Genomic DNA, 56,709 nt, shown 5'->3' on the forward strand with positions numbered 1-56,709 from the left:
TGGGCTTCTTCCACCTGAACCTGATGTGGATCCTGGGCGGCGTGGTCGGCGTGTTCCTGGCGCTGGACCTGTTCATGTTCTTCTTCGTCTGGGAAATGAGGCTGGTGCCGATGTACTTCCTCATCGCGCTCTGGGGTCACAGTTCTTCGGACGGCAAGAAAACCCGGATCTACGCGGCGACCAAGTTCTTCATCTTCACCCAGGCTTCCGGCCTGATCATGTTGGTGGCGATCCTGGGCCTGGTACTGGTCAACTTCAACAGCACGGGCGTGATCACGTTCAACTACGCCGACCTGTTGAAAACCAAGATGTCCCTGACCACCGAGTACATCCTGATGCTGGGCTTCTTCATCGCGTTCGCGGTGAAGCTGCCGGTGGTGCCGTTCCACTCCTGGTTGCCTGACGCTCACGCCCAGGCGCCGACTGCAGGTTCCGTCGACCTGGCCGGTATCCTGTTGAAGACGGCGGCCTACGGCCTGCTGCGTTTCGCCCTGCCGCTGTTCCCGAATGCCTCGGCCGAGTTCGCGCCGATCGCCATGACCCTCGGTCTGATCGGGATCTTCTACGGTGCGTTCCTGGCCTTCGCCCAAACCGACATCAAGCGTCTGATTGCCTTCTCGTCCGTTTCCCACATGGGCTTCGTACTGATCGGCATCTACTCCGGCAGCCAACTGGCGCTGCAAGGCGCAGTGATCCAGATGCTGGCTCACGGTGTGTCGGCAGCGGCACTGTTTATCCTCAGCGGCCAACTGTACGAGCGCCTGCACACTCGTGACATGCGCGAGATGGGTGGCGTGTGGTCACGTATCGCCTACCTGCCGGCCATCAGCCTGTTCTTCGCCGCCGCATCCCTGGGCTTGCCGGGTACCGGTAACTTCATCGGCGAGTTCCTGATCCTGATGGGTGCCTTCGTGCATACGCCGTGGGTCAGTGCAATCGCTACGTCTGGCCTGGTGTTCGGTTCGGTCTACTCGCTGATCATGATCCACCGCGCATACTTCGGTCCGGCCAAGTCCGACACCGTGTTGCACGGCATGGACGGTCGCGAACTGATCATGGTGCTCGGCCTTGCGGTACTGCTGGTGTTTATCGGCGTGTACCCGCAACCGTTCCTGGATACTTCTGCCGCAACGATGCATGGCGTGCAGCAGTGGTTCGGCACCGCCTTCTCTCAACTCGCTTCGGCCCGGTAAGAGCGCTATGGAATTCACGATCCAACACTTTATCGCGCTTGCGCCGCTGCTGATCACCAGCCTCACCATCGTGGTGGTGATGCTGGCGATCGCCTGGCGCCGCAATCACTCGCAAACGTTCCTGCTGTCCTGTGCGGGCTTGAACCTGGCCCTGCTGTCGATTATCCCGGCACTCAAGGTCGCGCCACTGGCCGTGACCCCGCTGATGATGGTCGATGACTTCGCGCTGCTGTATATCGCGCTGATCCTGGTTGCCACCCTGGCCTGCGTCACGCTTGCCCACGCCTACCTCGGCGAAGGCGGCACCGGCTACCCGGGCAACCGCGAAGAGCTGTACCTGCTGATCCTGCTGGCTGCGGCCGGTGGTATCGTGCTGGTCAGCGCGCAGCACCTGGCCGGCTTGTTCATCGGCCTGGAACTGCTGTCGATCCCGGTCTACGGCCTGGTGGCGTATGCCTTCTTCAACAAGCGCTCCCTGGAAGCCGGCATCAAGTACATGGTGCTGTCGGCTGCCGGTTCGGCATTCCTGTTGTTCGGTATGGCCCTGCTCTACGCAGAAGCCGGCAGCCTGAGCTTCAGCGGTATCGGTCACGCCCTGGCAGCCTCCGGCAGCCCTGCGCCAATTGCCCAACTGGGCCTGGCCATGATGCTGATCGGCCTGGCGTTCAAGCTGTCGCTGGTGCCGTTCCACCTGTGGACCCCGGACGTGTACGAAGGCGCCCCGGCGCCGGTGGCTGCTTTCCTGGCTACCGCGTCGAAAGTCGCCGTGTTTGCCGTGATGGTGCGTCTGTTCCAGATCTCCCCTGCGGCCAACACCGGTGTACTCAGCAACGTGCTGACCATCATCGCCATCGCTTCGATCCTGTTCGGCAACCTGCTGGCGCTGACCCAGAACAACCTCAAGCGTCTGCTGGGTTATTCGTCCATCGCGCACTTCGGTTACCTGCTGATCGCCCTGGTGGCGAGCAAGGGCCTGGCGATGGAAGCCATCGGCGTGTACCTGGTCACCTACGTGATCACAAGCCTGGGTGCATTCGGTGTGATCACGCTGATGTCCTCGCCTTACAAAGGCCGCGACGCCGACGCCCTGTACGAATACCGCGGGCTGTTCTGGCGCCGTCCGTACCTGACCGCCGTACTGACCGTGATGATGCTGTCCCTGGCGGGTATCCCGCTGACTGCGGGCTTCATCGGCAAGTTCTACATCGTGGCCACCGGTGTTGAAGCGCACGAATGGTGGTTGGTTGCTTCCCTGGTACTGGGCAGCGCCATCGGCGTTTTCTACTACCTGCGCGTGATGGTGACCTTGTACCTGATCGAGCCAAACCTGCGCCGTGTGGACGCCGAGTTGCACTGGGAACAGAAAGCAGGCGGCGTGATGCTGCTGGCAATCGCCCTGCTGGCGTTCTTCCTGGGTGTGTACCCACAACCGTTGCTCACCCTGGTGCAGCATGCGGTGATGGCGGGTTGATCGCTTAGTTAAACGCAGCAAGCAAAACGGCGCCTTCGGGCGCCGTTTTGCGTTTCTGGCGTATTAATTTGTTGTCTGACACACAAAGGGAATTTTCCTCGTCGAGATGCCTCCCCTTCCGGCATCACCCTGCCTGGGTCGCTCGTATCGTGGTTGCGTTTTAGGAAACATCCCACAGCAGGGTCACTTGACCCACCGCAGATGGGCCACCAAACTATACGCAGGCTACGTACAGAACATGGATGCTCTATTTATCGAATTGCCGGCCTTTGAGCGGCACCGCGGGGATTATCTGAGTGATGAGTTATTTCACGGCTTTCAACAAGAGTTGATGAGAAACCCGCAAGCGGGCAACGTGATAGAGGGAACCGGCGGGTTACGCAAGGTGCGCTTTGTCGACGAGCGACGCAACAAGGGCAAACGGGGTGGCCTGCGAGTCATCTATTACTGGTGGTCGGGCGGTACGCAGTTCTGGCTGTTCACCCTTTATGGCAAACACGAACAGGACGACCTGAGCGCTCAACACAAAACGGCGCTCAAACACCTGCTGGACAGGGAAATCAAAGCGAGAAAATCTTATGAAACGTGACATCTTTTCCGAACTGGTCGAAGGCTTCGACGCGCTGGCAGATGAACGAGAAGGCAAGGTAACGCTGCGCAGCCACAAGGTGCAGTTGAGCAAGCTGGCACCGCTCACTGCCGACGAAGTAGTCGCTGTGCGTCAACAACTCAATCTGTCGCGCTCGGTGTTTGCGATGTACCTGCGCACCAACACCCGGACCCTGGAAAATTGGGAGCAAGGCCGGGCCACACCCAATGCTCAGGCGGCAACCTTGATTCGGCTGGTGTCGAAGTTTCCGGAGACGGTGGAACGTTTGGCGCTGTTGACCTGATCGATCAATCCAGCCAAGCCCGTCGGCAACGGGACGTTGCCGATGGCTCAAGCCTGCAATCAAATCCTGAACTGCCCCACCAACTGACCCAACCGCTGCCCCAGGTCCGCCAGGCTGCGAGAGGTCTCGGCACCCTGTTGGGTTTCATCGGCCACGCTGTCAACCGCCACCGCGATCTGATGCACGCTGCGGTTGATCTCTTCGGCCACGGCGGTTTGTTCTTCCGCCGCGCTGGCGATCTGCGCGTTCATCGAGTTGATGGTGCCGATCAGTTGCGCCATGGTGTCCAGGGACGCTCCGGCTTCGTTGGCCTGGGCGGACGTGCCGTCGCCGGCATCGCTGGAGCGGCGCATGGATTCCACGGCGGCCTCGGTGCCTTTTTGCAGGCGGTCGATCATGCCCTGGATTTCCTGGGTGCTTTGCTGGGTGCGGCTGGCCAGCGCCCGTACTTCGTCGGCGACCACGGCAAACCCACGGCCTGCCTCCCCTGCCCGCGCGGCTTCAATGGCGGCGTTGAGGGCGAGCAAGTTGGTCTGCTCGGCAATCGAGCGGATCACACCAAGCACGCTGACAATCGACGACACATCCTGCTGCAAGCTGTCCAGGGACACGCCGCTGCTGCGGATGTCGTTCACCAGCGCGTGAATCTGCGCGATGCTGCCATCCACGACTTTTTTCGCGGCCTGGCCTTCGGCGTCGGTTTGCTGCGCAGCGACGGCTGCGCCTTGGGCACTGCGCGCCACTTCATGGGCCGCGGAGGACATTTCGTTGATCGCGGTAGCCACCTGGTCGGTCTCGTGACGCTGGCGCTCCATGGCCTTTTCCGAGCGGTTGGCTTGCTCGGCGACCTGGCTCACCAGGCCGGTAAGCTGGGAGGTCATCTCGGTGATCTGGCGTACCAGGCTGTGGATCTTGTCGACAAAGCGGTTGAAAGAGCCTGCCAGTTCGCCAAGCTCGTCCTGGCTGGTGATGGCCAGGCGGCGGGTCAGGTCACCCTCACCGGCGGCGATGTCGTCGAGGTTGATCTTCATCAGGTGCAACGGCCGCAGGATGGTATTGGCCACCAGCATGCCCACGGCGGCAATCACCAACAGCACCACCACGGCAATGCCGATGATGCTCAGCACCACGCCTTCCATGCGTTTCTCCACCTTGGCCTGAACCTCGGCAACCTGGGCGTCGATGCCATCCAGGTTCACCGAGGTACCGATCACCATGTCCCACTTGGGCAAGTATTCGGTGTAGCCAAGCTTGGGCACCAGCTCGGTCTGGCCGGGCTGCGTCGAGCTGTATTGCAGGTAGTGGGTGCCGTCCTTGCCGACTTTCACCAGGTCGCGGTTGACGTAGACGCCGTTCGTGTCGCGGTTGTCCTTGAAGCTTTTGCCGACGCCGTCCGGGCTGTTGCCCTTGAACAGGCGAATGGTCTCGGAGTCGTAGCCGAAGAAATAACCGTCCTTGCCATAGCTGATGTTGGACAGCAGCTTGACCACTTGCGCCCGTGCGGCCGTATCGCCTTGGGCGGCAGCGTCGTACAGCGGCTTGATGGTGGTCATGGCCACCTCGACGTAACCGCGCAAGGTGGTCTTGGCGTCGTTGAGCAGGTTCTGACGGGTTTCTTCAACCTCGTTACGGGCCTGCTCCCGGAGGATCCAGACCGTGGTCAGGCTGATGATCACGGCAAACAACAACACGGGCAGGACAGCAAGGGACAGTACTTTGGCCTTTAGACTCAGACGCATGGCTCTTCTCTCTTGAGGGACAACTCAAGAGGTTAACGGCTAGTTACAATAAATCTGTAGGACAATCCCGTCAGAGCGTCATCGCGGCAAACCAGCCAAACGCCAGCAGCGGAATGTTGTAGTGCAGGAAGGTCGGCACCACGGTGTCCCAGATATGGTGGTGCTGGCCATCGATGTTCAAACCGGAAGTCGGGCCCAGGGTGGAGTCCGACGCAGGCGAGCCGGCATCACCCAATGCCCCGGCCGTGCCGACGATGCACACGATCGCCAGCGGGCTGAAGCCCAGCTGCACGCACAGCGGCACAAAGATCGCCGCCAGGATCGGCACCGTGGAAAACGACGAGCCGATGCCCATGGTCACCAGCAAGCCCACCAGCAGCATCAGCAGCGCGCCCACACCGCGGCTATGGCCGATAAACGCCGCGGAGGCTTGCACGAGTGTCTGCACTTCACCGGTGGCCTTGAGCACTTCGGCAAAGCCTGACGAGGCGATCATGATGAAGCCGATCATCGCCATCATCTTCATGCCTTCGGTGAACAGGTCATCGGTGTCGCGCCAGCGCACGATGCCCGACACCGAAAAGATCAGGAACCCGGCCAGGGCGCCAATGATCATCGAGTCCAGCCACAGCTGGATAATGAACGCCGCCGCAATGGCCAGGCCGGCCACCAGCAGGGTCAGCGGGTTGTAGTGCACCGCCACCTGCTCGACTCGCTCGATCTTCTCCAGGTCGTACACACGCTTCTTGCGGTAGCTGACAAACACCGCCACCAGCAAACCGACCACCATGCCCAGCGCCGGTAGGCCCATGGCATGGGTGACATTGACCTGGCTGATGTCGACACCGCTCTTGGCCACGTTGGCCAGCAGGATCTGATTCAGGAAGATGTTGCCGAAGCCCACCGGCAGAAACATGTAGGGCGTGATCAGGCCGAAGGTCATGACGCAGGCGATGAGACGGCGGTCCAGCTGCAGTTTGGTCAGCACATATAAAAGCGGCGGTACCAGCAGCGGGATAAACGCGATGTGGATCGGCAGGATGTTCTGCGAGGCGATGGCCACCACCCAGAGCAGACCGATCAGCAGCCATTTGACGTGACTGCCGCCCGTGGCTTCCTGCCGATCCACCAGCAGCAGGGCTTTATCGGCCAGCGCATGAGCCAGGCCGGATTTGGCAATCGCCACGGCGAACGCGCCGAGCAGCGCGTAGGACAACGCCACCGTCGCACCGCCACCCAGGCCGCTGTTGAACGCCTTGAGCGTCGCGTCGATACCCAGGCCGCCGGTCAGGCCACCCACCAGGGCGCCGACAATGATCGCGATCACCACATGCACGCGGGACAAGCTGAGCACCAGCATGGTGCCGACCGCGGCGATTACTGCATTAATCATCGTTACCTCAAGACAGAAAACATGAAAAAAGCACGCACCTGCCCGGGCTGCTGTCGGGAACGGCTGCCGCAAACCAGGTTTTAAGGGAGTTTTATTAGAGGGCGCGCACTTTGCAGCACCCGGCCTGCCTTGTCAAAAAAGTGGGGAGAAGGTTTGTCAGTGGTTAGGGGATTTGTCTGTGGCGAGGGGCTTGTCCTGTGGCGAGGGGGCTTGCCCCCCGTTGGAGTGCGCAGCGCTCCCGCTTTTTTTGGGGCCGCTAAGCAGCCCAACGGGGGACAAGCCCCCTCGCCACACAAACAGCTTTAAATTGATCGTTTGAATAAAGAAAATTTCCGAGCGGCCGATACAGGCAGATCGTCTCTGTCGTATCGAAAGGTTAAGGAAGGCTCCATGTCGCTCAGACAGCTGTCCATTCAATGGAAAATTACCCTGCTGGCCGGTCTTTGCCTGCTGGGCATCGTGACCTTGCTGGTAGGTCTCTCGCTGTACCGCATGGCGCAGAGCTCCGACCTGGTCAAGGCTTCCAGTATGGAAATGCTCGACGAAGCCGCCCAGGCGCGCATCGAAGCCCAGGGTGAGGTCCAGGCCTTGGGCATTCGCCAGCAGTTCATGGACGCCTATCAATACGGCCACGGTTTTTCCCGGCAGGTGTTGTTCCTGCGCGAACAGGCCGAGAAACGCTTCCTGGATGCCTTCGACCTGCGCGAAGACCTGACCCGGCAGGTCAAGGCCGCGCTGCAGGCCAACCCTGACCTGCTGGGCCTGTCTCTGGTATTCGAGGCCAACGCACTGGATGGCAAGGACGAACTGTTCGCCAACCAGCAAGAGCTGGGCAGCAACGACAAGGGCCGCTTTGCGCTGTACTGGTCCCAGCCGACTGCGGGCAAGCTGACTTCAATGTCGCTGCCTGAAAGCGACATGTCCGACACCAGCGTCGGACCCAGCGGCGAAAAAGCCAACGCCTGGTTCACCTGCCCGCGCACCACACTCAAGCCCTGCGTGATCGAGCCGTACTTCTATGTGATCGATGGGCAAAAGGTGCTGATGACCAGCATCGTCTTCCCGCTGATGGTCAACGGCAAAGTCATCGCCTCGCTGTCGGTGGACATCAACCTCAACAGCCTGCAAGCCGTCAGCCAGGGCGCCAGCCAGAAACTCTACGACGGCCAGACCAGCGTCAGCATCATCAGCCCGGTGGGCCTGCTGGCCGGCTACAGTCCGGACGCCGGCAAACTCAGCCAGCGCCTGGATGCCGTCGACACCGCCAACGGCGCGCAATTGATCAGTTCGCTTTCCACCAGCACCCAGACCCGCAGCGTGCGCACCGACCACCAACTCAAGGTGCTCGCGCCGTTCCAGCCGATCCCCGATGGCAAGCCGTGGGGCGTGTTGCTGGATGTTCCGGAAAAAGTCCTGGTGGCTCCGGCTGAAGCCCTGAAGTCCAAACTGGACGCCGATAACGCCAAGGGCACTCTGCTGGAACTGAGCCTGGGCCTGCTGGCAGCAATCGTCGGCCTGTTGCTGGTGTGGCTGATGGCCCGCAGCGTGACCCGGCCGATCCTCGGTGTGGCGCGCATGCTGGAAGACATTGCCAGTGGCGAAGGTGACCTGACCCGCCGCCTGGCCTACGACAAACACGACGAACTCGGCGAATTGGCCGGCTGGTTCAACCGCTTCCTCGACAAGCTGCAGCCGATCATTGCCCAGGTCAAACGCTCAGTGCAGGACGCCCGTGGCACCGCCGACCAGTCGGCCGCCATCGCCACTGAAACCAGTGCCGGCATGGAGCAGCAATACCGTCAGGTCGACCAGGTGGCCACCGCCTCCCACGAGATGAGCGCCACCGCCCAGGACGTCGCCCGCAGTGCCGCGCAAGCCGCCCAGGCTGCCCGCGATGCCGATCAGGCGACGCGTGAAGGTTTGACCGTGATCGACCGCACCACCACCAGCATCGGCCACCTGGCGGCGGATATGAGCACCGCGATGACCCAGGTTGAAGGACTGGCGGCCAACAGCGAGAAGATCGGCTCGGTACTGGAAGTGATTCGTGCAATCGCCGAGCAGACCAACCTGCTGGCACTGAACGCCGCTATCGAGGCCGCCCGTGCGGGTGAAGCCGGTCGCGGTTTTGCGGTGGTCGCCGATGAAGTGCGCAACCTGGCGCGGCGTACCCAGGAGTCGGTGGAAGAAACCCGCCTGGTGATCGAGCAACTGCAAAGCGGTACCCAGGAAGTGGTCGGTTCCATGAGCAACAGCCATCGCCAGGCCCAGGGCAGCGTCGAACAAGTGGGCCAGGCCGTGACCGCCTTGCGCCAGATCGGCGATGCGGTAACGGTAATCAGCGACATGAACCTGCAGATCGCCAGCGCCGCCGAAGAGCAAAGTGCGGTGGCCGAGGAGATCAACAACAACGTGGCGACGATTCGGGATGTGACGGAGTCGTTGTCCGAACAGGCGAATGAATCGGCGCGGGTCAGCCAGGCGTTGAACAGCCTGGCGAATCAGCAGCAGGGCCTGATGGATCAGTTCAGGGTTTGATGAGTTGCGGGATACTCCGGCAATCAGCCCGAGTATCCCGTAGCAGCTGTCGAGCCTTGGCGAGGCTGCGTTGGCGGTGTGTCAGGCATACCGCAACGCAGCCTCGCCGAGGCTCGACAGCTGCTACGGTTTGTTTTCAATGGCGGCGTGGCAGGTCGATGATGACCTTTAACCCGCCCAGCTCGCTCTCCTGCAACAGAAGCACCCCGCCCCACACCTCGACAATATCCCGCACGATCCCCAGCCCCAGACCATGCCCGTCAGTCTGCTCATCCAACCGCGTGCCTCGGCTGAACACCTGATCACGCTGGCTCTCGGGAATCCCCGGCCCGTCATCTTCGACAGCCAACCGAAAGCCTTCCGGGGTTTCGCCGATGCTCAACACAATCTCCGCATCCGCCCATTTGCACGCGTTGTCCAGCAGGTTGCCCAACAGTTCCAGCAGGTCTTCGCGGTCCCACGGCAATTGCAAACCGGGCGGCACGCGGTAACTCAAATCCAGGTGTTCGCCGTGGATCATGTTCAGGGTCGCGAGCAACCCCGGTAATTCGCCGTCGCAATCGAACAAGGCACCCGGCAGTGTCTCTCCGGCCAGGCGGGCACGATTGAGTTCACGATTAAGCCGTTGCTGCACCTGCTCCAACTGTTCCCGCAGCAGCTTGCTCAGTTGCGGATGGTCCTTGAGCTGTTCGCTGGATGCCACGCTCAGCAACACCGCCAACGGGGTTTTCAAGGCATGGCCGAGATTGCCCAGGGCATTGCGCGAGCGCTTGAGGCTGTCTTCGGTGTGGGCCAGCAGATGGTTGATCTGCGCCACCAGCGGCTCCAGCTCCACCGGCACCTGGGTGTCCAGTTGCGAGCGCTGGCCCTGCTGCAGTTGGGCGATCTGGTTGCGTGCGGTCTCCAGCGGGCGCAAGGCGCGGCGCACGGTGACCCGTTGCAGAATCAGGATCAGCAACAGCGCCGCCAGCCCCAGCACCAGGCCGATCTGGCGCATCAGCCGAAAGCTTTCTCTGACGGGTGTGTAGTCCTGGGCCACGCTGATGGAAATCGACTGGCCAAACCGTTTGTAGTCCGAACGCAGTACCAGCAACTGCTGGCCTTCCGGCCCCAACTGCAGGTTGCCCTTCAGCCCGGCGTGGGGCAACTGCGGCAGTTCCTGGTCCCACAGCGAGCGGGAACGCCAATGGGTGTCGGCAAAATCGATACGGAAATAGTGCCCGGAAAACGGACGCTGGTACGCAGGAGACAACCGCTGCTCATCCAGTTGCACACCCGCCGGCCCGCGCACCAGCGCCACCAGCAGGTTCTCGCTGTCGTTGCGCAAGCCGGACTCCAGGTAACGTTGCAGGCCCATTTCGAACAGCCACAGGCTGGTCTGCGCCAGCACCAGGCCGACGATCACCATCACACTGATCAGCCCCAGGCTCAGGCGCCGCTGGATCGACTTCATGCCGGGCTGGCGCCAAACCGATAACCCTGGCCGCGCCGGGTCTCGATCACGCTGCGGCCCAACTTGCGGCGCAGGTGGTTGACGTGGACCTCCAACACATTTGAGTCACGCTCGGTCTCGCCATCGTACAAATGTTCGGCCAGGTGACTTTTTGAAAGGATTTGCTCGGGGTGCAGCATGAAGTAACGCAGCAGCCGAAACTCGGCCGCGGTCAGCTGGATCTCCTCGCCATCACGCATCACACACTGGCGACCCTCATCCAGGTGCAAGCCGGCAGCCTGCAAGGTGGGCTGATTGGCGTGGCCATGGGAACGACGCAGCAAGGCCTGGATACGCAGGTGCAGCTCTTCGGGATGGAACGGTTTGCTGAGGTAGTCGTCGGCCCCGGCCTTGAGCCCTTCGATGCGCTCGGCCCAGGAGTCGCGGGCAGTGAGGATCAGCACCGGCGTGGCCAGGCCGGCGGCACGCCATTGCGTCAACACCTCAAGCCCGGGCAAACCCGGCAGGCCGAGGTCAAGGATGATCAGGTCGTAGGGTTCGCTGCGCCCCTGGTACACCGCATCGCGCCCGTCCGCCAGCCAGTCGACGGCATAGCCTTGGCGATTGAGTCCGGCCATCAGCTCATCGGCCAGGGGTACGTGGTCTTCCACCAGCAGCAGGCGCATCAGTCGTCTTCCTTGTCTTTGAGCAGTTGACCGGTGTTGGCATCGAGTTCGATCTCGCGCACCACGCCTTCCACCGTCAATAGTTCGATTTCATAGATATAGCGCACAGGGCGATCCTTGTGCTCTTCAAGCTCGGCGTCCAGCAGCTTGGCGCCCGGGTAGCGCTCGAAAGCCGGGCCCAGCAGATGCTCAAGCGGCGCGATCACGCCCTTCTGGCGCAGGCGCAGCGCTTCATCCTGGCCCAGGTCCCGAGCGGCCAGGCCTGAGCAAAATGCCAGGAGCACCAGCGCCACTTGAACGCTGGTGCGTAGATTTACCTTCATTACGTATCCTGATGATCCTTGAGGACGGCGCCGGTGACAGCGTCCAATTCCAGGTCCCACTCGACGCCCTGGGCGTCGCGCAGTTCAACCTGATAAAGGTATTTGCCGTATTCCTCTTCAAGCTCGGTTTCATGCACGGTGGCGCCGGGATGTTTGGCCAACGCCGTGGCGTTGAGCTTCTCGAAAGACACAATGGTACCAGCGTCGCGCAACTTCAGTGCTTCGTCCGGCCCCAGGTCGCGAGCCTGGGCGACGCCTGCGGTGAGGGCGATGATACTGCTGGCGATCAAGGCTGTGAGGGTTTTCATGGTGAGTCTCCGTTTCGGGATATTTTGCCTACGGGACTCACGGTACTGGATCCAACTTAACTGAAACTGAATTGCCACCATGGCAATTCTCTGCGAGACCTTTGCCTGCAACCGGGCAAGATTTTCTATACTGCCCTGCTCGCGGTAAATGAGACCGGTATGACTGCTATCCATATGAAGTTCCCCGCCTTGACCCTCAAGGCCGGTAAACGCGCTTTTGCACGCATTCGTGAGCAGGGGCTTGCGCCTGCGGACGTCGGCATCCTTCCCGGCGCTGCCGGCGGGCCCAAGGCGCTGGGCATCCAGGGTCTGGACCTGGCGCTGTTTGGTGACTGGCTGCCCCGGGCGCCCCGCGAGCGTGCGCTGATCGGCGCCTCGATAGGCTCCTGGCGGTTTGCCAGTGCGTGCCTGCCCGACCCGGTGCAAGGCCTGCTCGACCTGGGCCGGCTGTACAACGCACAAAGCTTTGCCAAAGGCGTGACCATGGCCGAAGTCAGCCAGAGCTGCGTGCGCATGCTCGATGACTTGCTGGCCGGCCGCGATGCCCGCGTGCTCGACAACCCGCACTACCGGCTGAACATCATGGTGGTCAAAAGCCATGGCCTGCTCGCCGACGATCATCGCGGTCGGCTTGGTTTGGGGTTGTCCTCGGTGATCGCCGACAACCTGAGGGGCCGCGCGCGGTTGTCCCGGCACTTCGAACGGCTGATCGTCCACGACCCACGCCAGCCGCCACCGCTGCATGCGCTCAAGGATTTCCCGTCGCGCTTCCTTGATCTGGAACTGGGCAACCTGCGCCAGGCCTTGCTGGCGTCGGGCTCGATCCCCATGGTGATGCAAGGCGTACGCGACCTGCCGGGTGCAGGCCAAGGCACTTACCGCGATGGCGGCCTGCTGGACTATCACCTCGACCTGCCCTACCACGGCGATGACATCGTGCTGTACCCGCACTTCACCGACCGGGTCATTCCCGGCTGGTTCGACAAAGGCTTGCCGTGGCGCCGCGCCAATCAACAGGGTTTGCAGGATGTCCTGCTGCTGGCGCCGTCGAAGGAATACCTGGCGCGACTGCCCCACGGCAAACTGCCGGACCGCAGTGACTTCAAGCGCTTCATGGGGGATGACCCGGGCCGCAACAAGTACTGGCAAACCGCAATGAGCGAAAGCCAGCGGCTGGGGGATGAGTTTCTGCAACTGGCCGACAATGGCCAATTGGGCGAACGCCTGCTGGCTCTCTAGCGCCCTCTCCGTAGCAGCTGTCGAGCCCAAGCGAGGCTGCGTCGGCAGCACCTCGGTTTGCCAGACAAATCGCAAACGCAGCCTCGCCATGGCTCGACAGCTGCTACGCGGTATGCGCGCGGCCGCGACAAACTGTTAAACTCGCCGCCTGCCAGACACCTCACCGAGCTGAAAAACCCTGTGGAAATCTTCAAAGAGTTTACCTTCGAGTCCGCCCACCGCCTGCCCCATGTTCCGGAAGGCCACAAATGCGGGCGCCTGCATGGCCATTCGTTCAAGGTGGCGATCCACCTCAGCGGCGACCTCGACCCGCACACCGGCTGGATCCGTGACTTCTCGGAGATCAAGGCGATTTTCAAGCCGCTCTACGAACGCCTCGACCACAACTACCTCAACGACATCCCGGGCCTCGAAAACCCCACCAGCGAAGTGCTGGCCAAGTGGATCTGGAATGAACTGAAACCGCTGTTGCCGGAACTCAGCGCGATTCGCATCCATGAGACCTGCACCAGCGGCTGCATCTATCGCGGCGAATAAGCCGGCGATGTAAAAAACCACCCTTGCGGTGGTTTTTTTATGCCGGAGACTCCCTTACAGTCGTGGCCTCTTGTACAGGAAGCGCTGCGATGCCAACCCATATCCGCCCCGCTACCGTCGACGATATCGCCGCTATTGAAGCGATCGTCCACGCCGCCTACTCCCCTTACATCCAGCGAATCGGGCGCAAGCCAGGCCCGATGCTGGATGACTATCGCCAGCAGGTCGCTGCCGAACGGGTGCATGTGCTGGAGAGTGCGGGCCAGGTCCGCGGCTTTGTCGTACTGATTCATCACGATGAGTACCTGCTGCTGGATAACCTGGCCGTCGACCCCGGTGTCCAGGGCTTGGGTTACGGGCGCCTGTTGCTGGGCTTCGCGGAAGGCCAGGCCAGGCATGGCTCCATCCGTCTCTACACCAATGAAGCGATGACCGAAAACATCGCGCTGTACACCCGCAAAGGCTATGTGGAAACCCACCGGGCCGAGGAAAACGGCCTGCGTCGGGTCTACATGCAAAAAGACCTCACCGCCTCGCACTGAAGGAGCTCCCATGGAAAACACCTGGCTGGCCCAGGCCAAGCGCCTGCAAGCATTGGCCTCCACGGGGCTGCACTTCTGCACCGATGACTTCGAGCGCGAGCGCCTTGAGGAAATCGCCCAGATTGCCCATAGCATGCTGGCGCAATTGGGCGAAGTACCGCTGGAGCGCATCACCGGGCTGGTGCCGGATTTTGCCAAACGTTATTCGACGCCCATGATTGATGTGCGGGGCGCAGTGATTGACGGTGACCGGATCCTGTTGGTCCGCGAGCTCACGGATGGCTGCTGGGCATTGCCCGGCGGTTATGCGGATATTGGTTTGTCGGCGGCTGAAAACATCGTCAAGGAAATTCGCGAAGAGGCCGGGCTGACGGTCACGGCCAAGGCGCTGTACAGCGTCACCCACAAGGCCAAAGGCTTGTACCGGCCGGATATCCGGGACTTCTACAAACTCTACTTTCTGTGCGAACGGGTTGATCAACTGGCGCCGGCGGCCGGTTTCGAAACCACCGAAGTTGGCTTCTTCAGCCTGGACGATCTGCCGCCGCTGTCCCGTGGCCGCACCATTGAAAGCGACCTTGAGGCCGCTTTTGCCTTTCATCGCGGGCAGACCACTCACACCCTGTTCGATTGAATCACGGGTGATCCAATTTGTATCACCCTGCACCGCTTTCGCGCCTGAGTGGGCAGAAAGACCAATCCCGCCTGCGTGTTTCCCCTGTTTGGCTATAAATACTGTGCAACCTGCACAGTCCTGACCGTGCGCCCGTCACTGCCTCGCACTTGGCACGACGGGTGCAATAGGCCTGCGTCACTCATTCAGGGAGAACGGCACATGACGCAGAACGAACCGGGCAATGACTACCCTCTCAGCGAGGTGCCCATGCATGCCCGCAAAGGCCTGGCCTCCACCGCCATGGTGCTGCTTGGCTTTACCTTTTTCACCGCGACCATGTTCGCCGGCGGCAAGCTGGGGGTGGCCTTCAGCTTTACCCAGATGCTCGGCGTCGTGGCCCTGGGTAACCTGCTGTTGGGTATCTACGCCGCAGGCCTGGGTTACATCGCGTTCAAGAGCGGTTTGAATTCAGTATTGATGGGGCGCTTCTGCTTCGGTGAAGTGGGCAGCAAACTCAGCGACTTGATTCTCGGTTTTACCCAGATCGGCTGGTACGCCTGGGGCACCGCCACCGCAGCCGTAGTACTGGGCAAGTATTTCGAGTTGAGCCAGGGCAGCGTACTCGGGCTGATGGTGCTGTTTGGCATGGTGTTCTGCGCGACGGCCTACGTGGGCTATCGCGGGTTGGAGATTCTGTCCTACATCGCCGTGCCGGCCATGGGTATTTTGTTGTTTCTGTCGATGTGGGTCGCCACCGTCAAGGTAGGCGGGCTCGATGGACTGCTGGCGGTGGTGCCGACCGGTGAGCTGGACATGTCCACGGCTATCACGCTGGTGTTCGGCACCTTTGTCAGCGGCGCGACCCAGGCTACCAACTGGACGAGGTTCTCACGCTCGGCCAGGGTCGCGGTGCTGGCCAGCCTGATCGGCTTCTTTATCGGCAACGGCTTGATGGTGTTGATCGGTGCCTATGGCGCCATCGTCTACCAGCAGCCCGACGTGGTCGAGGTGTTGCTGCTGCAAGGCTTCGCCATGGCGGCCATGGCGATGCTGTTGCTGAATATCTGGAGCACCCAGGACAACACCATCTACAACTTCGCCGTCGCCGGCTGCAACCTGCTGCGCACCAAGCGCCGCAAAACGGTGACCCTGGCCGGTGCGGTGATCGGCACCCTGCTGGCGTTGCTGGGCATGTACGACATGCTGGTGCCCTACCTGATCCTGCTGGGCACGGTGATCCCACCGATTGGCGGGGTGATCATGGCGGATTTCTTCTATCGCTACCGCGGCCACTATCCGCGCCTGGCCGATACACGCCTGCCGGCCTTCAACTGGCCAGGGCTGATCGCCTATGCGGTGGGTACGGTGCTGGCCTTTCATTCACCCTGGGTGGCGCCATTGGTGGGGATCGTGGCGGCGTCCCTGACCTACATCGTGCTGACCAGCGTATTGCGGGTGCGGGCACCTTTGGCTGACGTCCAGGCATGAGCCTGACAGTCGCCGATGTGCTGGCCTTGCCCGGCCTTGAATCGATGTGCCTGCGGGCCGGGGAAGCCGGCCTGGAGAACACGGTGCGCTGGCCCTATGTCGCAGAAAACAGCGGCATTGCCGAATGGGTGCTGGGGGGCGAACTGGTGTTCGTCACCGGTATCAATCACCCACGGGACGAGGCCAATCTGTTGGTGCTGCTGGACGAAGCCTGTCAGCGCCAGGTCGCCGGCCTGGTGATCCTCACGGGGCCGGACTATATCCAGGCGATTCCCCAGCGTTTGCTGGAAGCGGCGCAAGCGGCGGGCATGCCGCTGATCGAACAGCCTTACTCGTTGAAGATGGTACTGGTGACCCAGGCCATCGGTTCGGCGTTGATCCAGTCGCAGCAGTTGGGGCGCTCGCGACACGATGTGCTGGAGCGCCTGCTGGCCGGTGATTACCAATCCCTGGATTTGCTGCTGCACCGCGCTGCGCAGTTGGACATGCCGCTGGCCGGCCATTGGCAACTCGTCCAGTTGCAACTGGACGGCAGCGACGCGCTGTTTGCCCAGGGTGAGGCGCCAGTGGTCGAGGCGCAGCTTGCCCGACAACACGATGCGATTACCCGCCGTCTGCGCCAGTTTTCTGCGCAGCATCCGTCGCGCCTGCCCGTGCTGGGGCGTGCCGGACAATGGACGTTGCTGCTGCCTGCGATAGACGCGGGTGCGGCATTGGCCAACCGTCAGTTGTTGGCGGGTTGGTTGAAGGCACTGAATCTGCGCCTGGCACCGTTGAAACTGTTTATCGGCCTGAGTGCTGCCGCGCACCCACCCGCGCGCCTGGCCCAGGCCCTGGATGAGGCGCGCCAGGCATTGGCCGCTGCGCGACGGTTCAGTGAACGCGCCGGGCTGTGTGTCTACGATGAGTTGGGCGTGCTCAAGCTGCTCAGTGGCGTACGTGATCGCGCCCTGCTCGATCAGTTCCTCAACGAACGCCTGGGGCCGCTGCTGCGCCACGACCTGCACCATGGCCCAAGCCTGATGCCGACCCTGGAGGCCTGGTTCCACGAGAATGGTAACCTTGTGGCCGCAGCCCAACGGCTGGCGGTTCACCGCAACACCCTGACGCATCGCGTCCAGCGTATCGAAGCCCTGTGCGGGCTGACGCTGGACAATGCTTATGACCGCCTGGACATCGGCATCGCGCTGATGATCTGGCGGCTGTCTGCCTGACTGTTTTTTGCCAAGAGGAACTTGCCCATGCACATCATCAACGCCCGCCTGCGCAACCGTGAAGGCCTGCATGATCTGCACCTGGAACACGGCCGGATCGCCAGCATCACCCAACAAGGCGCTGCCCCCCTGGCAGGCCCCGACGACCTGGACGCCGCCGGCAACCTGGTGGTCCCGCCTTTCGTCGAGCCGCACATTCACCTCGATGCCACCCTGACCGCCGGCGAGCCGCGCTGGAACATGAGCGGCACCCTGTTTGAAGGCATCGAGTGCTGGGGCGAGCGCAAGGCCACCATCACCCTGGAAGACACCAAGACCCGCTCCAAAAAAACCATCCAGACCCTGGCCGCCCATGGCATCCAGCATGTGCGCACCCATGTCGACGTCACCGACCCGGACCTCACCGCGCTCAAGGCCATGCTTGAAGTACGCGAGGAAAGCGGCCACCTGATCGACCTGCAAATCGTCGCGTTCCCCCAGGAAGGCATCGAGTCCTACCGCAATGGCCGCGAGCTGATGGAAGAGGCCATTCGCCTGGGCGCCGACGTGATCGGCGGCATCCCGCACTTTGAATACACCCGTGACCAAGGGGTGAGTTCGGTGAAGTTCCTGATGGACCTGGCCGAACGCACCGGTTGCCTGGTCGATGTGCACTGCGACGAAACCGACGACCCACACTCGCGCTTTCTTGAAGTGCTGGCCGAAGAAGCCCGCAGCCGTGACATGGGCGCCCGCGTGACCGCCAGCCACACCACGGCCATGGGCTCCTACGACAATGCTTACTGCGCCAAACTCTTCCGCCTGCTGGGGCATTCGGGCATCAGCTTTGTCTCCTGCCCTACCGAAAGCATCCACTTGCAGGGCCGCTTCGACACTTTCCCCAAACGCCGCGGCGTGACCCGGGTCAACGAACTGCTGGAGGCTGGCATGAACGTCTGCTTCGGCCAGGACTCCATCGTCGACCCTTGGTATCCCTTGGGTAACGGCAACATTTTGCGGGTGCTGGAAGCCGGGTTGCATATCTGCCACATGCTTGGCTACCGCAACCTGCAAAGTGCCCTCGACCTGGTCACCGACAACAGCGCCCGGGCGATGGCCCTGGGGGATCGTTATGGCCTGGAACCGGGACGCCCGGCGAACCTGTTGATCCTGTCTGCAGACAGCGACTATGAAGTGATTCGCAGCCAGGGCTTGCCGTTGTATTCGATTCGAGCGGGCAAAGTGTTGATGAAACGCCGGCCGGCGCAGGTGGAGTTTTTGTAGGCTCATACGATTGAATCTATATCGAGGGTTTGTGGCTTTCCCCAGCCATCATCCGATTGTGGCGGGATGCTCGCCACTTGGGTGAGTACGCGATTTTGCGGGTGAGCGAACCAGCGTTTCAGGCTGGATTGCAGGGTTGGGGATGAAGCGTGGCTGCCGTAGACGTCGCGGGCCTGGAGGCGGCGCCAGCGGAGGGTTGCCAGGCGGTCGCGACTGTCTTTCAGCCGGTCGACTTCCTGGCTCAAGGGGTCGTGGTGTTCGTAGCCACGCTGGTTGGCAGGGCGATGCAGATCCAGTTTCTTTCGTTGCTCCCGTAGCTGGTGCTGCATGGTGAACAGGGCTTCGTCGATCAGTTCAAACTCACGGGCAGTTACGAGGGTGCCATGGGTGTCGAGTGTTTGTTGCCAGCGGCGCAACGTGGCCCAGGCGGCGGGGATGTAGCTGCCGACCATGGAGTGATGGGCACTCTGAACAAGCTGTTTGATGAGGTTGGCGCGATCCGGCATATCGCCATTGAGCCTCAATGCGCGTTTGCAGGCTGCGTCCTCAATGGATTCACAGCCAGGGGTCCACAAAACGGAGGACCGTGTACCGTCCGGTAGGAGTATCGGCATGAAGTGCTGCTGCGCGCCGTGATGCTGGTAAGGGTTGCCGGTCAGCCGTACCAGGCCCAAGGCAAACAGCAGGCCCCCGGGCGCTGGGTTACTGAATAGCACCACGGCGCCAGGAATCCAGATTTTGGCGGTGGTGTTCATCCAGGGCGCAGGCACACTCGGGACAGGGTCACTGTGATTGACGATGCGGTGGTGCACCAGAGCGGAGGCACCGTCGGTGAATTCGGAGTCGGCAGCTCGGGGGGCTCCGTAGGTGTATAGGAGGATGTTGTAGTGGGTATCTTCGGTTCGACGTAATCCCTCAGCCAGTAACAAGGCAATCGCACCGCCGAGGCTGTGCCCGCAAATCACGATGCGCTGCCCTGTATAAAATTGGTCAAGGTAGCGCCGTACAAAATCATGCATGGCTTGATAAGCCTGGTAAAAGCCTTCATGAGCCTTGCCGACACCATCAATGAAATTCACTTGATGGGCATTTACATCCCTCAGTATGTCGACTCCGCTGGCCGTGCCCCTTACGGCAATAATGATCACTTCATCGTGATGACTGATAAATGCCTGAGTATCAGTGCCATCCTTTTCGTCGTCGAAAAAGTGCAGACGTGCTGGATGTTCCTGCTCTTCACCCAACTCGGAGCGATTTTGCTGATACAACTCAGGATCGAAGGGCAAAATTTCGAAACGCAGGGAATACGGTACCTCTTCCAATAACGGATAAAAGTGTTGTACTTGCTTAGCATCGACCTTCCAGGGTTCCTGATAGCCCGATAGTCTGTCGGCAAAGAAATGACCGACGCTAGGGTCCCGTTGAAAGCTGACTTGGTCTATGGGTTTTGCTGGGGGCTCCTGTCCAAAATCGCAATAGCTCAACGTGGACATAAGTGCCAACTGATAGAGGTTCAAGGCACAGAATTGATCCTCGATGGACAGCATAGGGCGCAGTGCTCGCAATGGGCGAACCTCAAGTACTGTGTGCCGGTTGGGAAATAAAACGACACCAACCAACGTCGGCTGGGGTGGCCCGAATCCAAGGTCGGCCATCATTTTTAGTGCATGTCGCGGGGGCCGATGAGTACGGGATACGATGCGTGGCAAGTGAGCGGCGTATCGGACCAGATCACGTACTTCGACCTGATAGAACAGGTCCGTCTGATTTTTCGAAAGGCTTCGTTCGACACGCTGGCCATCGGCCCGGAGAAAGCGGGTTTGTTCCGCACGAACCTGGAGCTCGGTGATGGGTAGCTTGTAAGCCAGACGCGTCATCAAATCGGTATAAGGCTTTTCTGAACCGGAGTAGTGTTCATCCAACTTAATGACGAGCGGACCACAGTAAAAATCATCTCGCCTGGCAAAGCCCTCACCATCCAAACGACCGAAGTACTCACACCCCGCACTGTCATAAAATGTGTAAGGCAGACCGCCGTAGGCCTTTCCGTCCCCAAACTCATCTACTAGGCAGAAACTTGCCCAATGTCCTCTTAACGAACAAGCAGGTGCCTTGTCGCTAAAAAACGGTTGCTTCCATGCATCCTGTTTCATGAATAAGCCTCCTATTCTGTACACGTTGGATAGACGTCGCATACGCGTCCATCCGGCATTTTGATAGCTTTGAAATCAGTAGTATTCCCACGGCAATACGCAAACACATCGTCCAAGCTTTCCCCCATACAGCGTCTCCAGCCTCCCGGAACGGCAACCCAGTTGTCGTCTACAGCGGGTAGCTCCTCGCTCGCTACTGCCAGCACCATCCTCAGTGTTTTCCCCTCTAACTGATCCCGTTGTACAAAGCCTCCTGCTCGTGACTTACTCGGCTGTCCAATGGCGTCCAACGAATTACACATAAGGATTTTCCTGATCGCATGCAGCGGTCCGATCGTCCTGAAAAACCACTGACACCGCCCCCATAACTCCTGAACACCCGGCTCAGGCATTCCGGCCATACCCTCTTCCAACCGATCCCGCACATTAATAATTGCGAAATCCCCCCCGACATCCGCCGACCGCTCCCCCCACTTCGCGTACATATCAAACGTAATACTGCGTAACACCAACGGGCACCCATCCACCACTTCCGTCAGTGGTACTTCAAAGCTCACCCGATGAGCCACCGGCTTGCCGAGGGTTTCAAAAACCTTGTCCTCCGGCCGCTTGCCCCGTCGTTTGGGCAGGGTGCAGGTCTCACCCGTTGCGGGCCGGTAAGCCGCATCACTCTTGAAGCGAAAATTCGCCGGCAAATCGACTTCCAGGATGAAACTGTCCGCCGGCTTCATCGCACAGCCAGAAACAGCCAGCCCGCCACAAACGAACAGCCCTCGCCACACGCCCGACATAAATCCCCTACGCATCCTGCTGCTCCCGCTCCACCCGACGCCACTCCCCAACCACCCGCTGAAAATGATCCTCCGCCACTTCCCCACGCATCGGCTGCCATCGAATAAGCACGTCCCCAGTGGCCTCCACCAAGCGCCGCACCACCAAAAACTCCAGCTGTTCCGGCCTGTCCCATTGCCAGGCCCGCGCTTGCTCCAGCACCTGCGCCAACCAGACTCTCGGGTCTTGAAACTCAACCAGTGCGCTCAACGCCTCGCTGTACTCGGCCAGCAGGTAACGCAGGATATTGGCTTGCAGAATCACTCCCGCCTGGGGATTCGGCACCTCCAGCCACGGCGCAGGATCGGGTACCGGATACGCCCCCGGAGCCGGGTTATCGACACAACTCCAACGCTCACCCTGCCAGTAACACACGCCGATCAGCGGCCCGAGAAAAACAGGCCAGTCCCGAGCAGGCAGGTGAACCAAGGCCCGCGCCAAGGTGCGGTTATCGTGGAAGCGGTACAGCGCCTGACTGCCCGCCGTTCCCACCACCAACCTGTCGCGCCAGTGCCGGGTAACACCCGATAAATCATCACCAGCCAGGCTGCCCAACCAGCCCCAATTACGCTGGGGGTTTTGCAGCAAACCCACCAATGCGGGCTCGCTGACATGGTCGAGCAACAGGAGCATCGGCCCATCCGCTGCCATTTCCGATGCGACGGTTTCACCATAGAGGCAGCGATACTCAGCGACCGTGCGTGTCGCCAGCAGTACCCCACGCGCATCGCTTTCACCCTGTAGAACCAGGCACAGCCGGCGCCCTGCCTGCTGCTGTTCAGCCATCCACTGGCCAGGCGCGATCTCCATCAAGCCGCCCTCCCCGTGGATTCGCACAGGCCTTCACGGCAGCGCTCGCACACTGGACAGAAGTCCGCATCCAGTCTTCTGGCCAGCTCCATGACTACGCCTTGGATAACCGAAACCTTCGGCCCATCCGCTGCAAATGCGGACGAAGCAGCCACGTCACCCGGTCCAACTGGGTTGGCTGTGCGAATCACGGCAGGCGCACCGCCCAACGTGATCGGCCGACTGCTGAAAATCCCGCCAGCCTGAATCAGCAAATGCTCACCACCGGCCTTGAAGCTCAACTGCGCACCGGCATCGATAACCAGGTTGGCCCCCGCCTTCAGATGGACCTGTTGCCCCGCTTCGATCACCAGGGTCTGGCCGACAAGGGTCTGGCTGTTGCCCTGCACGTGCAAGTGATCATCAGCCCCAAGCCGAACCTTGCGGTCGCCGGCGATGCTGCGGTGTTCCTCGTCTTCCAGGGTGGTGGCACTCAAGCCGATGGTTTCCCAACGTTCGCCCACCACCTCCAGCCGACTGTCGTGGCCGACCTGCTGCTCCAGATCGCGTTGGGCGCGCAGGTAGATGAGTTCCTGGCCGCTGCGGTCCTCGAGGTGCAGCTCGTTGGCACCCGCCCCGCCCGGCGAACTGCGGCTGCGTAGCACACTGCGGGTCTTGTGTTGGGGCAACGGATAGGCAACAGGCTGCAAGGTATTGGGCAGGCAACCATTGATCACTGGCCGATCTGGATCACCTTCCAGGAACGTCACCAGTACCTCCATGCCCACACGCGGGATCATCACCGCGCCATAGCTGTCACCCGCCCATCCGGACGCCACACGCACCCAGCAGCTGCTCTTGTCGTCGTGCTGGTCCAGGCGGTCCCAATGAAAGCGAATTTTCACCCGGCCGTGAGCGTCGCAATGCACGTCTTCACCCTCGGGCCCGGTGACGGTTGCGGTCTGGCTGCCACTGATACGCGGTTTGACGTGCTTGAGCGGCGGGCGGTAAGCGGCGCGCCAGGGCGTTGCGGTAAATCGATTGCGATAGCCGTGGAATGCCTCTACATCCACCACCGCCTCCTCCAGCACCTGCGGTTGATAGCCTTCGTGACGCACGCCGGTGATCAGCCACAAGTCATTACAGGTGCGGTCCGGATGGCCGCGCAGTTCCAGGAAATGCCCGCTGCGCAAAGCCGGCTGGTCACTGCGGCCCAGGGCCCGATGACGGTCGCGTTGATGACGTTCCAGGCCACGCCGGGCCAACTGCGAACCTCGCAGATGCCCCGTGAATCCCGCAGGGTATTGATAGTCTTCAAGTGCCGGGAAAGATCCGGCCTGCTCCTGCAAGCGCAGCGACGGATGTTCGAAGTCGTAGTCACGCCGAACAACCTGAGCACTGCGCGTGGCCAGGCGCACATCGAAACGCTGGATCACCAGCGTTTCGGCAGCCGGGCCTCCGGCCGGGCAGTAGCGTTGCGCCGGCAAACGACGAAACACCGTCTGGTCATCACCCAACACCAGTACATGGGCGTCTGCACTGTGGCGAAAGTGGTAGTGAATGCCCTCTTCCTCGCACAGCCGCTGGATAAAGTGCAGGTCGGTTTCCGCGTATTGCACACAGAACGTACGCGGTGGGTAAACCACCGGCCCCAGTTCGAAGGTATAGGCATCAGCAAGGATGCCGTGCTGCTCAAGCACTGCCGCGATAATTTGCGGCACGCTGCGCTGCTGGAAAATCCGCTGGTCGCAACGATGGGCCAGGTACGCCACGCGCGGCGCAAGGGTGAGGTGGTAGCGGGTCAGCCGCTGCCCCGGGCCTTCCCGGCCAATGCTGTAGATTTGCCCGTGCAGGCCTTCACCGGGCTCGCCAAAATCCAGATAGGCCGGTTGGTGAAGTAACTTCTCCAGATCCAGGCTGGGGTTTTCACTGACCCACTGCACTTCAATAAAAAAAGGCTGGTCAATCGTTTCGCTGCCTTTAAAAGCCAGCACCTGAAATGCCTGGTTCATTCCTGCAACGACCAGTTTGAAACGTGACGAAACAAGCGTATTGAACATCCGTTGTTACCCGCCATTCATTGTCGAGCTGAAATAACTTCTCCCGTAAAACGCAGATAAAGCCACTCAATTCGAAGCCGATAAAAAGTGCCTGAACCCCAGGAATACTAGCGATTTCAGGCGAAATTCGGCCGCTTCAAAATAAAAAAGAAGATTCGCACACCGATATTGGAAGGGTCTTTTATAAATACAGAAATGCAGTTAAACAGCCAGTACTGACTAACGGGAATACTCTTACACCACCATTCACCAGAGCTGCGTATTTATAGAGAAACAGCTGACAAAGATGATTAAGCCCGCCACTGCCTTTTTCAAACTTCCTGCAGCCGCGCAGTCCCGAACAGGCTAACGCTCAGCAACTCACCCGGCTCTGCTTGCAACCGTACGGGTGCGGTACCGCCCGGCATCACCACCGCCACCTGACCCGCCGTCACCCATCCTACAGACCAGGCGGCGCATGCCACCGCACTGGCGCTGGTCCCGGAGGACGCCGTGGGCCCCTCACCACGCTCAAACACTCGCGCGATCACGCGATTGCCTGAATCCCGGGCGACCCATTGCAGGTTGACCCCGGAAATACAAGGTTGGCCGGCCCCGGCAGGTGGTGCGAAAGCAATCGCCCTCAGCGGATCGAACCAGGCTGATCGATGCAGCTGGGCGTTGTCCGGCAACGCTGACGCGTCCTGTACCAGCGTCACACAATGCGGGTTGCCCACACGCACAAACTGGCTGTGATTCCACTCGGGGTTGAGCGCAGCCAGTGGCGAAACATGGCTCACCTCAGTTCCCTCAAGCGAGACCGCGCCCACACCAACAGCCCCTACCGCCAAAGGCCCGAACTCGGGACGCCCGAGCGCCAGCCAAAAGCCCTGCACCTGTTCGTACTCCGCCGGCTCAACCCGCGTAACCACCGGCGACAGTGCGTCTGTCTTGTCGTGATGCACCCGCAACTCACAGCCTTGCGCCATCAATCCCTGGTCGGTCAACGACTGGGCGAAGATCGTCAGGCCATTGCCACTGCGTTCGGCCAGGGAACCGTCGGTGTTGACGATCAACAGGTCAAAAGGCGGAGCGGCCTGGAACGGCCCCACCAACAAACCGTCACAACGATGCGCCTTGGCCTCGGCCGGGCGCGGCAACTCATCCCAACCGCACTCGGCGGCAATCGCCGCCAATGCCCAAACACCTCGGGTGCCAGCGGCCAAGTCGGCACGGTCCGGCACGTCGATACCCTTGCTGCGTAAATGCTCCGGGCTTACCACCCCGTAGATATTCCCGCGGGCGTCGTAGAACAGGGTCATTGCGCAGTCCGCATAAAGATTCGTACCACCTCTTCCAGGTGCTTGCGCATCGCCTGTCGCGCACCCTCCACGTCTCGCTGTTCCAGTGCATCGAGGATCTTGCGATGCTCGTCTTCCGAGCGATGGGGCATGTCGTCCGAGGTGTAATGCGCCTGCAACCGCTGGAACATGCTGCCGTAACGATGCCCCAGCAAGTGCGCAATCATCAACGCATACGCCGGATTGCCCGAGGCCTGGGCGATGCGAATGTGAAACAGGCGATCGCCCGGATGGGTATGGGAGCCGTCGCGGTTGTCCTGCACATTACGCTCGAAGGCCTCGCGGATCCCCGCCAGCTCTTCGTCGGTGGCATGTTTGGCGGCCAGGGCGGCGGCTTCCGGCTCAATCAGGCGACGGGCCTGGAGCAGGGAAAACGGTGGAATCTCGGCATTGAAGTCGACGTGCAGGTTGAGTTCCGGATCGAACTCTTTCCATTGATCCCGGGTGGCCTGGGCCATCACCGGTTCCTGGCTGACTGTCGGTTGCACGGGTTCACACACCAGCACGCCGTTGCCCACCCGCACGTCTACCAGGCCGATCACCTCCAGGGCAATCATCGCCTCACGCACGGAAGCGCGACTCACGCCCAGCAGTTTGGCGAGTTCACGCTCAGCTGGAAGTCGACTGCCCGGCGGAAATTCTCCGCTGTCGATCAACGCTCGCAACTGGTCGGCAATCTGTCGATAAAGACGTTGGTTATCAATCACTTGAAATGGCATCTAGGCTCAGCTCGATTCATGCACAGCACGGTCAAAGCGATCAACCCGCAAAAAAGCCGCTTGTTGACCGGGATGACCCATGCTAAAAATTGGATCAATGGCCTGACCATTGGATCGTTTCCAGTGTGCTGATCATAGCAAACCCACCAGGGTTCGCTATGCCGCAGATGCAGGTGTTTCACGCCCTCAATGGCCTGACCATTGAGCCAATAACAATAATCAAGGGAGTCTGTCATGGACCTCACCGGTAAACGCGTGCTGATCACCGCCGCCGCCCAGGGCATTGGCCGCGCCAGCGTCGAAGCCTATCTGGCGGCAGGGGCCGAAGTGATTGCAGCCGACATCAATCAACAGGCGCTCGCTGACTTGTCGGGCGCGCAAACGGTCTTGCTCGACGTCACCGACGCCAGCGCTATTCAACGCCTTGCTGCCGAGATCGGCCCGCTCGATGTGCTGTTCAACTGCGCAGGCGTGGTGCATGCCGGCAATATCCTCGAATGCCCGGAAAGCGACTGGACGTTTGCCCTCGAACTGAACGTCACCGCCATGTACCGCATGATCCGCGCGTTTCTGCCGGGGATGCTCGCGGCGGGCGGCGGCTCGATCATCAACATGTCGTCGGTGGCCTCCAGCCTCAAGGGCGTGCCCAACCGCTTTGCCTATTGCGCCAGCAAGGCGGCCGTCATCGGCCTGACCAAATCCGTCGCGGCCGACTTTGTTACCCAGCGCATCCGCTGCAACGCTATCTGCCCGGGCACCGTGGAGTCGCCTTCGCTGCAGCAACGCATCGTCGAACAAGCCAGTCGTGAAGGCCGCCAGCAGGATGAGGTATACGCCGCCTTCACCGCGCGCCAGCCGATGGGACGCCTGGGCACGCCCCAGGAAATTGCCCAGCTGGCGCTGTACCTTGGCTCCGATGCCAGCGCGTTTACCACCGGCACCACCCAGATCATTGACGGCGGCTGGAGCAACTGACCGCCCACTTCCAATAAGAGGATTGCTCATGAAATTGCTGCGCTATGGTGAAAAAGGTCAGGAACGCCCGGCCCTGCTGGACGCTGATGGACGTCTGCGTGACTTGTCCGCTCACATCAGTGATATCGCCGGTGACGCCCTGCTCCCGCACAACCTCGCTCGCCTGCAAGAACTCGACCCCGCGAGCCTGCCCCTGGTACCGGGCAATCCGCGTTTGGGCGCCTGTGTCGGCCAGGTAAGAAAATTCATCTGCATCGGCCTGAACTACGCCGATCACGCTGCCGAAACCGGCGCCCCCATCCCTGACGAACCGATCATCTTCAACAAGTGGACCAGCGCCATCGTCGGCCCCAACGACAACATCGAAATCCCCCGCCACTCCACCAAGACCGACTGGGAAGTGGAGTTGGGGGTGGTGATCGGCCAGGGTGGCCGCTACATCGAGGAAAGCCAGGCCATGCAGCACGTGGCCGGCTACTGCGTGATCAACGATGTCTCCGAGCGCGAGTTCCAGCTGGAACGCGGCGGCACCTGGGACAAGGGCAAGGGCTGCGACACCTTCGGCCCGCTCGGCCCCTGGCTGGTCAGCCGCGATGAGATCGCCGACCCGCACCAACTGTCGATCTGGCTGGAAGTCGACGGCCACCGCTACCAGAACGGCAACACCCGCACGATGATTTTCCAGATTCCCAAACTGATCAGCTACCTCAGCCAGTTCATGAGCCTGCAACCGGGGGATGTGATTTCCACCGGCACCCCGCCCGGTGTCGGCCTGGGGATCAAGCCCACGCCGGTCTACCTCAAGCCCGGGCAAAAAATCCGCCTGGGTATCGAAGGCCTCGGCGAACAGAACCAGACCACGGTCGACGCCTGACAAGAACCAAGGAGCCGTTCATGACCACCATTACCGCGATTCGCGTCGAAGATATCCGCTTTCCTACGTCCCAGTCCCTGGACGGTTCCGATGCCATGAACCCGGACCCGGACTACTCGGCCGCCTATGTGATTTTGCAGACCGACAACCCGGTCCTTGAAGGCCATGGCCTGACCTTCACCATCGGCCGTGGCAACGAGATTTGCTGCGCGGCGATCCAGGCCATGCAACCGCTGCTGGTGGGCTTGACCCTGGAATGGATCGCCGAAGACATGGGCCGTTTCTGGCGGCATGTCACCAGCGACAGCCAGTTGCGCTGGATCGGCCCGGACAAGGGCGCCATCCACCTGGCCACCGGCGCGATCGTCAACGCCGCGTGGGATTTGTGGGCCAAGGCCGAAGGCAAGCCCCTGTGGCGCCTGGTGGCCGACATGAGTCCGGAACAGCTGGTGCGCTGCATCGATTTCCGCTACATCACCGACTGCATCACCTCCAGCGAAGCCCTGGCCTTGCTGCGCCAACGCGCCGAAGGCAAGGCTGAACGCATGGCCGACCTGCAAGCCAATGGCTACCCCTGCTACACCACCTCGGCCGGCTGGCTCGGTTATGGCGACGAGAAGCTGCGCAGGCTGTGCCAGGAAGCGGTGGATGCCGGCTTCAACCACGTCAAGCTCAAGGTCGGCCACGACTTGCAGGATGACCTGCGGCGCGTACGCATCGCCCGCGAAGTATTGGGCCCGGACCGCCAATTGATGATTGACGCCAACCAGGTGTGGGAAGTCGACACCGCCATCGATTGGGTGCGCGAATTGGCGTTTGCCAAGCCGTGGTTCATCGAGGAACCCACCAGCCCCGACGATATCGAGGGCCATCGCAAGATTCGCCTGGGCGTGGCGCCGGTCAAGGTCGCCACCGGCGAAATGTGCCAGAACCGGATCATCTTCAAGCAATTGATCATGCGCGAAGCCATTGATGTGGTGCAGATTGACGCCTGCCGCCTGGGCGGGGTCAACGAGGTGCTGGCGGTGATGCTGATGGCGGCCAAATATAGCCTGCCCGTGTGCCCGCATGCCGGCGGTGTCGGGCTTTGCGAGTACGTGCAGCACCTGTCGATGATCGACTACCTGTGCATTGCCGGCACTCACGAAGGCCGGGTGATCGAGTATGTCGACCACTTGCACGAGCATTTCGAAGAACCTTGCGTGGTGCGCGGTGCGGCCTATCTGCCGCCGAAGGCGCCGGGATTTTCGATCCAGATGAAAGCCGCGTCCCGGGAGCAATACCGCCACCGGCCGTGAGCTGAACCGCAATTTGAATGGACGGAGCACAATAACAATGTCGTCCCCATCACCTTTGAGGCTCGATGCGCACCAGCATTTCTGGCGCTACCGGGCCGCTGATTATCCGTGGATCGGTACGGCTGAGGCTGACCTGCGGCGGGACTTTCTCCCACAGGACTTGCGGCCGTTGCTCGACGCTGCCGACCTGGATGGCTGCATTGCCGTGCAAGCCCGCGCCGGTGAGCAGGAAACCGACGCGCTGCTTGAAATGGCGCGGCAGCACCCATGGATACTCGGCGTCGTCGGCTGGGTCGACCTGTGCGACCCACGCCTGGAACAGCACCTGGAACAGTGGCGCGACGCACCGGGACTCAAGGGCTTTCGGCATCAGATTCAGGATGAGCCTTCGCCTGCCAGCTTTATGGCCGACGCCAGGTTCTCCCGTGGCCTGCAGCACCTGCAGCAACAAGGCTACGTCTACGAGGTGCTGATTCGCTGCGCCGACCTCGACGCCGCGACAGCCCTGTGCCAGCGCCACGACCGGCATCATCTGGTGCTGGACCACCTGGGCAAGCCGGACATCGCCAACGGCCCCGTCGGTTGGGCCGAACACCTGGCGCCACTGGCCGCCCTGCCCCACGTCAGTTGCAAGCTGTCGGGCCTGCTCACCGAAGCCGGGCCCGAGCAACGCAACGCCCGAGCCCTGCGTCCCTACATCGAACTGGCGCTGGAATTGTTCGGCGCCGAGCGCCTGATGTTCGGTTCGGACTGGCCGGTGTGCCTGCTGGCCGGGGAATACCAGGGCACCTGCCAATTGCTGCAACAAACCCTCGGCCCACTGTCGCCCGATGAACAGCAGGCCATCTGGGGCAGCACGGCCCAGCGGGTCTATCACCTTGAAGGAAACTGCCCATGAATCTGCATTTGCAGGACCGCGTGATCATCGTCACCGGCGGCGGCTCGGGGATTGGCGCCGCCATTTCCCTGGGGTTGATTGCCGAAGGCGCAATCCCGGTAATTTTCGGCCATCAACCGTTGTCGCCGGCCTTCGCGGCCGAGCTTGAGCAGCACGGTCAAAGCCACTTCATCCGTGTCGAGTTGCGCGATGAGGACGCCTGTCGCGCAGCCGTCAACGAGGTGTTGCAACGCTTCGGACGCATCGACGGCCTGGTGAACAACGCCGGGGTCAACGACGGCGTGGGCCTGGATGCGGGCCGTGCAGCGTTCGTCGAATCCCTGGAAAAGAACCTGATTCATTACTACTTGATGACCCACTTGTGCCTCGATGCCCTCAAGGCCAGCCGCGGGGCAATCGTGAATATCAGCTCCAAGACGGCCCTCACCGGCCAGGGCAGTACCAGCGGTTATACCGCCGCAAAAGGTGCGCAGCTGTCACTGACCCGGGAATGGGCCGCCTCCTTGCTGGAGTTCGGCATCCGGGTCAATGCCGTGGTGCCCGCCGAGGTGCTGACGCCGCTGTATCAACGCTGGATCGATGGCTTCGACAACCCCGAGGCCAAGCTCGCCGCCATCGTCGAAAAAATCCCCTTGGGCAAACGGATGACCACTCCCGAGGAAATTGCCGACAGCGTGCTGTTCCTGCTCTCACCCCGCGCCTCCCACACCACCGGACAGTGGCTGGTGGTGGATGGAGGCTACACCCACCTCGACCGGGCGCTGACATGAGCGGCCAACGTTACTGCCTGGCCCTGGACCTGATCGACGATGCGGCATTGATCGCCGAGTACCAGCAATTGCATCGACGCATCTGGCCCGCCGTGGCAGAGCATCTGCGCAGCCAGCAAATCCTGGAAATGCAGATCTGGCGCCTGGGCACGCGGCTGTTCATGGTCATGGACACCGCGGCCGGGTTCAGCTTCGAAGGGCTGGACCGCGCTGCACGCGCCAACCCCGACGTGCAAGCCTGGGAAACCCTGATGTGGCGCTTCCAGGCCCCCACGCCGTGGACTGACCCCGGCGGCAAATGGCAGCCCCTGGAGCAGATTTTCCGCCTTACCGACCAACCCTGATACCCGCTGCATCGCACGCCTTGATCCCATAAAAACAACAGGAGAAGCGTCATGTTAAGCAAAGATACACACCTGCCAGGCACCCGTGCCGTGCCGACCTATCGCTGGGCGCTGATGCTGGTGACCAGTCTGTTTTTCCTCTGGGGCTTGTCCTACGGTTTGCTCGACGTACTGAACAAGCACTTCCAGGAAGTCCTGCACGTCAGCAAGGCCCAGTCCGGGCTGTTGCAAAGCGCCTATTTCGGCGCGTACTTCCTGATTGCCCTGCCGGCCGGGTTGTTGATGGACCGCCACGGCTACAAGGCCGGGATCCTGCTGGGCCTGTGCCTGTATGCGACGGGCGCGCTGCTGTTCATGCCGGCGGCTGCGGCGGCGAGCTTTCCGTTTTTCCTGTTCGCGCTGTTTGTCATCGCCTGCGGCCTGGGCTGCCTGGAGACCGCTGCCAACCCCTATGCCACGGTGCTGGGGGAACCCCAGGGCGCCGAGCGGCGGTTGAACCTGGCGCAATCATTCAATGGCCTTGGCCAGTTCTTCGGCCCGCTGATTGGCGGCGCGATGTTCTTCAGCGCCGGCAGCACACCGGCCTCGGACATGAGTTCGTTGCAGACCACCTACGTGGTGATCGCGGTTCTGGTACTGCTGGTGGCGCTGCTGATCGCCCGCACGCCGCTGCCGGATTTGCGCGCACAGGAACAGGCACTGCAACCGACGGCCGGCAAGGGTCTGTGGCAGCACCGGGAGTTCGTCGGTGGGGTGATCACGCAGTTTTTCTATGTGGCGGCCCAGGTCGGAGTCGGCGCATTTTTCATCAACTACGTCACCGAGCATTGGGCACAGATGGGCAATCAGCAAGCCGCCTACCTGCTGTCGATCGCAATGCTGGCCTTCATGTTCGGGCGCTTTTTCAGTACCTGGCTGATGGGCCGGGTCAGCGCGCAGAAGCTGCTGCTGATTTATGCGCTGATCAATATCGCGTTGTGCGGCCTGGTGGTGATCGGCCTGGAAGGTATCTCGGTGATCGCGCTGATCGCAGTGTTCTTCTTCATGTCGATCATGTTCCCGACGCTGTTCGCCATGGGCGTGAAGAACCTCGGGCCGCACACCAAGCGCGGCAGTTCGTTCATGATCATGGCGATCGTCGGCGGCGCCCTGATGCCCTACTTGATGGGCAAGGTGGCGGACAACAGCACAGTGGCGCTGGCTTACCTGTTGCCTATGGGGTGTTTCGTGATTGTGGCGGTGTATGCCCGTAGTCGCTTGCGCCATCCGTGAAGTAGCGCCCCGGCGTCGTCCCGAACGTACGCCGGAACATTGCAATAAAGGCACTGACGTTTTCATAACCCAGGTCCAGCGCAACCCGGGTCACGGGTGCATGCGCCGCCAGCAACTCCAGGGCGCGCAACAATCGCGCGCGCTGGCGCCACTGGCTGAAGGTGAACCCGGTCTCGGCAATAAACCGCCGGGCCAGGGTGCGCGGCGAGACACCGGCCCACTGCGCCCAGTGTTCCAGCAGGCGGTTGTCGTCGGGACTGTCGGCCAGCGCCTGGGCGATGCGCAACAGGCGCGGGTCCCGGGGCAGCGGCAAGCCGAATGGCTCCTGGGGCAACCCGGCGATTTCATCAAGGATCACCTGGGCGATCCGTGACTGTGGCGGCTCGAGCAGCGCCTGGCTCCAGGTTGCCGCGCGCCTGACGGCTTCCAGCAACAAGGCCGACGTGGCGATAACGCACGTCTGTCGGGGCAGCCCTGCGCATGCCTGGGGTTCGACATACACGCTCCAGCCATCAAACGGCCCGTGGGAACGCAAGGCGTGGGAACAATCGGGGGCAATCCACACCGCGTGGGTGGCCGGTACTACCCAATGCTGGTGCGCCGCCTGCACCGACAACAACCCGCGCTGGGCTCCGAGCAATTGCCCGCGGGCATGCTGATGAAGGGCCGTGGTGCGTGCTACCGGACTGCTGCGCAACGTCGCCACCAGCAACGGACCGCCGGTCGCATTGGCGAGCTGGGCTGAAACGAGTGTTGACGGCATATGGCAGCTTTACCGTATTGAATGACCTGGATAAGGCAGTGTAGCCATTTGCGCACGCCCAGACTGCGGATTCATTCATTGAGGGCTCCGCCATGCGTGCAGAAGACGTGCTTCCCGACCATCTCGACCAAGGCCAATTCAATGGCGTGACCGTGCGCAAGGGCACGGTGGGCGCATTCCTCGCCAACGCCAGAACCTGGTGCGATCCGGCCACCCCGGACGAGCAGCGCTTGCTGGCCGAACAGGACATCCTGCAAGCCCTCCCCGCCCTGCAGGCCCTGGGCGTGTTTGAAGTGTTGCAGGTGCGGGATGGCAAACTGGCGCGGCTGCTGAAGTGAGAGGATCGGCCTGGAAGGTGGTAATCCGTCGCTGGAAGCCCGGGGTTCACCAGTTCTCGCGGGGATTACGCACCTTCCAGGCCACCTCGCACCTCAAGTGGTTACTTGTCCTACGAACTGATAGTGGTTGGAAAGGCCCGTCGCGTTCCATGATCCTGGAAAAAATGTTTGGCCCTGTGTTCAGGCATGCCAAGGGAACCCGGCTCGCTCGATACGGCCTGATGTGCAAGGATGTTGCGCTGCACATCGTTCGTTGAACGCAAAACCAAGGATTTTTCATGACCGCCATCAGCACCCCAGCGCCCGTGGTACCCGGGCGGCTGGAACAAATGTCGACCCGCATCGCGTTTTTCATCGCCGGCTTCGGCATCGCCGCCTGGGCACCACTGGTGCCTTATGCCAAGGCCCGCGCCCAACTCAATGAGGGCACCCTCGGCCTTTTGCTGTTGTGCCTGGGGGTGGGCTCGATGATCGCGATGCCGGTCGCCGGGGCCCTGGCGTCGCGCTACGGTATCCGGCGAGTGGCCACCGGCGGCACCCTCCTGATCTGCCTGGGCCTGCCGATGCTGGCCACCGTCACCTCGATTCCCTTGCTGATGGCCGCGCTGTTTGTGTTTGGTGCCGGCCTGGGCACGGTGGACTCCACGGTCAACCTGCAAGCGGTGATGGTCGAACGGGCCAGCGGCAAGACCATGATGTCGGGCTTCCACGGGCTGTTCAGCCTGGGCGGGATCGTCGGGGCGGCAGGTGTCAGCGGGCTGCTGGGGTTGGGCTGGTCGCCGTTGCAGGCCACCCTCGCCGTGATCGTCGTCATCGTAGTGGCCTTGCTCAAGGCCGGGCCACACCTGCTGCCTTACGGCAGTGAAAGCTCCGGGCCGGCCTTTGCCGTGCCCCACGGCGTGGTGCTGTTTATCGGCTGCCTGTGCTGCATCGTGTTTCTTGCCGAAGGCGCCGTGCTGGACTGGAGCGCGGTGTTCCTGAGCGCCGAGCGCGGCCTTGACGAAGCCTATGCGGGCCTTGGCTACGCAGCCTTTGCCTTGACCATGACCGTCGGGCGCCTTACCGGCGACAGGATAGTTCGCCGCCTGGGCGCAACCCGGGTGATTGTATTCGGTGGCGCGCTCGCCGCCGGCGGCATGCTGTTGGCGACGCTATTACCTGCGTGGGAAACCGCCCTGCTGGGGTATGCGTTGGTCGGTGCCGGGTGTTCGAACATCGTACCGGTGCTGTACACCGCCGTCGGCAAGCAGACCGTCATGCCGGAACACATTGCGGTGCCCGCCATCACCACCCTGGGCTACACCGGCATTCTCGCCGGCCCTGCGGTGATCGGCTTCATCGCCCATGGCAGCAGCTTGAGCGCTGCCTTTGTGCTGATTGCCGTACTGCTGATCGGTGTGGCGATCAGCGGGAAAATACTGCGGGTCTGACCACCCAGCCCCATCACGCCTCGTACATTGAGGCGTCAACCCGGGGTCATTTGGCTTTCTGGAGTTCCAGCCAGCGATCAAGGGTTTTGTTGCTGAGCCAGCCCGCCTGGTGATGGCTGCCGAAAATTCGCCGACCGCTGTCGGCGGTGTTTTCCAGCGACCGCAACAAGCCCGGCCGGTCCACAAGGTTTTTCGCCATATACACCTGCTGTTCGTCGTATTTCTTCTTCGGTAGCCCCGTGGCCGGGTCCAGTACAACTTGGCCATGGCTGTCGAGCTCATCCGGGTCTTTGCTCATCATCGCCAGCACCTCGATATTGACGTAGCAGATCTGCTCGAAAAACCCCATGCGGTCCCGCGACCGGTCCCGTAACTCGGTGAACATTTCCTTGAACAGACGGACGAGATCGGCATTGTTTTTTGTGTGGAAAGGGTCCGGGCTGAAGGCACTGGGATCGCTGTTGCCGAACACGACGTTCTCGGCCTGTGCCAGGCTTTCGCGGGTGATGTAGCCGTCCTGGTCGAGGATCGCATCGATCAGGCGCGGACGCTGGATGATCGCCTTGGCAAGCAGGATAGCGCTGTCGGCCTCTCGGCTGGCACCGAGCTTTTTACTGGCGATTCGTTGCAGTGAAGACAGCTTCAGTCCGTCAGTTCTCATGGAGTTTTTTCAGCATGGCAAATTGGGCGTTCGCCGCGCTCACCAAATCGCTGTCCGGCAAACGAATGTAGGGATTGGGCCCGCGGAGGCGGCTGGCCACTTCGTTCTGAAGCCCCAGGTGTTGCAGCAGACTCCTGCAGTGACTCTCCCCCCGCAAAGGAGGCCGATAGCCTGATGAGCGGACAGGCGCCCCGCCGGATTGATGGCTGTGCTTTCGCGCAGCCTCACCGGGTTCACTTGAAGCGGCGTGAATTGCCCGTGTACCGCCGTCCAGTGCCGGGGCAATACAGGGTGTAGCACCGAGGTGCTGGCAGACCGACCCGCCGTTGATTGTCATGATTCATCTCCACCATTTTCCGGTTCCACATTGACCTGGTCATCATCCCGGCAATCGCCGTATCGCTCAGGTGAAAACAGGCCAAAGGTGTGTGGTGTGCCGGTGGCAATGGTTCCGAGATAGAGCAGCGTTCCAATGACAACATGTAAAAACCGAAGAATCAGTCGGCTTTTCGAGACCCTGGCGAGGTCGGTTTTGTCTCCTGCCAAAGGTCTTTGATCGCTGCGACCATAGCGCCCATCACCGCGCGCAACGGGCGTAACCCAGGCGCGTGGGAGGCAGGCAACTGCCCGTGCGGCAACATGCCTTTGATGAAGTCGTCAGCCGCCGGGGCCTGGAATGTGTGCTGCCCGGTGAAGTTCTTCACTCGCCGGGCTTCGGCGCCCTCTTCGCACCGTTTGCCCGGTGCGGCAACGGGGGGCGGTTGCAGGGTATCGCTGCCCGTCGGCGCAAGACAGGCTGGCTGATAGCCAGGATTTTGCGATCCACACGAAGGTGTAGCCATGTCTGAGCCCTGGCTGAGAGTTTGAAAGCAGCGGATTGAGCAAGGCAGGTCATCACGCCGCGAGAGGGTCGCGGCGTGATCGAGCTAAAACAAGTTCAGAGAGAGGTGGCGCAGGGCGGCTCTGCCGATCTTGCCGTCATACCGGTCAAGAGAGTCCATCAGCGTCAACAGGCTTGAGCGCTGAGTGACTTCCTTGGCCAACTCGATGAGCCGCTGTTGCTTTGGGTCGCTCGACGACGATGCGGCCAATTTTTTCAAATCTTTGATACTGATGGAGCGGCTCCAGATACCCTTCAGGGCGTCGAAGTCCTTCAACATCTGTTCGGCGAGCTGTTTGTCGGTCTTGTACTTCAAGGCGTTGCCGGAGTCGAGCACGGCGTTGAGGTCCCGCCGGGAGATTCGACCATCCAGATCACCGGTCCTGCCGGCTCGGTCAAAGGCTTGTATTACGTCTGGGCGTCGCAGCAGTTCCCGGGCCAACAGAATGTTCTCATTACGGTCCTGGTCGTTGGTCAACCGTCTGCCCGCCATCTCCTCCAGGCTTTGTTTTGTGATGAAGGGCTGGCCCGGCACCGTGAACGCATCAAATTTGTTCTTGAGGAGGTTCCCCAGTTGATCGGGGGTTTGCCTCGAAAAGTGTGGGTCCGGGCGACCGTATCCCGGGTCAGGCTTGCAGGGGGTCGGACGGCAGTGTCCGGGAAGAGGCCTGAGTGGAATGGAAGGGTCAGGACGACCATAACCGGGGTGAGGCCGGAACGGATTGAACAGCTTGTGCAGAAAGTCCTGAAGCTGTCCGATCAGCCCGCCCAAGAACGAGTTTGCATAGGACGCCCGGAATGAGTTGTTGGCGGCACCATGGGGATCCATCGTGCTCTGCGTCGTCGTCCAATTCGAATATCCCGGGCCGATCCCATTCTGTGGCACGTTGAAGCTGATGTGGATCGACCCCTGCCCGGAGCGTGAGCGTGACTGCGTCGATGTGGCGGCATCAGTATGCGGCTGCGCGGCGTTATCAGAGGGGTTGGCAACAGTTGAGTTGGATAAGGTTACCGACATAGGCATCTCCAGTTCGGCGTATTGACACGATTCACTCCCGGCTCAAAGACACCTCGGCGATACAAGGTATCCCATGGAAAGTGGGCACCTCCTTGTGTGGTAGACCTGTCGGATTCAGTTCCTGCGGACGCAGAAAATCGTTAGAAAAAGAGTAGGAAGAAGGGCTATGGCGAGGGGGCTTGCGCCCCCTCGTCACTGTCGATACCTGGGATCAGGCACGCATCAGAAGCCCACGCTGGCCTGCACGAAGAACGTGCGCGGTTCACCCAGGTAGATCCCGGAGTTGTTGTCGCTGGAGCGGGTGTAGTGTTCCTGGTTGAACACGTTTTTTACCCCGACGCCCAGCTTCAGGTTCGACAGTTGCGCACCGAAGTCATAACCGCTGCGCACGTTGACCGAGACGTAGCCGGGAATATCCCCGTACTGGCCATCAGCAGTCGGCTGGGTGATGTAGGTGGTACCGGTGCCCGGCGCACGCTGGCCGGACTGGGCATAGACGTCCAGGTTGTGGGTCCAGTGGTTGATGTCGTAACGCAGCCCCAGGGTGGCCACTTCACGGGAGTACAGCGGCAAGTCGCGGCCCTTGAAGGCAACGTCGCCTTCGGAGGTGGCCCTGGTGTAGGTGAAGCCGGCGTTGGCGGTCAGGCCGTCCAGGCGCGGGTCGAGGTTCGACAGGTCGTAATGGGCCGACGCTTCGATGCCCTCGTGCTTGGTAGCGCCGAGGTTGGTCCAGCCCACATCGTTGCTGACGTATTGCAACTCGTCCGAGAAGTCGATGTAGAACAACGTCACTTCGCCGCCCCAGACGTTGTCGTTGTAGCGGGTACCGATTTCGTAGGTCTTGGCTTTTTCCGGGTTCAGGCCGTTCGCGGTCTGGTCGCCGTTACCGCCCTGGCCCAGCTGGAAGTATTGCAGGCTGCCGAAGGAGGTTTCGTAGTTGGCAAACAGCTTCCAGGCATCGGAGACGTGGTACATCACGCTCAAGGCCGGCAGCGGTTCGTTGTTGTGGATCTCGCGACGTTTCTCCTGAACCGTGGCGCCATTGAGGCCTACCACCGGACGGTCGTGCCATTCGGTGCGAATCTGCTCAAAGCGAATGCCCGGGGTGACGGTCCATTTGCCGATATCAATCTTGTTGTCGATATAGAACGAATTGGCCTCGGTGCCACCGGTACGGTCCTGGTACACGTGGCCGTCACTCTGGCCCACGGGCGTCGGCACGTTGTTGACCAGCGCCAGGCTGGTGGCCTGCTCGTGCATGCCTTCCTTGAGGTAGCGATAACCGACGCTGACTTCCTGGGTGCTCGGCCCCAGGTCAAATACATGGGACACACGCGGCTCGATGCCGAAGGTGTAGTAGGTGCGCGGGTAGGAACCCAGGGTCTTCAGGTCGCGGTTGGCGATGTTGCTGCCGCGGAAACTGTCGGAATAGTAGGTCAGCACTTCAGCCTGGGTGCGGTCGTCGATCTGCCGGATGTACTTGAAGGACATATCCTTGCGCCGGCCATTGAAGTTGTCCCAGTCACGTACCGATTGATACGGGTTGGCGTCGTACTGCTTCTGGGTCAGGCCGCCGGGCATGTCGGCGCTGGCGTCGTAGTAGTGGAAATTCAGCGAGAAATCGTCTTGATCGGTCGGCGCCCAGTGGGTCTTGAAGATCACGTCGTCGATGTCGTTGGAGTTGTTGCGGTCGCGGTAACCATCGCCCTTGGTCCCGGAATACAGCAACGCAGCACCGATACCGTTGTCGGCGGTGCCGCCGATGAAGGCGTTTTCAATGTGTTTCCAGCCGCCGTGGGCCGCGGTTTCCAGGGTGGTGCCGACTTCGCCGGAGAATTTTTCCGGGATGGCCCGGGTGACGAAGTTGATCACGCCGCCGACGTTCTGTGGTCCATAACGTACGGAGCCTGCGCCACGCACCACGTCGATGCTGTCGAGGTTGCCGGAGGAAATCGGCGCCATCGACAACTGCGGCTGGCCGTAGGGTGCAAACGCTGCCGGTACGCCGTCGATCAATACCGTGGAGCGTGGCGACAGACGCGAGGTCAGGCCGCGTACCCCGACGTTGAGGGAAATATCACTGCCACCGGTGCCGTTGGCCTCCTGTACCTGCACCCCGGGAATGCGCCGCAGCACGTCACCGACGTTCATCGCGCCCTGCTCCACCATGGCTTCACGGCGCACCACGGTGCGCGCGCCCGGGTGGTTCTGCACCACTTGGGCATTCGCGTCGCCGAGCCAGTCGCCGACCACCTTGATGTCGGTGGCACCCAACTCCAGCGGCGAACCGGCTTCGCCGGTGCCCTTGCCCAGCGGGCGCAGGGTCACGGAGCCCGCATCGATCTGGTAATCCAGGCCGCTGCCCTGCAGCAACTGGCGCAGCGCTTGTTCGGGCGACAGGTTGCCGTCGACGGCCGGGGCTTGTTTGCCGGCCACCATGTCGGGGCTGAAGAACACTTGCAGCGACGTCTGCTGACCCAATTGGCTCAAGGCCGAACCCAGGGACTGGGCCTGGATATGAATGCCATCGTCAGCATAGGCCGCCGGCAGTGCGGCGCTGACGGCCAGCGCCAGGGCGAGGGGTGCCCAGCGGGATGATTTATTGTTTTTCATGGCGAGTTTTTTCACGTCGAACGTAGTCCTGTGATCGCAAGAGAGTGCGGCTGTTAATGCAAACCAGTTGCAGTTGCACAAGAAGACGAAGAACTCGAAAAAAACCTGAATCTATCGCGAAATTATTTCCTGGCTACCGTCCGGCAAGGTGCGCAAGGCCACCGGAAGAATGTGCGGCAAGGCCTTGAGCAAAGCGTCGGTGTCGGTGGATTTGAACACGCTGGTCAAGCGCAGGTTGCTCACCGCGGGCGCGCTGACCCGCAAAGGTTGCTCGCGGTAACGTGAGACCTCCCGAGCCACTTCGCCGAGAGTGGCGTTGTTGAACACCAGCTTGCCGGTGCGCCAGGCCGTGAGCTCTTCAGGGTTGACGGCGTAGGCAGCCGCCACCTGGCCCCGGGTATCCACATGGGTGCCCCGACCAGCCGTGAGCATCACGATGTCATCGGATGAGCGCCCTTGCACTTTGACCGTACCGGCCTCGACCACCACGCGGGTCTGGTCGTCATCGCGGCGCACGTCGAAACGCGTACCGGTAACCGTCACCTGCCCTGCCCCGGCGTCCACCACGAAGGGCCGGCTGGTGTCGTGCTCGACGCTGAACATGGCCTCGCCCTGCTTGAGCTCGATGCCGCGCTGGCCTTTTACATAGTGCACGGCCACCACGCTGCGGCTGTTCAAGTCCATCAGCGAGCCGTCGGGCAACGCCACCTGCCGGTGCTCCCCCAATGCAGTGCGGAACTCGGCGTTATACGTCGCCGGATGATCCAGGCCACTGAACAACCCCAGGCCCAGGGCCACCGCCAGCACACTTGCAGCCACTGCATAACGTAGCACGGGCCGGCGCTTCGCACGCGGCTGCGGGGCATCGCACAACGCCTGCAAGCGCGCCTTGGGCACCAGGTCGGTGGCACTCCACAAACCTTGCAGCACATCAAATTCGTACTGGTGCTCGGCATGCTCTGCACGCCAGGCATCAAAACGCTCGCGTTCTTCTGCGCTCAATGGGCTGTCCTGCACACGCACAAACCATTGCGCCGCCTCGTCGCGGGCCGTCGCACTGCCGCAGGCACACTCACGGGTATCCATCATGGAAGATCCTGTTTCATAGCGGGCATTGGTCATGGTGCCATCGCATCCAGGCGGTCACGTAGATGCCGCAGGGTGCGGATCATATACTTTTCCACCATGTTTTTAGACAGGCCCAGGCGTTCGGCGATTTCCTGCTGGGTCAGGCCCTCGATTTTCTGCCAGATGAAAATCTTGCGGCAATTGAGCGGCAGCTCGGCCAGGGCTCGCTCGATGGAATCCGCCAGCTGGATCGCGTGCATGAAATGCTCCGGGTCGCCACTGTGGGGCGAACTCTGGTCAAAGGCTTCCAGGGCCATCGCCTCCCGCCGGTCCTCGCGGCGATAGGCGTCAACGGCGATATTGCGCGCCGTTTGATGCAGATAGGCTCGAGGTTGCTCAACCTTGGTGGCGCTGGATTCAAGCACCCGCACAAAAGTGTCGTGGGCCAGGTCTTCGGCCTGCTGACGGTTTCTCAGGCGGCGCGTCCAGGTCCCGATCAACTCTTCGTAGTGCTCGAAAAAGCCTGTTCTGCGGGGCGGCTGAGGAGTCATCAAGGAAGCACTGGGGAGGCGGGGTGTGAATAGTAATGCTTCCTATTAAGTGGAGCAATGCTACCCGTCAGCTATCAATCACCCGCTGCAAATGAATCGCCAACTCCGTGGCAAACCGCCGTTCCGGCGTTTCCACATCAATCCCGAACAACTCCTGGATCCGCGCCAGCCGGTAGCGCAGCGTCGTCACATGCACTCCCATCGCGTCCGCGCATGCCTGGCTGCGGCAGCTCTCCCGCAGATACGCCGTCAGGGTTTCCAGGTACGGCGTCTGGTGCTTGCGGTCATGGGCGAGCATGGCGCCAACGCTGTCGTTGACGAAGGTGCGGATGTCTTCTCCGCCCACGGCCGCGACGAAGATCGGGATCGGCCCGAAATCCTGATCGGAGATCGGCCCGCTGCGGCCGAACGAGCGGGCAATCTCGATCAGCCGCCGGCAGCGCTCCCACGCGGCAGGATAATCCGCCAGCGCCCGGCACACCCCGCTGGCCAGCAGGATCGGCTCGGCACCCAGGTAGTGCGCCAGGTCATCGGTAATCTGCCGTTTGATTTTGCTCAAGCGCTCGCCTTCCGCCGGCACCAGGCACACCAAACCGTTGTCGACAATGATCACCGTGGCCTGCATCCCTGCACGCTGCAGGATGCGCGCGACGTTGTGGTGCAGGTTCTTCGCCTCCCGGGCCTTGGCGCCGTAGTCGACGATGATCATCTGCTGCGCGGTGCTGAAGCTGATGCCCAGCCGCTGGGCGCGCTGCTGGATGTCATCGGCATCGCGCCAGCGGCCCTCGAGCACTTCGAGCAGCAGCTCGGTCTGGGTCCGGGTTTCAAAACGAAAGCGGATAAAACTGCGCATCATCTGCACGCTCAAGGCGAACTTGGCGCTTTCCAGCATCAGCAGGTCCAGCTCGTTGACCGGCGCCGCCACCGGGAACAGCACCAGCGCGCCCACCAGTTCGTGGTCGACCATCAACGGTTCGATCTGCGCCCGCAGGGTGAACTGGCGCTGGCCATCGTCGAGGAACAGGTTGACCGTACTGCGCAGGGCGCTGCGCAAACTTTCCTGGGCGGCTTTGGTGATCTGCACGCTGAGCACCCCGGCGACTGCGGCCTGCCAGGCATTGTCGTCAAACAATGCGGGATCCGGGGAACGCCCCGCCACCACCTGGTTGGCGGTGAAGTCCACGGCGATCACCGGGTTGGGCAACTGGTCGCCGACCATCAGCGACAACGATGTCACCGAACCGCCGCCCAATACGTGTTCAAGCATCGTGGTATGCACATGCAACGCCTGCTGCAGGCGCTCGGCGGCGCGGCGTTCGGCTTCCAGCTGGCGCTGGCGCTCCACGGCAATGGCGCCCAGGTGGATGATCATGCCGAGGAACACCCGGTCTTCTTCCGAAACGTCCATCAGCGTGCGGGAAATCACACTGAGCACCATGGGCCGGCCGTCGAAGTCGGTGCAGTTCATCGGCATCACCATCACCGTGCGGTAATCGCGCTCCAGGGATTCGCGGCGGTAGCCGGGGTACTCGCATTCGCGCACGTCGCGGATGAACACCGCCTCGTTGCGTTGCAGGGCGGTCATCACCGGGCTGGAAGACAGCTCCCAGCAATCCACCAGCGGGCGCTGCACCAGGGTCGGGTCATGGCGGGCGATCACGTGGCCGAAGCCGGCGTCCATGTCGATGGCCATGATCGAACTCATGGTCCAGTGGGTGTGGCGGCAACTGGCGTACACCAACTGGTGCAGCATCGACTGCAGGTCACCGCCGGAGTTGATCTGACTGGCCACATCGCGCAACGACAGTATCTGCATTTCTCGATTCAAGGCGCTCACCCGAACATGGAGGTCACGGCAGCCACGTTGCCTGCCAGGCCCGCCTGATACTTGCTCCGGTTCAGAGCAATGTCCAGTGGATTTGCACTGCGTAACCACGGAAGACGCTGCTGCCCAACGCTCCTAGCCTAAGGCCACAACCAACAGCCACAAGGGCGACGAGTGATCATGAATCTGGAAAATCTGGGCGTCAGGAAGTACTGCACCTTTATCGAAGAAACCTTTATCGAAGGCGGCAAGGACGCCGGCAAACCGATCACCCTGATCGTGGTGGCAGCCGTGTTGAAAAACCCTTGGGCCGGCCAGGGCTTCGTCGAAAACCTGCGTCCGGAAATCCTGCGCCTGGCCCCCGGCCTGGGCCATGAGATGACCCGTCGCCTGATCGCCCTGATGCCCGGGGGCAAGGTCGAAGCCTTCGGCAAGGCGGCGGCTGTCGGGGTCAACGGCGAAATCGAACACGCCTCGGGCCTGATCCACACCCTGCGCTTCGGCAACCTGTTCCGCGAAGCCGTGGAAGGCACCGCCTACTTGAGCTTCACCAACACCCGCAATGCACCGGGCGCCCTGCTTTCGCTGCCGATGGTGCACAAAAGCGAAACCGGCAAGCGCTCGCACTTTCTCACCGCCAACTTCCAGGTCGCCGATGCCCCGGGCCCCGACGAAGTGCTGATCGCCATCGGCGCCAGCGACGGCTCCCGTGCCCACCCACGGATTGCCGACCGCTACCAGGACATGGCCGAGATGGAAGCGGAACAACCCAAGGACTGACGTCTGGCTGAAGAACGACGCTCAATTGTGGCGAGGCAGCTTGCTCCCGCTGGGTCGCGGAGCGGCCCCATGAGCCCCGCCATGGTCCGCCTGAAAGAACTCGGTTGCCGTTGTGGGGCTGCTTCGCAGCCCTGCGGGAGCAAGCTCCCTCGCCAAAGCGTTGATGTTTGCCACAGAAATGCCGGAGCACTGCGAAACGAAGCAAAACTTTCGTCTTCGCTACCATTTTTCGACGCAAGCCCACGGTTTCCCTTGCTCGTAGGCTTACTTCACACCACAAGAACAAAGGAGTACCCCGATGCCGAGCACCGCGATCAGCGCCAACGTTGCAGCCGTCGATCCGGGCGCCTTGCGCCAGGCCTTCGGCACCTTCGTCACCGGCGTCACCGTCATCACCACCCATGACACCGATGGCAACCCGCGCGGCATGACCGCCAATTCGTTTACCTCGGTGTCCCTCGACCCGCCGCTGCTGCTGGTGTGCGTGGGCAAGTCGGCCGCCAGCTACACCGCGTTTGCCAGCACCGAACAGTTTGCCGTGAACCTGTTGCACGAAGGCCAGGTGGACGTCTCCGGGACCTTCGCCTCCAAGTCGCCAGACAAATTCCACACCGTCAACCACGACACCGTGCACACCGGCGCACCGATCCTCACCGACAGCCTGACCTGGTTCGACTGCAGCGTGCACCAGCGCATCGAAGCCGGCGACCACCTGGTGCTGATCGGCCAGGTCCGCGCCTTCGGCACCAGCCCCAAGCTGCCGCTGTGCTTCTGCCGGGGCCGCTACGCGAACATCCAGGACCCGCTGCCGGCCAGTTGGCTGGACTCCCACAAGATGATCATCGGCTACCTGATCGAAGCCGGCGACGCGATCCTGTTTCGCGCCGATGGCCAGGGCGGCTGGACGCTGCCGGTGGCCGGCAAGCGCAAGGGTTTTATCGACGCCGGCGACAGCTCGCTGCCGGTGGAACTGGAATCGACCTTCCTGTACTCGGCGTTCGATGTCGACGACACCGACCCCGGCTACCTGATCTACCGCGCCCAGCTCGGCCCGTTCGACGCCGAGCTGCCCGACACCCTGCGCTTCTTCCCGCTGGACGCGTTGCCCATCGAGCAGATGCCGGTCAACGAACTGCGCTCGGTGGTGCGCCGCTATGCCCGCGAGCGCCAGAACCAGCAGTTCGGCATCTACACCGGCTCTGCCGCCAGCGGCCGCATCGCGATGCTCGAAAACGCGCCCCTTTGACACGCACCTACAGGACTCTTGCATGAAAACCACGGTCAGCGCCCTTGAGGGCAACCGCCTCAACCTGTTTATCGACGGTCGCTTTGTCGCTCCCGACAGCGGCAGCTATGTCGACAGTTTCGACCCCACCACCGGCCAGTCCTGGTACCAGTTCGCCCAGGCCGATGCCGGCGACGTGGCCCGCGCCGTCGCTTCCGCCCACAAGACCTTCAACGACCCGCAGTGGCGCAACATGACACCCACCGCACGCGGCAAATTGTTGTATCGCCTGGCCCAGCTGGTGGCCGAGCACGCCGAAGAACTGGCGCTGCTGGAAACCCGCGACAACGGCAAGCTGCTGCGGGAAATGCGCGCGCAAATGAGCGCCCTGCCCGATGCCTACGTCTACTTCGCCGGCATGGCCGACAAGCTGCAAGGCGAGGTGATCCCGGTCAACAAGCTCAACCAGCTCAACTACAGCAGCCGCGAGCCGTTGGGCGTGGTCGGCATGATCACCCCGTGGAACTCGCCGCTGATGCTGCTCACCGGCACCCTCGCACCGTGCCTGGCCATCGGCAACACGGTGGTGATCAAGCCCTCGGAACACGCCAGCGCCTCCACACTGGCGCTGGCCGAACTGATCATCGAAGCCGGCTTCCCGGCGGGTGTGGTCAACGTAGTCACCGGCAACGGCGCCGTCACCGGCGAGGCCCTGACCCGCCATCCCGACATCGCCAAATACGTGTTCACCGGCAGCACCGAAACCGGTCGGCGTATCGCTGGCAACGCCGCCAATAACCTGGTGCCGTGCCAGATGGAACTGGGCGGCAAATCGCCCCACGTGGTGTTTGCCGATGTGGATATCGAGAAGGCCGTGAACGGCGTGGTCTCCGGGATCTTCGCCGCCGCCGGGCAAAGTTGCGTGGCCGGTTCGCGCTGCTTTGTCGAAGCGCCGATCTACGACAAGTTCGTCGAGGCCCTGGTGGCCCGCACCCAACAGATCAGCGTCGGCCACCCGATGGAAGAACACACCGACATCGGCCCGCTGGCTCTGCAAGCCCAACTGCAAAAGCTCGAAGGCTACATCGCCAGCGGCGCCCAACAAGGCGCGCAGATCGCCGTCGGCGGCAAGCGCCCCAGCGCCGCGCACCTGTCCGAAGGCTGGTACTTCGAGCCCACGGTGATGGCCAACGCCACCAACGACATGCCGTTCATGCGCGACGAATTGTTCGGCCCGGTAGTGGGTGTGATGCCCTTCACCACCGAAGAGCAAATGCTCAGCCTGGCCAACGATACCCACTACGGCCTGGCGTCCGGAATCTGGACCCAGAACATCGACCGCGCGATGCGCTTTGCCAACCGCATCGACGCCGGCACGGTGTGGATCAACACCTACCGCAGCTCGGCCTACATGTCCGCCAACGGCGGCTTCAAGCACAGCGGATATGGCCGTCGCGGCGGCTTTGACGTGATGCGCGAGTTTTCCCGGGCCAAGAACGTGGTCATCGATTACTCCGGCGAAATGCAGGACCCCTTCGTCATTCGCCTGCGCTGATTATTCAAGGAGCATCTTATGAAATTCGCCGTATCCCTGAGCATGGAACGCTTCTCGCCAGACGTGCCGATGCAGACCGTCATGGCCAACCTGCTGGAGCTGGCAAAGATCGCCGATGCCGGCGGCTTTGAAACCCTGTGGACCTCCGAACACCACACCCTGGAATGCACCATCGCGCCCAACCCGTTCCAGACCCTGACCTGGCTCGGCCAGCACACCGAGCGTATCCGCCTGGGCACCGCAACCCTCGCTGCCGCCTATTGGCATCCGATCCGCCTTGCCGGTGAAGCCGCGCTGTGTGATCACCTGACCCACGGCCGCCTGGAATTCGGCATCGCCCGCGGTTCCTACCAGTACGAGTTCGACCGCATGACCCCCGGCCTGCAACAGCAGGAAGGTGTGGGCTACATGAAGGAACTGGTGCCGGCGGTGCAAAAGCTCTGGACCGGCGACTACGCCCACGACGGCCACTACTGGAAATTCCCGCAGACCGCCGCCGTACCGAAGCCGCTGCAAAAAGGCCACCCGCCGATCTGGGTCGCCGCACGGGACCCGGGCACCTTCGACTGGGCAGTGAGCATTGGCGCCAACATCCTGTCCACCCCGCTCTCGCTGCCGGCGGCCGAAATCGCGGTGCTCGGCAAAAAATTCAACAAGGCCGTGGCCGACAACCCCCACGTGCCGCGCCCGCGCTTCATGATGCAGCGCCGCACCTGCGTGTACGCCAACGCCAACGACTGGGAACTGCCGGTCAAGCACAGCATGGATTTTGGCCGCGCCTTCGAGAACCTGATGCAGAACATCGGCACCGTGCACAACGGTTTCCCCGAGCCGGTGCCGTTTGAAAGCGTGCGCGGCAAAGACAACTACAACCCGGAAAACCTGCGACGCAACTTGATGTTCGGCACCCCGGAAGAAATCATCGAAAAGCTGCTCGACTACGAAGCCGCCGGTGTCGACCAGTATTGCCTGGGCCTGACCTTCAACCTGCCGTTCGAACTGCAGAAGCAGACCCTGCGCCTGTTCATCGATGAAGTGATGCCATTCTTCGCCGAGCGCGAACGCGCCAGACAACGCAACCAGGTCAGCGCGTGATGGGCCAGGCACAACGTTTCAGCGTGGCCAACGTCACGCTCAACTATCGCCTGGACGGGCATGGACCGCGCCCGCTGGTGTGCATCCATGGCGTGGGTTCCAGCCTTGAGGCGTGGGCTGAAACGGTGGCGGGTCTGCAGGAGCAATTCACCGTGCTGACCTTCGACCTGCGCGGCCACGGCCAGTCGTCCCGCACGCCCGGTCGTTATGAGATTGATCATTTGGTGGGTGAGGCGTTGGCCCTGGCGGATCACGTGGGCTTCAAGCAGTTCGACCTGGCCGGGTTCTCGTTGGGCGGGCTGATCGCCCAGCGCATGGCCCTGACTCATCCGTCGCGGGTTCACCGGTTGGTGCTGCTGTCGACCGTCGCCGGGCGTAACGCCGAGGAGCGCGAGCGGGTACACGCGCGCCTCGCCGCCTTGCAGGCCGGGGAGCCGGTGGCTCACTACGAGGCATCGCTGTCGCGTTGGCTGACCGAGGATTTTCAGGCGCGCAATCCCGAGGCCGTTACCCGTCTGCGCCAACTGAATGCCGACAACGACCCGGGCTGTTATGCCGCGGCGTATCGCATCCTGGCCGAGTCGGATTTCGGCGAACAGCTGTCACGGATCCGCTGCCCCACGCTGATTGCCACCGGTGCCGAAGACGCCGGCTCCAACCCACGGATGGCGGCGTTCATGCACGATCGCATCGAGGGTTCGCAACTGCGGATTCTGCCTGGGCTGCGCCATTGCATCCTGATCGAGGCGCCGCAACAGGTGGCCGCCCTGATACGCGACTTTCTAACCGACTCGGAGACTCATCATGGATAAATCACTGCAGGCCCAAGGCGAAAGCGTTCGCCGCCAAGTCCTCGGCGATAGCTACGTCGACCAGGCCCTGGGCCGCGCCGACGACTTTTCCCGGCCCTTCCAGGCGGTGCTCAACGAGTACTGCTGGGGCATGGTCTGGACCGACGACAGCCTGGACCTCAAGCAACGCAGTCTGCTCAACCTGGGAATGCTCGCGGCGCTGGGGCGCATGGACGAATTCGGTACGCATTTCTGCGGCGCCCTGCGCAACGGACTGAGCGACGACGAACTGCGCGCCGCCCTCGTGCAGATCGCGGTGTACTGCGGCGTGCCGGCGGGTGTCGAGGCGTTTCGTGTGGCCCGCAAAGCCCGGGAAAGCATGGCTCCATCGGATTCAACGACCGGTTGACGCCCAACCCTTGCACTCGCCACACCGCTCATGCTGTAAGTGCCTTGGCACCACAACAAGAAATTTTTGCGACTGCGCCTTGCGTCGCCTTAGCTCGAAGATTTTTAACTGCCAGTAGCCCAAAAATTTCTATTGATGAAGTTTTCCGCAGATTGCAAAACAACAATTGGAGGCAATTGGTGAGCGAACGACTAAAGATTGAGAACCTCTACAAGGTCTTTTCCTCAACCCCGGACAGGGCCATGCAGCTCTTGACCGCCGGGGCCAGCAAAGACCGGATCCTGGCCGAGACCGCCACCGTGGTCGGCCTCAACAACGTATCGCTGTCGATCCCCAGCGGGGCGATCTACATGATCATGGGCCTCTCGGGCTCGGGCAAATCCACCCTGGCGCGCTGTATCAACCGCCTGAATGAACCGACCGCGGGCAAGATCCTGCTGGACGGCGAAGACCTGGTGAGCCTCGACGAAAACCAACTGCGGGAAGTGCGCCGCACGCGTATCTCCATGGTGTTCCAGCACTTCGCGCTGCTGCCGAATAAAACCGTGATCGAGAACACCGAGTTCGGCCTCAAGCTGCGCGGTGTGTCGGCGGCCGAGCGGCGCAAGCGGGCCCTGGAAGTACTGGCGATTGTCGGCCTGGCCAAGTGGGCCGACCACCATCCCCACGAGCTGTCCGGCGGCATGCGCCAGCGCGTCGGCCTGGCCCGCGCACTGGCCACCGACGCCGACGTGCTGATCATGGACGAGGCCTTCAGTGCCCTCGACCCATTGATCCGCACCGAGATGCAGGACGAGTTGCTGCGCCTGCAACGCACCCTGAAAAAAACCATCCTGTTCATCACCCACGACTTCCAGGAAGCCCTGAAGCTGGGCACACGCATCGCGATCATGGCCGACGGCCAAGTGGTGCGCGAGGGCACGCCCCAGGAAATCGTGATGGACCCGGGCAGCGATTACGTCGCGGCGTTCACCCGGGAGGTGGACCGTTCGCGGCTGTTCGATGCGCGCTCGATCATGGAAAAAGCCCACACGCTGCTGGTGCAGGGTGACACCCGGGTGGTGGGCAATGACAGCACGGCTGCATTCGTACTGAACACCAGCGGCAAGGCGGTCGGCGTGCTGGACTCGGCAGCGCTGCTGGCCGTGGGCGGCGGCGCCGACGCACTGCAACGGCTGTCGAGCCAGTTCGTTTGCGTGCCGGCCAGCGCCAAGCTGGTGGAAGCCGCGCGCCTGCTCAAACCGGGTTTGCCGGTGGCGGTGGTGGATGGCGACGGGCAGTTCGTCGGCACCCTCAACAGCGCGCACATTCTTGATTGCATAGCCAGCGTCCCGGCCCCGCGCCCTGCCGCTGCGGAGGTTGCACAGCATGCTTAGTTCAGAAGACCTCGCGGTTTTACCCGTAGACCAGTGGATCAGCCAGGGTGTGGAGTGGCTGGGGATTCACCTGCGGCCAATGTTCCAGGCGATTCGCTGGCCGGTGGAGCATTTGCTGGGGCTGAGTGACACGGTGATCCACGCGATCCCGTTCCCGGTCATGGTGTTGCTGATGTTCCTGATCGCCTACCGTGCGGCGAGCCTGGGGGTGGCGGTGTTCAGCGCCGTGGCCCTGGTGGTGATCGCCGCGTTGGGGGTGTGGGACGAGGCCATGACCACCTTGTCGCTGATCACCACGGCGATTGTGATCTGCATGGTGGTGGGCATTCCGGTGGGCATCTGGTGCGCCCGCAGCGAGCGGGTGTGGGGCGTGATGCGGCCGATCCTCGACATCATGCAAACCACCCCGACCTTCGTGTACCTGGTGCCGGTGGTGATGCTGTTTGGCGTCGGCACGGTGTCGGGTGAAGTGGCGGTGGTGATCTCCGCCTGCCCGCCGCTGATTCGCTTTACCTATCTGGGCATCCGCATGGTCGACACCGAACTGGTGGAAGCCGGCCACGCCTTTGGTGCGGACAAGCGCCAATTGCTCTGGGAAATCCAGCTGCCCCTGGCGATCCCGACGATCCTCGGCGGCCTCAACCAGACCGTGCTCACGGCCATGGTGATGTCGGTGGTGGTGGCGATGATCGGCGCCGAAGGCCTCGGCCTGGTGGTGCTGCAAGGCCTGGGCCGGATGGACGTGGGCCGCGCGGCGGTGGGCGGGATTGCCATTGTGCTGCTGGCGATGATGCTCGACCGGATCACCCAGAACCTGGCGCAACCGACAATGCGCAAGCGCAAGTCGCTGTTCAAGCGACTGCTCAATCCGAACCCGGTAAACGCATAACAAAAAGAACCTCATGAATGCCCGTTGTTGACTGCCAACCCTAACCATAACGAGAAAAAAAAGAGGAAATCATGATGCATCCATTCAAAGCCTTGCTTGGATTTGCAGCAGTGTTGTACCTGGCAAGTACGCAGGTGTGGGCCGAGGATTTGCCGGGCACCGGCAAGACCATCCGCTTCGTGCAATCGGAAAGCACCGGCGGCAACTACGTACTGACCAAAATCGCGATCGAGGCCACCAAGCGCCTGGGCTACGCGAGCAAGTTGAGCACCGTCAACACCACCCTGTTCTTCCCCGCCGCGGCCCAGGGCGACCTGGACCTGTCGATGGACGTGACCTTGCCGATGCTGCAACCGAGCTTTGACAAGGTGAAGGACCGTACCGAAGTGGTGGGCTCGGGCTTCATTACGGGCGCGGGCTATAACGGCTACATGATCGACAAGAAAACCGCCGACGCGTACGGCATCACCAGCCTGGAACAAATGAAGGACCCGAAAATCGCCGGGCTGTTCGGCAAGGACGGCAAGGCCAACCTGATCAGTTGTGATCCGGGCTGGGGCTGTGGCGATGTGGTGGATTACCAGCTCGACAAGTTCGGTCTCAAGGACACGGTTAACCCGGTACGCGGCAAATACGAAGCACTGATGTTCGAAAACGTCGCCCGGCTGAAACGTGGCGAGCCGGTGTTTTTCTATGCGTGGGCACCGTCGTGGATGACCAACACCATGGTGCCGGGCAAGGACGTGGTGTGGCTGCCGACGCCGTTTGATGCGTTGCCGGGCAATGTGCCGAGCACCACTTCGGCACTGACGCCCGGGGTTGCCGGGTGCGCCGGCGGGGCTGATCCATGCCGCATGGCGATGGCGGCGTGGAACTGGTATGCGATTGGCAACAAGCAATTCATCGCGGCGAATCCGGCGATCAAGAAGTTGGTGGAGCAGATGACGTTTTCCCAGGCAACCTGGAGTTATTGGGAAAAAACCATCAGCGCCGACGGCTCCAGCGAACGCAACATTCGCAAGCTGGCGGAGGACTGGATGAAGGAAAACAAAGCGACGTTTGACGGCTGGGTGGCCACCGCAAAAACCGCCAAGTAGCACCGATTCAATGTGGGAGCTGGCTTGCCTGCGATAGCGATGTTGAATTCACCGTCGCCATCGCAGGCAAGCCAGCTCCCACAGTCGATTTTCACCCGCCGCAAAAATAACTGTTTTGGCGGGCGCAATCAGAAAAAACCCACTGCCCCACCCCCACCAAACCACCAATCCCGCGCCTGCTCCTGCCCTAGCATTGCACCCACTCAGCCCATCCGGAGTGACCCCGATGACCTACAAACACCCGCTGCTGTTCAAAGCCCTGTGCTACGTCGACGGCCATTGGGTCCACAGCGCCAGTGCCAGCACCATCGCCGTACATGACCCGGCGAACCAACAGTTGATCGGCCACGTGCCGATGCTGGAAAAACCGCAAATTGTCGCCGCAATCGACGCCGCCCACCGCGCGTTTTCCGCCTGGCGTGAACAGAACCTCGATGCCCGCGCCACGATCCTGCGGCGCTGGGCGGCACTGATCCTCGAACACCAGGAGGATCTCGCCCGCATCCTCAGCCAGGAGCAAGGCAAACCGCTGGCCGAAGCCCGCGGCGAAATCGCCTATGCCGCAAGCTTCATCCCGTGGTTCGCCGAAGAAGCCCGCCGCCTGTACGGCCAGAATATCCCCAGCCATATCCCCGGTGCGCACCTGGGCACAGTCAAGGAACCCGTAGGCGTCTGCGCCCTGCTGACCCCATGGAACTTCCCCTCGGCCATGATCACCCGCAAGGCCGCCGCCGCCCTCGCCGCCGGGTGCACGGTGGTGGTCAAGCCGGCCCATGAAACGCCCTACTCGGCGTTGGCCCTCGCGCAACTGGCCGAAGAAGCCGGCTTCCCGCCGGGCGTGTTCAACGTGGTGCTGGGCGAGCCACAGATGGCCATGCAAACCCTGGTGCAGGACACCCGCGTGCGCTCGGTAAGCTTCACCGGCTCGACCCGGGTCGGCAAGCTGGTACTGCAGGCGGCGGCCCAGGACGTGAAGAAGGTCTCGCTGGAACTGGGCGGCAATGCGCCATTTATTGTCTGCGCCGACGCCAACCTTGAGCTGGCAGTGAGAGTCGCGGTCGAGGCCAAGTTCCAGACCTCCGGCCAGGACTGCTGCGCGGCCAACCGGATCATGGTCGACCGTTCGATCTACTCCGAATTCCTCAGCCGCTTCGCTGCCGCCGTGCGTGAGTTGCGGGTCGGCCCGGCATTGGTCGACGGGCAAGAGCAAAGCGTCGACATCGGCCCGTTGATGCACCAGGCCGCCTTCGACGTCACCGCCGAACGCGTGGCCGACGCCCTGGAACTGGGCGCGCAACGCCTGGTGGGCTGCGAAGGCCACGCCCTGGGCGGGCTGTTTTACCAGCCAACGGTACTCGCCGACGTGACCCCACAAATGCGCATCTACCGCGAAGAAAACTTCGCGCCGATTGCCGGGGTGCTGCCGTTCGACTCGATTGACCAGGCCATCGAAATGGCCAACGACACCGAGTACGGCCTGGCCGCCTACATTTGTTCCAACCGCCTGGACCTGATCTACCCGCTGATCCGCCGCCTCGACCACGCCATGATCGCGGTCAACGGGGTGAAATTCACCGGTCACCCGATTCCCTTCGGCGGCATGAAAGCCTCGGGCCTGGGCCGTGAAGGCGCCGCCGAGGGCTTCGAAGCCTTTGTCGAAACCAAATACTTTTGCCTGCATCACCAAGGCCAATTCCAAGGAGAGCAACCATGAGCCAAGCATTCAACAGCCTGTTCGAACAAGACCGCGCGCACTTCATGCACCCGTCCACCCACGCCCATGATCACGCCAGCGGCGCACTCAAGGGCCGCATCATCAAGAGCGCCTCGGGCATCCGCATTCGCGACCACGAAGGCCGCGAATTCATCGATGCGTTTGCCGGCCTGTACTGTGTGAACATCGGCTATGGCCGCACCGAAGTTGCCGACGCCATCTACAAGCAAGCCAAGGAGCTGGCCTACTACCACACCTATGTCGGTCACTCGACCGAGGCAATCATCGAGCTGTCGAGCCGCATCATGGACTGGGCGCCCGAAGGCATGAAAAAGGTCTACTACGGCCTGTCCGGCTCAGACGCCAACGAAACCCAGATCAAGCTGGTGCGTTACTACAACAACGTACTGGGCCGTCCGCAGAAGAAGAAGATCATCTCCCGCGATCGCGGCTATCACGGCTCAGGCATCATGACCGGCAGCCTCACGGGCCTCGCCGCCTTCCATCAGCATTTCGACCTGCCGGAAAAAGGCATCCAGCACACCATTTGCCCGCACTGGTACCGCAAGGCACCGGCGGGCATGGGCGAGGCTGCGTTCGTGCGTTACTGCGCCGATGAGCTGGAAAAAATGATCCTCGCCGAAGGCCCGGACACGGTCGCGGCGTTCATTGGCGAACCGGTAATGGGCACCGGTGGCATCGTGGTGCCCCCGGCCGGTTACTGGGCGGCGATCCAGGCGGTACTGAACAAGTACGATGTGTTGTTGATCGCTGACGAAGTGGTCTGCGCGTTCGGCCGGCTGGGCTCGAAAATGGGCAGCCAGCGCTACGGCATGCGCCCGGACCTGATCACCACGGCCAAGGGGCTGACCAGCGCCTATGCCCCGCTGTCAGCGGTGATCATCGGTGAGAAGGTGTGGGACGTGATTGAAAAGGCCTCGACCCACGAAGGCGCCATGGGCCACGGCTGGACCTACTCCGGGCACCCGATCTGCGCCGCGGCGGCGCTGGCAAACCTGGATATCCTGGAACGGGAGAACCTCACGGCGAACGCCGACGAAGTCGGTGGGTACCTGAACCGTCGCCTGCGGGAAACCCTCGAAGGTCACCCGCTGGTGGGCGAAGTACGCGGCGACGGCCTGCTCGCCGCCGTGGAATTCATGGCCGACCGTGAGCAACGCACGCCGTTTGATCCTGCGCTCAAGGTCGGCCCCAAAGTCTCGGCGGCCTGCCTGGAACGCGGGATGATCGCCCGGGCCATGCCACACGGCGACATCCTCGGCTTTGCGCCGCCGCTGATTTTGACCAGGGCGGAGGCAGACCTGATCGTCGACATCACCAAAGGCGCGATCGACCAGGTGGCCGGGGAAGTGTTGGGCTGATGAGTTTCCCTTAGGAGCAAGCTTGCTCGCGATGGTCGTGAACGATAACGT

51 protein-coding genes and 2 pseudogenes are annotated in these 56,709 nt (G+C 61.9%); 33 read left to right on the forward strand and 20 right to left on the reverse strand.

Translation table 11 applies throughout. The features are described 5' to 3' along the window. The 4 genes from nuoM to ACIOMR_RS22680 all read left to right on the forward strand — a co-directional run. A partial coding sequence (gene nuoM / locus ACIOMR_RS22665; RefSeq protein WP_401196473.1) for an NADH-quinone oxidoreductase subunit M occupies positions 1 to 1,193 on the forward strand: 1,193 nt, incomplete at its 5' end. Between the two features lie 7 nt (positions 1,194 to 1,200). Further along, positions 1,201 to 2,664 carry an NADH-quinone oxidoreductase subunit NuoN gene (gene nuoN, locus ACIOMR_RS22670; protein WP_003219557.1) on the forward strand — a complete coding sequence of 488 codons (1,464 nt, stop codon included), beginning with the start codon at positions 1,201 to 1,203 and terminating at the stop codon, positions 2,662 to 2,664. Between the two features lie 238 nt (positions 2,665 to 2,902). Then, entirely contained in the window at positions 2,903 to 3,253 is a 351-nt protein-coding gene (locus ACIOMR_RS22675) for a toxin (protein WP_102370286.1), read from the forward strand. Further along, positions 3,243 to 3,557 (forward strand): DNA-binding transcriptional regulator, encoded by a 315-nt coding sequence (locus tag ACIOMR_RS22680; RefSeq protein ID WP_003219555.1) that lies wholly within the window; start codon positions 3,243 to 3,245, stop codon positions 3,555 to 3,557. Before ACIOMR_RS22675 ends, ACIOMR_RS22680 begins: the two co-directional genes overlap by 11 nt. A 59-nt stretch (positions 3,558 to 3,616) precedes the next feature. On the opposite strand, the gene ACIOMR_RS22685 is transcribed toward ACIOMR_RS22680, so the two are convergent. The 3 genes and pseudogenes from ACIOMR_RS22685 to ACIOMR_RS22695 form a co-directional block, all read right to left on the reverse strand. Further along, the gene (locus ACIOMR_RS22685) at positions 3,617 to 4,438 is read right to left on the reverse strand and encodes a methyl-accepting chemotaxis protein (RefSeq protein ID WP_371316601.1); all 822 of its coding nucleotides are present in this window, start codon (positions 4,436 to 4,438) and stop codon (positions 3,617 to 3,619) included. Between the two features lie 36 nt (positions 4,439 to 4,474). After that, positions 4,475 to 5,296 (reverse strand): annotated as a pseudogene (locus tag ACIOMR_RS22690) (cache domain-containing protein); the annotation flags it as partial. A gap of 70 nt (positions 5,297 to 5,366) precedes the next feature. Further along, positions 5,367 to 6,686, reverse strand: a complete 1,320-nt coding sequence (locus ACIOMR_RS22695; RefSeq protein ID WP_161635727.1) for a Na+/H+ antiporter family protein — start codon at positions 6,684 to 6,686, stop codon at positions 5,367 to 5,369. Between the two features lie 1,536 nt (positions 6,687 to 8,222). Between ACIOMR_RS22695 and ACIOMR_RS22700 the strand changes: the two are divergent. Together ACIOMR_RS22700 and ACIOMR_RS22705 are read left to right on the forward strand one after the other, a co-directional pair. Further along, positions 8,223 to 8,369 (forward strand): annotated as a pseudogene (locus ACIOMR_RS22700) (HAMP domain-containing protein); the annotation flags it as partial. Between the two features lie 102 nt (positions 8,370 to 8,471). Beyond that, positions 8,472 to 9,227 (forward strand): methyl-accepting chemotaxis protein, encoded by a 756-nt coding sequence (locus ACIOMR_RS22705; protein WP_371132963.1) that lies wholly within the window; start codon positions 8,472 to 8,474, stop codon positions 9,225 to 9,227. Between the two features lie 136 nt (positions 9,228 to 9,363). Here the strand turns inward: ACIOMR_RS22705 and ACIOMR_RS22710 are convergent, their stop codons facing one another. Genes ACIOMR_RS22710 through ACIOMR_RS22725 form a run of 4 tightly spaced genes read right to left on the reverse strand, consistent with a single transcriptional unit; the run spans position 9,364 to position 11,976 of the window. Next, positions 9,364 to 10,680: a sensor histidine kinase gene (locus tag ACIOMR_RS22710; protein WP_008432791.1), complete on the reverse strand. Its 1,317-nt coding sequence runs from the start codon at positions 10,678 to 10,680 to the stop codon at positions 9,364 to 9,366. Continuing rightward, positions 10,677 to 11,345: a response regulator transcription factor gene (locus ACIOMR_RS22715; RefSeq protein WP_003219550.1), complete on the reverse strand. Its 669-nt coding sequence runs from the start codon at positions 11,343 to 11,345 to the stop codon at positions 10,677 to 10,679. Before ACIOMR_RS22715 ends, ACIOMR_RS22710 begins: the two co-directional genes overlap by 4 nt. Further along, positions 11,345 to 11,668, reverse strand: a complete 324-nt coding sequence (locus ACIOMR_RS22720; protein ID WP_102369441.1) for a PepSY domain-containing protein — start codon at positions 11,666 to 11,668, stop codon at positions 11,345 to 11,347. The genes ACIOMR_RS22715 and ACIOMR_RS22720 overlap by 1 nt, the downstream gene beginning before the upstream one ends. Beyond that, positions 11,668 to 11,976 (reverse strand): PepSY domain-containing protein, encoded by a 309-nt coding sequence (locus ACIOMR_RS22725; protein WP_003219548.1) that lies wholly within the window; start codon positions 11,974 to 11,976, stop codon positions 11,668 to 11,670. The genes ACIOMR_RS22720 and ACIOMR_RS22725 overlap by 1 nt, the downstream gene beginning before the upstream one ends. A gap of 159 nt (positions 11,977 to 12,135) precedes the next feature. Between ACIOMR_RS22725 and ACIOMR_RS22730 the strand changes: the two genes are divergently transcribed. The 7 genes from ACIOMR_RS22730 (at position 12,136) to codA (ending at position 18,875) form a co-directional block, all read left to right on the forward strand. After that, entirely contained in the window at positions 12,136 to 13,215 is a 1,080-nt protein-coding gene (locus tag ACIOMR_RS22730; RefSeq protein ID WP_177023238.1) for a patatin-like phospholipase family protein, read from the forward strand. A 180-nt stretch (positions 13,216 to 13,395) separates the two neighbouring features. Continuing rightward, positions 13,396 to 13,752: a 6-carboxytetrahydropterin synthase QueD gene (gene queD, locus ACIOMR_RS22735; RefSeq protein ID WP_003190259.1), complete on the forward strand. Its 357-nt coding sequence runs from the start codon at positions 13,396 to 13,398 to the stop codon at positions 13,750 to 13,752. Positions 13,753 to 13,841: 89 nt separating this feature from the next. Further along, positions 13,842 to 14,294, forward strand: coding sequence for a GNAT family N-acetyltransferase (locus ACIOMR_RS22740; RefSeq protein WP_401196483.1), 453 nt, complete (start codon positions 13,842 to 13,844; stop codon positions 14,292 to 14,294). Between the two features lie 10 nt (positions 14,295 to 14,304). Then, on the forward strand, positions 14,305 to 14,928 hold the full coding sequence (locus ACIOMR_RS22745) for an NUDIX hydrolase (protein WP_008432778.1): 624 nt from the start codon (positions 14,305 to 14,307) through the stop codon (positions 14,926 to 14,928). A 201-nt stretch (positions 14,929 to 15,129) separates the two neighbouring features. Next, positions 15,130 to 16,398, forward strand: coding sequence for a cytosine permease (gene codB, locus ACIOMR_RS22750; protein ID WP_003219542.1), 1,269 nt, complete (start codon positions 15,130 to 15,132; stop codon positions 16,396 to 16,398). Further along, on the forward strand, positions 16,395 to 17,612 hold the full coding sequence (locus ACIOMR_RS22755; protein ID WP_177036041.1) for a PucR family transcriptional regulator ligand-binding domain-containing protein: 1,218 nt from the start codon (positions 16,395 to 16,397) through the stop codon (positions 17,610 to 17,612). The genes codB and ACIOMR_RS22755 overlap by 4 nt, the downstream gene beginning before the upstream one ends. A gap of 27 nt (positions 17,613 to 17,639) precedes the next feature. Beyond that, the gene (codA, locus tag ACIOMR_RS22760; protein ID WP_003219538.1) at positions 17,640 to 18,875 is read left to right on the forward strand and encodes a cytosine deaminase; all 1,236 of its coding nucleotides are present in this window, start codon (positions 17,640 to 17,642) and stop codon (positions 18,873 to 18,875) included. 2 nt (positions 18,876 to 18,877) lie between these two features. Here codA and ACIOMR_RS22765 read toward each other — a convergent pair whose 3' ends face one another. The 6 genes from ACIOMR_RS22765 to ACIOMR_RS22790 all read right to left on the reverse strand — a co-directional run bounded on the left by ACIOMR_RS22765 (position 18,878) and on the right by ACIOMR_RS22790 (position 26,767). Beyond that, entirely contained in the window at positions 18,878 to 21,028 is a 2,151-nt protein-coding gene (locus ACIOMR_RS22765; protein WP_401196488.1) for a lipase family protein, read from the reverse strand. An 11-nt stretch (positions 21,029 to 21,039) separates the two neighbouring features. After that, on the reverse strand, positions 21,040 to 21,834 hold the full coding sequence (locus ACIOMR_RS22770; protein ID WP_214498565.1) for a hypothetical protein: 795 nt from the start codon (positions 21,832 to 21,834) through the stop codon (positions 21,040 to 21,042). After that, on the reverse strand, positions 21,827 to 22,669 hold the full coding sequence (locus ACIOMR_RS22775; protein WP_401196491.1) for a DUF4123 domain-containing protein: 843 nt from the start codon (positions 22,667 to 22,669) through the stop codon (positions 21,827 to 21,829). The genes ACIOMR_RS22770 and ACIOMR_RS22775 overlap by 8 nt, the downstream gene beginning before the upstream one ends. Then, positions 22,669 to 24,708, reverse strand: coding sequence for a type VI secretion system tip protein VgrG (locus tag ACIOMR_RS22780; RefSeq protein ID WP_401196493.1), 2,040 nt, complete (start codon positions 24,706 to 24,708; stop codon positions 22,669 to 22,671). The genes ACIOMR_RS22775 and ACIOMR_RS22780 overlap by 1 nt, the downstream gene beginning before the upstream one ends. 311 nt (positions 24,709 to 25,019) lie before the next feature. Then, a complete protein-coding gene (locus ACIOMR_RS22785) occupies positions 25,020 to 26,009 on the reverse strand; it encodes a diaminopimelate epimerase (protein WP_401196496.1) in 990 nt (329 codons plus the stop codon). Further along, the gene (locus tag ACIOMR_RS22790; protein WP_087693068.1) at positions 26,006 to 26,767 is read right to left on the reverse strand and encodes a FadR/GntR family transcriptional regulator; all 762 of its coding nucleotides are present in this window, start codon (positions 26,765 to 26,767) and stop codon (positions 26,006 to 26,008) included. Before ACIOMR_RS22790 ends, ACIOMR_RS22785 begins: the two co-directional genes overlap by 4 nt. Before the next feature lie 234 nt (positions 26,768 to 27,001). On the opposite strand from ACIOMR_RS22790, the gene ACIOMR_RS22795 reads away from it, so the two are divergent. From ACIOMR_RS22795 to ACIOMR_RS22825, 7 genes are read left to right on the forward strand one after another with little or no spacing between them, the layout of a single operon-like run. Beyond that, the gene (locus ACIOMR_RS22795) at positions 27,002 to 27,742 is read left to right on the forward strand and encodes an SDR family oxidoreductase (protein ID WP_401196498.1); all 741 of its coding nucleotides are present in this window, start codon (positions 27,002 to 27,004) and stop codon (positions 27,740 to 27,742) included. Between the two features lie 28 nt (positions 27,743 to 27,770). Beyond that, entirely contained in the window at positions 27,771 to 28,616 is an 846-nt protein-coding gene (locus ACIOMR_RS22800) for a fumarylacetoacetate hydrolase family protein (RefSeq protein ID WP_401196501.1), read from the forward strand. A 20-nt stretch (positions 28,617 to 28,636) separates the two neighbouring features. Continuing rightward, positions 28,637 to 29,914, forward strand: coding sequence for an L-fuconate dehydratase (locus tag ACIOMR_RS22805; protein ID WP_401196504.1), 1,278 nt, complete (start codon positions 28,637 to 28,639; stop codon positions 29,912 to 29,914). A gap of 37 nt (positions 29,915 to 29,951) precedes the next feature. Continuing rightward, positions 29,952 to 30,812, forward strand: coding sequence for an amidohydrolase family protein (locus ACIOMR_RS22810; RefSeq protein ID WP_401196507.1), 861 nt, complete (start codon positions 29,952 to 29,954; stop codon positions 30,810 to 30,812). After that, positions 30,809 to 31,582: an SDR family oxidoreductase gene (locus ACIOMR_RS22815; protein WP_401196509.1), complete on the forward strand. Its 774-nt coding sequence runs from the start codon at positions 30,809 to 30,811 to the stop codon at positions 31,580 to 31,582. The genes ACIOMR_RS22810 and ACIOMR_RS22815 overlap by 4 nt, the downstream gene beginning before the upstream one ends. After that, positions 31,579 to 31,926 carry an L-rhamnose mutarotase gene (locus ACIOMR_RS22820; protein WP_401196512.1) on the forward strand — a complete coding sequence of 116 codons (348 nt, stop codon included), beginning with the start codon at positions 31,579 to 31,581 and terminating at the stop codon, positions 31,924 to 31,926. Before ACIOMR_RS22815 ends, ACIOMR_RS22820 begins: the two co-directional genes overlap by 4 nt. Positions 31,927 to 31,977: 51 nt before the next feature. Continuing rightward, positions 31,978 to 33,198 (forward strand): sugar MFS transporter, encoded by a 1,221-nt coding sequence (locus ACIOMR_RS22825; protein WP_008432753.1) that lies wholly within the window; start codon positions 31,978 to 31,980, stop codon positions 33,196 to 33,198. On the opposite strand, the gene ACIOMR_RS22830 is transcribed toward ACIOMR_RS22825, so the two are convergent. Then, positions 33,140 to 33,961: a helix-turn-helix domain-containing protein gene (locus tag ACIOMR_RS22830; RefSeq protein ID WP_177020144.1), complete on the reverse strand. Its 822-nt coding sequence runs from the start codon at positions 33,959 to 33,961 to the stop codon at positions 33,140 to 33,142. The two genes, ACIOMR_RS22825 and ACIOMR_RS22830, sit on opposite strands and share 59 nt — an antisense overlap. 92 nt (positions 33,962 to 34,053) lie before the next feature. Here ACIOMR_RS22830 and ACIOMR_RS22835 point away from each other — a divergent pair, with 92 nt between their 5' ends. Both ACIOMR_RS22835 and ACIOMR_RS22840 read left to right on the forward strand, forming a co-directional pair. Then, entirely contained in the window at positions 34,054 to 34,299 is a 246-nt protein-coding gene (locus tag ACIOMR_RS22835; RefSeq protein ID WP_401196515.1) for a hypothetical protein, read from the forward strand. Positions 34,300 to 34,577: 278 nt separating this feature from the next. Further along, the gene (locus tag ACIOMR_RS22840) at positions 34,578 to 35,729 is read left to right on the forward strand and encodes an MFS transporter (protein WP_102604553.1); all 1,152 of its coding nucleotides are present in this window, start codon (positions 34,578 to 34,580) and stop codon (positions 35,727 to 35,729) included. 46 nt (positions 35,730 to 35,775) lie between these two features. On the opposite strand, the gene ACIOMR_RS22845 is transcribed toward ACIOMR_RS22840, so the two are convergent. The 6 genes from ACIOMR_RS22845 to ACIOMR_RS22870 form a co-directional block, all read right to left on the reverse strand. Next, positions 35,776 to 36,390 (reverse strand): hypothetical protein, encoded by a 615-nt coding sequence (locus ACIOMR_RS22845; protein WP_008432744.1) that lies wholly within the window; start codon positions 36,388 to 36,390, stop codon positions 35,776 to 35,778. Between the two features lie 926 nt (positions 36,391 to 37,316). Continuing rightward, positions 37,317 to 38,288 carry a hypothetical protein gene (locus ACIOMR_RS22850; protein WP_008432741.1) on the reverse strand — a complete coding sequence of 324 codons (972 nt, stop codon included), beginning with the start codon at positions 38,286 to 38,288 and terminating at the stop codon, positions 37,317 to 37,319. Positions 38,289 to 38,510: 222 nt separating this feature from the next. Next, the gene (locus tag ACIOMR_RS22855; protein ID WP_177020141.1) at positions 38,511 to 40,916 is read right to left on the reverse strand and encodes a TonB-dependent receptor; all 2,406 of its coding nucleotides are present in this window, start codon (positions 40,914 to 40,916) and stop codon (positions 38,511 to 38,513) included. Between the two features lie 96 nt (positions 40,917 to 41,012). Next, positions 41,013 to 41,987, reverse strand: a complete 975-nt coding sequence (locus ACIOMR_RS22860; RefSeq protein WP_087693093.1) for a FecR family protein — start codon at positions 41,985 to 41,987, stop codon at positions 41,013 to 41,015. Positions 41,988 to 42,019: 32 nt separating this feature from the next. Continuing rightward, complete coding sequence (locus ACIOMR_RS22865; RefSeq protein WP_003219490.1) at positions 42,020 to 42,520, reverse strand: sigma-70 family RNA polymerase sigma factor; 501 nt, start codon at positions 42,518 to 42,520, stop codon at positions 42,020 to 42,022. A 67-nt stretch (positions 42,521 to 42,587) separates the two neighbouring features. Next, complete coding sequence (locus ACIOMR_RS22870) at positions 42,588 to 44,336, reverse strand: helix-turn-helix domain-containing protein (RefSeq protein WP_003219488.1); 1,749 nt, start codon at positions 44,334 to 44,336, stop codon at positions 42,588 to 42,590. 189 nt (positions 44,337 to 44,525) lie between these two features. Here ACIOMR_RS22870 and ACIOMR_RS22875 point away from each other — a divergent pair, with 189 nt between their 5' ends. The 11 genes from ACIOMR_RS22875 to ACIOMR_RS22925 all read left to right on the forward strand — a co-directional run bounded on the left by ACIOMR_RS22875 (position 44,526) and on the right by ACIOMR_RS22925 (position 56,658). Further along, positions 44,526 to 45,125: an amino acid synthesis family protein gene (locus ACIOMR_RS22875; protein ID WP_003219487.1), complete on the forward strand. Its 600-nt coding sequence runs from the start codon at positions 44,526 to 44,528 to the stop codon at positions 45,123 to 45,125. A gap of 298 nt (positions 45,126 to 45,423) precedes the next feature. Continuing rightward, the gene (locus ACIOMR_RS22880; protein WP_003219486.1) at positions 45,424 to 46,371 is read left to right on the forward strand and encodes a flavin reductase family protein; all 948 of its coding nucleotides are present in this window, start codon (positions 45,424 to 45,426) and stop codon (positions 46,369 to 46,371) included. Positions 46,372 to 46,393: 22 nt separating this feature from the next. Further along, on the forward strand, positions 46,394 to 47,905 hold the full coding sequence (locus ACIOMR_RS22885; RefSeq protein WP_087693080.1) for an aldehyde dehydrogenase: 1,512 nt from the start codon (positions 46,394 to 46,396) through the stop codon (positions 47,903 to 47,905). A gap of 18 nt (positions 47,906 to 47,923) precedes the next feature. Further along, positions 47,924 to 49,000 carry an LLM class flavin-dependent oxidoreductase gene (locus ACIOMR_RS22890; RefSeq protein WP_401196522.1) on the forward strand — a complete coding sequence of 359 codons (1,077 nt, stop codon included), beginning with the start codon at positions 47,924 to 47,926 and terminating at the stop codon, positions 48,998 to 49,000. Next, entirely contained in the window at positions 49,000 to 49,812 is an 813-nt protein-coding gene (locus tag ACIOMR_RS22895; RefSeq protein ID WP_177029063.1) for an alpha/beta fold hydrolase, read from the forward strand. The genes ACIOMR_RS22890 and ACIOMR_RS22895 overlap by 1 nt, the downstream gene beginning before the upstream one ends. After that, complete coding sequence (locus ACIOMR_RS22900; protein ID WP_003219479.1) at positions 49,805 to 50,200, forward strand: carboxymuconolactone decarboxylase family protein; 396 nt, start codon at positions 49,805 to 49,807, stop codon at positions 50,198 to 50,200. The genes ACIOMR_RS22895 and ACIOMR_RS22900 overlap by 8 nt, the downstream gene beginning before the upstream one ends. 242 nt (positions 50,201 to 50,442) lie before the next feature. Further along, the gene (locus ACIOMR_RS22905; RefSeq protein WP_102604560.1) at positions 50,443 to 51,576 is read left to right on the forward strand and encodes a glycine betaine/L-proline ABC transporter ATP-binding protein; all 1,134 of its coding nucleotides are present in this window, start codon (positions 50,443 to 50,445) and stop codon (positions 51,574 to 51,576) included. After that, positions 51,569 to 52,465 carry a proline/glycine betaine ABC transporter permease gene (locus tag ACIOMR_RS22910; RefSeq protein WP_023658964.1) on the forward strand — a complete coding sequence of 299 codons (897 nt, stop codon included), beginning with the start codon at positions 51,569 to 51,571 and terminating at the stop codon, positions 52,463 to 52,465. The genes ACIOMR_RS22905 and ACIOMR_RS22910 overlap by 8 nt, the downstream gene beginning before the upstream one ends. Positions 52,466 to 52,536: 71 nt before the next feature. Beyond that, positions 52,537 to 53,562 (forward strand): glycine betaine/L-proline ABC transporter substrate-binding protein ProX, encoded by a 1,026-nt coding sequence (proX, locus tag ACIOMR_RS22915; RefSeq protein WP_023842851.1) that lies wholly within the window; start codon positions 52,537 to 52,539, stop codon positions 53,560 to 53,562. A 226-nt stretch (positions 53,563 to 53,788) separates the two neighbouring features. Further along, complete coding sequence (locus tag ACIOMR_RS22920; RefSeq protein ID WP_087693083.1) at positions 53,789 to 55,276, forward strand: NAD-dependent succinate-semialdehyde dehydrogenase; 1,488 nt, start codon at positions 53,789 to 53,791, stop codon at positions 55,274 to 55,276. Then, a complete protein-coding gene (locus tag ACIOMR_RS22925; protein ID WP_401196529.1) occupies positions 55,273 to 56,658 on the forward strand; it encodes an aspartate aminotransferase family protein in 1,386 nt (461 codons plus the stop codon). Before ACIOMR_RS22920 ends, ACIOMR_RS22925 begins: the two co-directional genes overlap by 4 nt. Positions 56,659 to 56,709 lie beyond the last annotated feature (51 nt).

The sequence above is a fragment of the Pseudomonas sp. NPDC087814 genome (assembly GCF_044742865.1).
In the GTDB taxonomy this organism is placed as follows: Bacteria; Pseudomonadota; Gammaproteobacteria; order Pseudomonadales; family Pseudomonadaceae; genus Aquipseudomonas.

Bases quoted from the DNA above. Each gene is read 5' to 3' on its own strand.
- ACIOMR_RS22720 (WP_102369441.1), bottom strand. From the start codon at position 11,668: ATGAAGGTAAATCTACGCACCAGCGTTCAAGTGGCGCTGGTGCTCCTG.
- ACIOMR_RS22830 (WP_177020144.1), bottom strand. From the start codon at position 33,961: ATGCCGTCAACACTCGTTTCAGCCCAGCTCGCCAATGCGACCGGCGGT.
- ACIOMR_RS22730 (WP_177023238.1), top strand. From the start codon at position 12,136: ATGACTGCTATCCATATGAAGTTCCCCGCCTTGACCCTCAAGGCCGGT.
- ACIOMR_RS22880 (WP_003219486.1), top strand. From the start codon at position 45,424: ATGCCGAGCACCGCGATCAGCGCCAACGTTGCAGCCGTCGATCCGGGC.
- proX (WP_023842851.1), top strand. From the start codon at position 52,537: ATGATGCATCCATTCAAAGCCTTGCTTGGATTTGCAGCAGTGTTGTAC.
- ACIOMR_RS22800 (WP_401196501.1), top strand. From the start codon at position 27,771: ATGAAATTGCTGCGCTATGGTGAAAAAGGTCAGGAACGCCCGGCCCTG.
- ACIOMR_RS22840 (WP_102604553.1), top strand. From the start codon at position 34,578: ATGACCGCCATCAGCACCCCAGCGCCCGTGGTACCCGGGCGGCTGGAA.
- ACIOMR_RS22920 (WP_087693083.1), top strand. From the start codon at position 53,789: ATGACCTACAAACACCCGCTGCTGTTCAAAGCCCTGTGCTACGTCGAC.
- ACIOMR_RS22770 (WP_214498565.1), bottom strand. From the start codon at position 21,834: ATGCGTAGGGGATTTATGTCGGGCGTGTGGCGAGGGCTGTTCGTTTGT.
- ACIOMR_RS22865 (WP_003219490.1), bottom strand. From the start codon at position 42,520: ATGACTCCTCAGCCGCCCCGCAGAACAGGCTTTTTCGAGCACTACGAA.
- ACIOMR_RS22885 (WP_087693080.1), top strand. From the start codon at position 46,394: ATGAAAACCACGGTCAGCGCCCTTGAGGGCAACCGCCTCAACCTGTTT.
- ACIOMR_RS22825 (WP_008432753.1), top strand. From the start codon at position 31,978: ATGTTAAGCAAAGATACACACCTGCCAGGCACCCGTGCCGTGCCGACC.
- ACIOMR_RS22925 (WP_401196529.1), top strand. From the start codon at position 55,273: ATGAGCCAAGCATTCAACAGCCTGTTCGAACAAGACCGCGCGCACTTC.
- ACIOMR_RS22775 (WP_401196491.1), bottom strand. From the start codon at position 22,669: ATGGAGATCGCGCCTGGCCAGTGGATGGCTGAACAGCAGCAGGCAGGG.
- ACIOMR_RS22850 (WP_008432741.1), bottom strand. From the start codon at position 38,288: ATGTCGGTAACCTTATCCAACTCAACTGTTGCCAACCCCTCTGATAAC.
- ACIOMR_RS22790 (WP_087693068.1), bottom strand. From the start codon at position 26,767: ATGCCATTTCAAGTGATTGATAACCAACGTCTTTATCGACAGATTGCC.
- ACIOMR_RS22755 (WP_177036041.1), top strand. From the start codon at position 16,395: ATGAGCCTGACAGTCGCCGATGTGCTGGCCTTGCCCGGCCTTGAATCG.
- ACIOMR_RS22905 (WP_102604560.1), top strand. From the start codon at position 50,443: ATGCAGCTCTTGACCGCCGGGGCCAGCAAAGACCGGATCCTGGCCGAG.
- ACIOMR_RS22680 (WP_003219555.1), top strand. From the start codon at position 3,243: ATGAAACGTGACATCTTTTCCGAACTGGTCGAAGGCTTCGACGCGCTG.
- ACIOMR_RS22805 (WP_401196504.1), top strand. From the start codon at position 28,637: ATGACCACCATTACCGCGATTCGCGTCGAAGATATCCGCTTTCCTACG.
- ACIOMR_RS22910 (WP_023658964.1), top strand. From the start codon at position 51,569: ATGCTTAGTTCAGAAGACCTCGCGGTTTTACCCGTAGACCAGTGGATC.
- ACIOMR_RS22900 (WP_003219479.1), top strand. From the start codon at position 49,805: ATGGATAAATCACTGCAGGCCCAAGGCGAAAGCGTTCGCCGCCAAGTC.
- ACIOMR_RS22765 (WP_401196488.1), bottom strand. From the start codon at position 21,028: ATGAAACAGGATGCATGGAAGCAACCGTTTTTTAGCGACAAGGCACCT.
- ACIOMR_RS22710 (WP_008432791.1), bottom strand. From the start codon at position 10,680: ATGAAGTCGATCCAGCGGCGCCTGAGCCTGGGGCTGATCAGTGTGATG.
- ACIOMR_RS22815 (WP_401196509.1), top strand. From the start codon at position 30,809: ATGAATCTGCATTTGCAGGACCGCGTGATCATCGTCACCGGCGGCGGC.
- ACIOMR_RS22820 (WP_401196512.1), top strand. From the start codon at position 31,579: ATGAGCGGCCAACGTTACTGCCTGGCCCTGGACCTGATCGACGATGCG.
- ACIOMR_RS22745 (WP_008432778.1), top strand. From the start codon at position 14,305: ATGGAAAACACCTGGCTGGCCCAGGCCAAGCGCCTGCAAGCATTGGCC.
- ACIOMR_RS22675 (WP_102370286.1), top strand. From the start codon at position 2,903: ATGGATGCTCTATTTATCGAATTGCCGGCCTTTGAGCGGCACCGCGGG.
- ACIOMR_RS22835 (WP_401196515.1), top strand. From the start codon at position 34,054: ATGCGTGCAGAAGACGTGCTTCCCGACCATCTCGACCAAGGCCAATTC.
- ACIOMR_RS22875 (WP_003219487.1), top strand. From the start codon at position 44,526: ATGAATCTGGAAAATCTGGGCGTCAGGAAGTACTGCACCTTTATCGAA.
- ACIOMR_RS22780 (WP_401196493.1), bottom strand. From the start codon at position 24,708: ATGTTCAATACGCTTGTTTCGTCACGTTTCAAACTGGTCGTTGCAGGA.
- ACIOMR_RS22795 (WP_401196498.1), top strand. From the start codon at position 27,002: ATGGACCTCACCGGTAAACGCGTGCTGATCACCGCCGCCGCCCAGGGC.
- ACIOMR_RS22810 (WP_401196507.1), top strand. From the start codon at position 29,952: ATGTCGTCCCCATCACCTTTGAGGCTCGATGCGCACCAGCATTTCTGG.
- ACIOMR_RS22785 (WP_401196496.1), bottom strand. From the start codon at position 26,009: ATGACCCTGTTCTACGACGCCCGCGGGAATATCTACGGGGTGGTAAGC.
- codB (WP_003219542.1), top strand. From the start codon at position 15,130: ATGACGCAGAACGAACCGGGCAATGACTACCCTCTCAGCGAGGTGCCC.
- ACIOMR_RS22685 (WP_371316601.1), bottom strand. From the start codon at position 4,438: ATGACCTCCCAGCTTACCGGCCTGGTGAGCCAGGTCGCCGAGCAAGCC.
- ACIOMR_RS22845 (WP_008432744.1), bottom strand. From the start codon at position 36,390: ATGAGAACTGACGGACTGAAGCTGTCTTCACTGCAACGAATCGCCAGT.
- nuoN (WP_003219557.1), top strand. From the start codon at position 1,201: ATGGAATTCACGATCCAACACTTTATCGCGCTTGCGCCGCTGCTGATC.
- ACIOMR_RS22860 (WP_087693093.1), bottom strand. From the start codon at position 41,987: ATGGATACCCGTGAGTGTGCCTGCGGCAGTGCGACGGCCCGCGACGAG.
- ACIOMR_RS22895 (WP_177029063.1), top strand. From the start codon at position 49,000: ATGGGCCAGGCACAACGTTTCAGCGTGGCCAACGTCACGCTCAACTAT.
- ACIOMR_RS22725 (WP_003219548.1), bottom strand. From the start codon at position 11,976: ATGAAAACCCTCACAGCCTTGATCGCCAGCAGTATCATCGCCCTCACC.
- codA (WP_003219538.1), top strand. From the start codon at position 17,640: ATGCACATCATCAACGCCCGCCTGCGCAACCGTGAAGGCCTGCATGAT.
- ACIOMR_RS22740 (WP_401196483.1), top strand. From the start codon at position 13,842: ATGCCAACCCATATCCGCCCCGCTACCGTCGACGATATCGCCGCTATT.
- ACIOMR_RS22705 (WP_371132963.1), top strand. From the start codon at position 8,472: ATGGAGCAGCAATACCGTCAGGTCGACCAGGTGGCCACCGCCTCCCAC.
- ACIOMR_RS22870 (WP_003219488.1), bottom strand. From the start codon at position 44,336: ATGCAGATACTGTCGTTGCGCGATGTGGCCAGTCAGATCAACTCCGGC.
- ACIOMR_RS22890 (WP_401196522.1), top strand. From the start codon at position 47,924: ATGAAATTCGCCGTATCCCTGAGCATGGAACGCTTCTCGCCAGACGTG.
- ACIOMR_RS22715 (WP_003219550.1), bottom strand. From the start codon at position 11,345: ATGCGCCTGCTGCTGGTGGAAGACCACGTACCCCTGGCCGATGAGCTG.